At 46.7% G+C, this 51,609-nt stretch carries 38 protein-coding genes and 1 pseudogene; 17 read left to right on the top strand and 22 right to left on the bottom strand.

The features are described from left to right. Nucleotides 1-316: 316 nt before the first annotated feature. From dbpA to AAKU61_RS15260, 3 genes are all read left to right on the top strand, one after another. Nucleotides 317-1,702, top strand: coding sequence for an ATP-dependent RNA helicase DbpA (dbpA, locus tag AAKU61_RS15270; protein WP_354333599.1), 1,386 nt, complete (start codon nt 317-319; stop codon nt 1,700-1,702). A gap of 529 nt (nt 1,703-2,231) precedes the next feature. Further along, entirely contained in the window at nt 2,232-4,274 is a 2,043-nt protein-coding gene (locus tag AAKU61_RS15265) for a C1 family peptidase (protein ID WP_354333597.1), read from the top strand. 28 nt (nt 4,275-4,302) lie between these two features. Continuing rightward, entirely contained in the window at nt 4,303-4,668 is a 366-nt protein-coding gene (locus tag AAKU61_RS15260; RefSeq protein ID WP_354333595.1) for a hypothetical protein, read from the top strand. Here the strand turns inward: AAKU61_RS15260 and AAKU61_RS15255 are convergent. Next, nucleotides 4,634-5,893 carry a helix-turn-helix transcriptional regulator gene (locus tag AAKU61_RS15255; RefSeq protein WP_354333593.1) on the bottom strand — a complete coding sequence of 420 codons (1,260 nt, stop codon included), beginning with the start codon at nt 5,891-5,893 and terminating at the stop codon, nt 4,634-4,636. The two genes, AAKU61_RS15260 and AAKU61_RS15255, sit on opposite strands and share 35 nt — an antisense overlap. Before the next feature lie 453 nt (nt 5,894-6,346). Further along, on the bottom strand, nt 6,347-8,329 hold the full coding sequence (gene acs / locus AAKU61_RS15250) for an acetate--CoA ligase (RefSeq protein WP_354333591.1): 1,983 nt from the start codon (nt 8,327-8,329) through the stop codon (nt 6,347-6,349). Nucleotides 8,330-8,766: 437 nt separating this feature from the next. On the opposite strand from acs, the gene AAKU61_RS15245 reads away from it, so the two are divergent. The 3 genes from AAKU61_RS15245 to murI all read left to right on the top strand — a co-directional run bounded on the left by AAKU61_RS15245 (nt 8,767) and on the right by murI (nt 11,990). Beyond that, nucleotides 8,767-9,378 (top strand): TIGR00645 family protein, encoded by a 612-nt coding sequence (locus tag AAKU61_RS15245; protein ID WP_354333590.1) that lies wholly within the window; start codon nt 8,767-8,769, stop codon nt 9,376-9,378. A gap of 155 nt (nt 9,379-9,533) precedes the next feature. Next, nucleotides 9,534-11,057 (top strand): fumarate hydratase, encoded by a 1,524-nt coding sequence (locus tag AAKU61_RS15240; RefSeq protein WP_354333588.1) that lies wholly within the window; start codon nt 9,534-9,536, stop codon nt 11,055-11,057. Nucleotides 11,058-11,078: 21 nt separating this feature from the next. Then, nucleotides 11,079-11,990 (top strand): glutamate racemase, encoded by a 912-nt coding sequence (gene murI / locus AAKU61_RS15235; RefSeq protein WP_354333586.1) that lies wholly within the window; start codon nt 11,079-11,081, stop codon nt 11,988-11,990. A 9-nt stretch (nt 11,991-11,999) separates the two neighbouring features. On the opposite strand, the gene AAKU61_RS15230 is transcribed toward murI, so the two are convergent. From AAKU61_RS15230 to AAKU61_RS15210, 5 genes are all read right to left on the bottom strand, one after another. Then, on the bottom strand, nt 12,000-13,226 hold the full coding sequence (locus tag AAKU61_RS15230; protein ID WP_503012620.1) for a haloacid dehalogenase-like hydrolase: 1,227 nt from the start codon (nt 13,224-13,226) through the stop codon (nt 12,000-12,002). Nucleotides 13,227-13,873: 647 nt separating this feature from the next. Next, nucleotides 13,874-14,626, bottom strand: a complete 753-nt coding sequence (locus AAKU61_RS15225) for an alpha/beta fold hydrolase (RefSeq protein WP_354333582.1) — start codon at nt 14,624-14,626, stop codon at nt 13,874-13,876. Between the two features lie 25 nt (nt 14,627-14,651). Beyond that, on the bottom strand, nt 14,652-15,662 hold the full coding sequence (locus AAKU61_RS15220) for a M14 family zinc carboxypeptidase (protein WP_354333601.1): 1,011 nt from the start codon (nt 15,660-15,662) through the stop codon (nt 14,652-14,654). 311 nt (nt 15,663-15,973) lie between these two features. Then, nucleotides 15,974-16,435 (bottom strand): hypothetical protein, encoded by a 462-nt coding sequence (locus AAKU61_RS15215; RefSeq protein WP_354333580.1) that lies wholly within the window; start codon nt 16,433-16,435, stop codon nt 15,974-15,976. Nucleotides 16,436-16,622: 187 nt separating this feature from the next. Further along, complete coding sequence (locus AAKU61_RS15210) at nt 16,623-17,027, bottom strand: DUF4431 domain-containing protein (protein WP_354333579.1); 405 nt, start codon at nt 17,025-17,027, stop codon at nt 16,623-16,625. Nucleotides 17,028-17,339: 312 nt separating this feature from the next. Between AAKU61_RS15210 and AAKU61_RS15205 the strand changes: the two genes are divergently transcribed. Next, the gene (locus AAKU61_RS15205) at nt 17,340-18,098 is read left to right on the top strand and encodes a substrate-binding periplasmic protein (RefSeq protein WP_354333577.1); all 759 of its coding nucleotides are present in this window, start codon (nt 17,340-17,342) and stop codon (nt 18,096-18,098) included. 40 nt (nt 18,099-18,138) lie between these two features. On the opposite strand, the pseudogene AAKU61_RS15200 reads toward AAKU61_RS15205, so the two are convergent. From AAKU61_RS15200 to AAKU61_RS15180, 5 genes and pseudogenes are all read right to left on the bottom strand, one after another. Further along, nucleotides 18,139-18,941: pseudogene (locus tag AAKU61_RS15200) on the bottom strand (enoyl-CoA hydratase/isomerase family protein). A gap of 51 nt (nt 18,942-18,992) precedes the next feature. After that, nucleotides 18,993-20,570 carry a class I adenylate-forming enzyme family protein gene (locus tag AAKU61_RS15195; RefSeq protein WP_354333575.1) on the bottom strand — a complete coding sequence of 526 codons (1,578 nt, stop codon included), beginning with the start codon at nt 20,568-20,570 and terminating at the stop codon, nt 18,993-18,995. Between the two features lie 91 nt (nt 20,571-20,661). After that, on the bottom strand, nt 20,662-21,519 hold the full coding sequence (locus tag AAKU61_RS15190) for a polysaccharide deacetylase family protein (protein WP_354333573.1): 858 nt from the start codon (nt 21,517-21,519) through the stop codon (nt 20,662-20,664). Nucleotides 21,520-21,700: 181 nt separating this feature from the next. Continuing rightward, complete coding sequence (locus AAKU61_RS15185) at nt 21,701-21,904, bottom strand: hypothetical protein (RefSeq protein WP_322119145.1); 204 nt, start codon at nt 21,902-21,904, stop codon at nt 21,701-21,703. A gap of 252 nt (nt 21,905-22,156) precedes the next feature. Then, nucleotides 22,157-23,047 carry a sugar nucleotide-binding protein gene (locus AAKU61_RS15180; protein WP_354333571.1) on the bottom strand — a complete coding sequence of 297 codons (891 nt, stop codon included), beginning with the start codon at nt 23,045-23,047 and terminating at the stop codon, nt 22,157-22,159. A 149-nt stretch (nt 23,048-23,196) separates the two neighbouring features. On the opposite strand from AAKU61_RS15180, the gene AAKU61_RS15175 reads away from it, so the two are divergent. From AAKU61_RS15175 to AAKU61_RS15160, 4 genes are all read left to right on the top strand, one after another. Further along, the gene (locus AAKU61_RS15175; protein WP_354333569.1) at nt 23,197-24,222 is read left to right on the top strand and encodes a CDP-6-deoxy-delta-3,4-glucoseen reductase; all 1,026 of its coding nucleotides are present in this window, start codon (nt 23,197-23,199) and stop codon (nt 24,220-24,222) included. A 355-nt stretch (nt 24,223-24,577) separates the two neighbouring features. Beyond that, a complete protein-coding gene (locus AAKU61_RS15170; RefSeq protein WP_354333567.1) occupies nt 24,578-25,768 on the top strand; it encodes an acetylornithine transaminase in 1,191 nt (396 codons plus the stop codon). A 324-nt stretch (nt 25,769-26,092) separates the two neighbouring features. Then, the gene (locus tag AAKU61_RS15165; RefSeq protein ID WP_354333565.1) at nt 26,093-26,719 is read left to right on the top strand and encodes an FMN-binding negative transcriptional regulator; all 627 of its coding nucleotides are present in this window, start codon (nt 26,093-26,095) and stop codon (nt 26,717-26,719) included. Between the two features lie 187 nt (nt 26,720-26,906). After that, nucleotides 26,907-28,916, top strand: coding sequence for an alpha/beta hydrolase family protein (locus tag AAKU61_RS15160; RefSeq protein ID WP_354333564.1), 2,010 nt, complete (start codon nt 26,907-26,909; stop codon nt 28,914-28,916). A gap of 66 nt (nt 28,917-28,982) precedes the next feature. Here AAKU61_RS15160 and AAKU61_RS15155 read toward each other — a convergent pair whose 3' ends face one another. The 3 genes from AAKU61_RS15155 to AAKU61_RS15145 form a co-directional block, all read right to left on the bottom strand. Continuing rightward, complete coding sequence (locus tag AAKU61_RS15155) at nt 28,983-30,764, bottom strand: glycoside hydrolase family 44 protein (RefSeq protein WP_354333562.1); 1,782 nt, start codon at nt 30,762-30,764, stop codon at nt 28,983-28,985. A 547-nt stretch (nt 30,765-31,311) separates the two neighbouring features. After that, nucleotides 31,312-32,157 carry a tetratricopeptide repeat protein gene (locus AAKU61_RS15150; RefSeq protein WP_354333560.1) on the bottom strand — a complete coding sequence of 282 codons (846 nt, stop codon included), beginning with the start codon at nt 32,155-32,157 and terminating at the stop codon, nt 31,312-31,314. A 457-nt stretch (nt 32,158-32,614) separates the two neighbouring features. Then, the gene (locus AAKU61_RS15145; protein ID WP_354333558.1) at nt 32,615-33,637 is read right to left on the bottom strand and encodes a GGDEF domain-containing protein; all 1,023 of its coding nucleotides are present in this window, start codon (nt 33,635-33,637) and stop codon (nt 32,615-32,617) included. Between the two features lie 324 nt (nt 33,638-33,961). Between AAKU61_RS15145 and AAKU61_RS15140 the strand changes: the two genes are divergently transcribed. Beyond that, on the top strand, nt 33,962-34,780 hold the full coding sequence (locus tag AAKU61_RS15140; RefSeq protein ID WP_354333556.1) for a substrate-binding periplasmic protein: 819 nt from the start codon (nt 33,962-33,964) through the stop codon (nt 34,778-34,780). Between the two features lie 396 nt (nt 34,781-35,176). Here the strand turns inward: AAKU61_RS15140 and lpdA are convergent, their stop codons facing one another. The 3 genes from lpdA to aceE form a co-directional block, all read right to left on the bottom strand. After that, entirely contained in the window at nt 35,177-37,327 is a 2,151-nt protein-coding gene (gene lpdA, locus AAKU61_RS15135) for a dihydrolipoyl dehydrogenase (protein WP_354333554.1), read from the bottom strand. Nucleotides 37,328-37,340: 13 nt separating this feature from the next. After that, complete coding sequence (gene aceF, locus AAKU61_RS15130; RefSeq protein ID WP_354333552.1) at nt 37,341-38,681, bottom strand: dihydrolipoyllysine-residue acetyltransferase; 1,341 nt, start codon at nt 38,679-38,681, stop codon at nt 37,341-37,343. A 101-nt stretch (nt 38,682-38,782) separates the two neighbouring features. Beyond that, nucleotides 38,783-41,488 carry a pyruvate dehydrogenase (acetyl-transferring), homodimeric type gene (gene aceE / locus AAKU61_RS15125; RefSeq protein ID WP_354333550.1) on the bottom strand — a complete coding sequence of 902 codons (2,706 nt, stop codon included), beginning with the start codon at nt 41,486-41,488 and terminating at the stop codon, nt 38,783-38,785. Between the two features lie 299 nt (nt 41,489-41,787). Here aceE and AAKU61_RS15120 point away from each other — a divergent pair, with 299 nt between their 5' ends. Further along, nucleotides 41,788-41,979, top strand: a complete 192-nt coding sequence (locus tag AAKU61_RS15120) for a hypothetical protein (RefSeq protein WP_354333548.1) — start codon at nt 41,788-41,790, stop codon at nt 41,977-41,979. Between the two features lie 238 nt (nt 41,980-42,217). Here the strand turns inward: AAKU61_RS15120 and AAKU61_RS15115 are convergent, their stop codons facing one another. The 4 genes from AAKU61_RS15115 to tagH form a co-directional block, all read right to left on the bottom strand. After that, on the bottom strand, nt 42,218-42,706 hold the full coding sequence (locus AAKU61_RS15115; RefSeq protein WP_354333546.1) for a TssQ family T6SS-associated lipoprotein: 489 nt from the start codon (nt 42,704-42,706) through the stop codon (nt 42,218-42,220). A 6-nt stretch (nt 42,707-42,712) separates the two neighbouring features. Beyond that, nucleotides 42,713-44,470: a serine/threonine protein kinase gene (locus AAKU61_RS15110; RefSeq protein WP_354333544.1), complete on the bottom strand. Its 1,758-nt coding sequence runs from the start codon at nt 44,468-44,470 to the stop codon at nt 42,713-42,715. A 62-nt stretch (nt 44,471-44,532) separates the two neighbouring features. After that, complete coding sequence (locus AAKU61_RS15105; protein ID WP_354333543.1) at nt 44,533-45,303, bottom strand: PP2C family protein-serine/threonine phosphatase; 771 nt, start codon at nt 45,301-45,303, stop codon at nt 44,533-44,535. A 27-nt stretch (nt 45,304-45,330) separates the two neighbouring features. After that, nucleotides 45,331-46,560: a type VI secretion system-associated FHA domain protein TagH gene (tagH, locus tag AAKU61_RS15100; RefSeq protein ID WP_354333541.1), complete on the bottom strand. Its 1,230-nt coding sequence runs from the start codon at nt 46,558-46,560 to the stop codon at nt 45,331-45,333. Nucleotides 46,561-46,845: 285 nt separating this feature from the next. On the opposite strand from tagH, the gene AAKU61_RS15095 reads away from it, so the two are divergent. The 4 genes from AAKU61_RS15095 to AAKU61_RS15080 all read left to right on the top strand — a co-directional run bounded on the left by AAKU61_RS15095 (nt 46,846) and on the right by AAKU61_RS15080 (nt 51,466). Further along, nucleotides 46,846-47,517, top strand: a complete 672-nt coding sequence (locus AAKU61_RS15095) for a helix-turn-helix domain-containing protein (protein ID WP_354333539.1) — start codon at nt 46,846-46,848, stop codon at nt 47,515-47,517. Between the two features lie 333 nt (nt 47,518-47,850). After that, nucleotides 47,851-48,696, top strand: a complete 846-nt coding sequence (folD, locus tag AAKU61_RS15090) for a bifunctional methylenetetrahydrofolate dehydrogenase/methenyltetrahydrofolate cyclohydrolase FolD (RefSeq protein WP_354333537.1) — start codon at nt 47,851-47,853, stop codon at nt 48,694-48,696. Nucleotides 48,697-48,743: 47 nt separating this feature from the next. After that, nucleotides 48,744-50,801 carry a M3 family metallopeptidase gene (locus AAKU61_RS15085; RefSeq protein WP_354333535.1) on the top strand — a complete coding sequence of 686 codons (2,058 nt, stop codon included), beginning with the start codon at nt 48,744-48,746 and terminating at the stop codon, nt 50,799-50,801. 26 nt (nt 50,802-50,827) lie between these two features. Further along, nucleotides 50,828-51,466 carry a glutaredoxin family protein gene (locus AAKU61_RS15080; RefSeq protein WP_354333533.1) on the top strand — a complete coding sequence of 213 codons (639 nt, stop codon included), beginning with the start codon at nt 50,828-50,830 and terminating at the stop codon, nt 51,464-51,466. The last annotated feature ends 143 nt before the right edge of the window (nt 51,467-51,609 follow it).

Genomic DNA, 51,609 nt, shown 5'->3' with positions numbered 1-51,609 from the left:
TGCCGTTGATTTTATTGAATATTCTTGTTTTAAGCCCCTCTAGTTTTGGGCTCATAACCCGAAGGTCGTAGGTTCAAATCCTGCCCCCGCAACCAATCAATTTCAAGTCCTTGACTCTTCAGACTCAAGGACTTTTTTGTTTTCTGCACATTAATTCTCCCTTGGGATGTGTAATCATCCTTAGGACGAGCAACTTAGCTCTCTCCGCCGCGCTATCGTGTCGTATCGTGTTGTCTCCCGCAGTACGATAAAAATGATGGGGATGTTAGACTGCGTTGCCGCTGTACTATCTGATCGTTTTCTGGAAATACCTCCCATGACAAATCCTAGCCTATTCAATACCCTGCCCTTGTCAGCACCATTGCTGGCCAATCTGGAAAGTCTCGGTTATTTAGAGATGACGCCGATCCAGGCAGCGAGCTTGCCCTTGATTCTGGAGCAACGTGACGTGATTGCGCAGGCAAAAACGGGGAGCGGTAAAACGGCGGCGTTCAGTCTGGGCATCCTTGCCAAGCTCAATCCACTCTATTTTGCGGTGCAGGGCTTGGTGATCTGCCCGACGCGTGAACTGGCGGATCAGGTATCGAATGAATTACGTCGCCTGGCGCGCTCGGTAGAAAATATCAAAGTCTTGACCTTGTGTGGTGGTGCGCCGATGCGTCCGCAAATCGCCTCGCTGGAACATGGCGCGCATATCGTGGTGGGAACACCGGGACGGATTCTGGATCATATCGGTCGCGGCAGTATCAATTTAAATACCGTACAGACGCTGGTGCTCGATGAAGCAGATCGTATGGTCGACATGGGATTTTATGAAGATATCTACGGCATTGTTGCGGCGTGTTCACCACGCCGTCAGACGCTATTATTTTCTGCTACTTACCCTGACGACATCCGCAAAGCCAGCGCGCAATTTTTGCGCGATCCAGCAGAAATCAAAGTGGAATCGCAACACACCGGCAGCCATATTGAACAACTGTTTTATCTGGTCACGCCAGAAGAACGCAATGCGGCGGTAGCACGCTTGTTATCGCATTACAAGCCGGTTTCGACGATCGCTTTTTGTAATACTAAGATCCATTGCCGCGAACTGGCAGATGAATTGCAAGCGCAGGGCATCAATGCGCTGGCGCTTTACGGCGACCTGGAGCAGCGCGAGCGTGATGAAATCTTGGTCCGTTTTGCTAATCAAAGTTGTTCAGTACTGGTCGCCACCGACGTTGCAGCACGGGGTCTGGATATCCAGACTCTGGGCGCAGTCATCAATGTTGATGTCTCCAAAGATACTGAAGTCCATATTCATCGCATAGGACGTACAGGTCGTGCTGGCGAAAAAGGTTTAGCGCTCAGTCTGGCAACGCCAAGCGAGAAAAAATGGGTCAAGCTCATCGAAGAATACCAGGGTCAATCAGTGCAATGGCATGAACTGGCTGAACTGGATGCGACCTCCAACACTACCCTGCAAGCACCGATGGTCAGCATCTGCATCATGGGCGGCAAAAAAGACAAACTGCGTCCCGGTGATTTGCTCGGCGCCCTGACCGGCGATGTGGGATTGAGCAAAGAGCAAGTAGGCAAGATCAATGTGTTTGAATTTATGACCTATGTCGCGCTAGACAGACAGATCGCTGAACAGGCTCTGGATAAATTAAGCCGCTGCAATATCAAAGGACGTCAATTCAGGATGCGGGCAATTTACTAATGCGAGCGTGACGCCAGCATAACCATCGATGCGAAGGTAATATCTAAAGAACACTATTTTGTGTTCTTTTTTTATATTCAAATATCATCCAGAGAATATACTCCCCCATTTTTTTATAGAAACAGCCTTATCGTCCAATTATTATATGGACATCTTTAATATACCCATGACAGTATATTCATCACTCCGTTTTCAAGCGTCATCTACATTGCTCAATAACGCAACAGCAACGTGAGCGGCATATCAGCAGCACATCAGCAGAACCCCTCACTTTTCTGCAAGAACCCTAATTTAATTATAAAAAGTATATTTCTATCCTTCATGTGAAGGATGTTAATTCGCTCAAATTCAATCATTATTTAGATGTCGAATTGAATAGAAATTTTAATAATTAATAAAGTTCGAAAAGTCATCTCTATTCAGTCGTCAGCACCGGTTTCTTGCCAGCGGCCACCACTGCTCACGATGCAGAATCATCGCTTGTAAGACATCTATTGACTTAATTTACTTACGATAGAAGGTACTTAAAATGGCACTCGATACAAACCTATTACAACAGGCGATCAGCCAAGCAGGCCTGAGCTGGCGTGTTCTTACGCCACCGGCTGGTCAACTGCCACGCGGACTGGGCTGGGAACCCTCGGACGCAGCTAGCATCCAACGCTCTTCTTTAGTTGCCCAATCGGTCACGCGCCTGCGCTTTCCGACGATGATGAGCGCTTTCTTCCCAACCAATGTGGTCGGCACGCTGAGTGCTCCTGCGGTTGCCAGCGCGCCTGCCGGATCACCCGGCGGTGCACATCCGGCATCCTTTGATTGGCGCGACCGCGGTGTAATTGGTCCGGTAACAGATCAAATGTATTGCGGCTCTTGTGTCTCTTTTGCTACCACGGGCATGACCGCAGCGATGGCAGCGATAGAACACGGGGCATTAAATCTAAATCTGTCGGAAGCAGATCAACATTTTGCCTCATCGCATGGTCCTAATTGTGGCGGCTGGAATAATGATGCTGCACTTGGTCAAATCAAAGGTCGCGGCATTGCGACCGAGGCGACTTTTCCGTACATGTCTGCATTTGACAATCCTCCAAAGCTGGCAAATCCTTCTGACCCCAATAGCTTATGGGCGGCGTACAACCGGGCTGAGGCAGATCGCGCTTTCCGTACCTATTCCATCAGCGATTACAGCGCATGGACTGGTGACTCCCGCAAAACTTACCTGTCTACCGTCGGTCCTATGGTGTGCGGTTTTGCTGTATATGAAGATTTTGATAGCTATGGCGGTGGTGTATATAAACATGTCACTGGCAAATATCGCGGTGGTCATGCCGTCATGGTCGTTGGTTATTCCGATATCGATCAGTGCTGGATTTGCCGTAACTCCTGGGGTACTGGCTTTGGTGGCGCGGCGCATGCTGACGGCACTGGCGGCGGCTTCTTCAAAATGGGCTACGGTCAATGCAATATCGATAGCGAACCCTTCTACGGCTGTCATGGTGTAATCCAACCGGCAACAGTACCGATGGTCACTGGTGTCTCGCGCAGTTTAAACAAACTGGATGTATTTACCCCCGGCACCAACCGCGGCACATATACCGCGGCAATGGAAGGTAGCGAAACCGCTTACCGTGGATGGTGGTCAGTACAAAACGGCGTTACTGCACCAAACACATTTATGCATGCGGTATCACGCAGTGCTGATAAGCTGGATTTATTTTGCATTGGTACAGATCACGGCACTTACACTGCTGCATGGCAACCCGGCAATGCGCATTGGGGTGGCTGGTGGCGTATTCAGGGCGGTGTTGCTGCACCTGGCACATCGATTCATGCAGTCTCACGCTGTCCGGATCAATTGGATGCATTCTGCGTAGGCACCGATGGTCATGTCTACACTGCCGCATGGAATCCAAGCAATACGTCATGGGGTGGCTGGTGGAAAATTGGCGACCTTAAAGTGGCACCGAATACGTCAGTATTTGCGGTCTCACGCAGCGCGAACAAACTGGACATTTTTGCAGTCGGTGCTGATATGGGGATTTATACCGCAGCATGGGAACCCGGCTTTACGTCATGGCATGGCTGGTGGCGTGTGCAAGGCGGCGTGGCAGCGCCAAATACGTCCGTCTACGCGGTCTCTCGCAGCGCAGATAAACTGGATATTTTCTGCGTTGGCACGGATCACGGCGTCTACACCGCAGCATGGGAACCTGGCTTTACTTCATGGCATGGCTGGTGGCGTGTGCAGGGCGGCGTGGCGGCACCAAATACCTCTGTGTTTGGCGTCTCTCGCAGTGCGAATAAGCTCGATATTTTCTGCGTTGGCACGGATCATGGCGTCTATACTGCAGCGTGGGAACCTGGCTTTACTTCGTGGCATGGCTGGTGGCGTGTTGCCAACGGTACTGCAGCGGCAGACACCTCCGTGTTTGCGGTAAGCAAAGGCCCGGATCAATTGGATATTTATGCGATTGGTACCGACCACAATGTCATCAGTTCACATTGGCAGCCAGGACAATCCGCATGGAAACCATGGATGCCCGTTGCAGGCGGCATAGCAGAAGGTGGCTAAGCCAATAGATAAGCAGGAGGCTGACAGTATGAACCCAGAGGCAAATCCAACACAAAACCACACCGCGCAACTTGTGGCCGGTGTGGCCGGTGCGGCGATTTGCCTGCCACTGAGTAACAGCGGCACCACCGGTTTTAACTGGGAACTTGAATTACCATCCGGTGTGACGCGCGTTGCAGATGTCGCAAGCAACGTATTGGGGGATATGCCGAGTAATGCGTCCAAAGGCATTTCTGAGGTGACGGGACAAACCAAACAGCTAGGTGATGGCCCGAACTACCAGTTATACGTGCAAGCGGATGCCGGTAGTTATCTCATTACTGCCAGACTGGTGCGCGCCTGGGATAAAGCGCATCCGATTAGCGTAATGCAGATTCAGTTGGAAGTGAAGTAAGCCTGTTGTAAATCTTGTTAAATTGAATGCGTATTTCAGACAACTGGAATACGCATTTTTTTGGTAGATCGGAAGAAGATGGCGTTCTGACTGGTGGTGCCGATCCTAATAACAAGATTAATTCCTGCTGACGCGTCGTACCTGTTTTGGCATAGACCGATGATAACTGGCTGCGGATAGTAGAAATTTTTAAACCCAAAATGTCTGCCATTTCAGTCGGCGTACGACTGTCAAATAGTAGCGGCAAAATCTTCGCTTCCGCCGGACTGAGTTTAAAACTGCGCACCATAAAATCTACCGCCGCGCCGGGCTGTTTTTGCTGATCCACCAGCATTAACATCACTGCAGAACGCGCCAGCTTGCTATTGACGGTCGTCTCTTCTACATGGGCGATGGGCAATGCAAATGCTAGCAAGCGATTTTTAAAACCACATAAAGTCAGCGGACCGCCCTCACCTGCAGCGGTCTTTTGTACCAGACCGTCCAACATACCGCCAGCGGGAACGACCTGAGGCAGCGAAGTAAAAAATTGTCGATAATCGGTATCAACAATCATTTCTTTCGCACTGGTATTAAGGCTAAGTATACGTCCAGTAGCATCAAAAAAAATCACGCCAAAATCAAGACCATCTAAACTGCGCTGAAATACCGATAACTGCACTTGGTTGCTACGCCATTGCCAATGCAACTTAAACGCCCGCTGAATATGCGGCGTCAAGCGGCATAAATGTTCGACCTCCGCGTCGGAAAAATCTGCCATATCCGGCGCCCGCAACAAACTAAGAATCGCGGGTGGAGAACCAAGGCTCTCATCACTATTTTTATCCGTCATCACACTCAGTAGCAAATGTTCCACCGGGATACGCAATAAAAACTCTTTATAAAAACGCGTCTGACGTAAATCACGCAAGCTGACTAAGTCGCTACCGCGCCCGGTCATCCTCACACGAAAATCTTCACTTTTAAACGCGGCAGGCGTCCAGGGATCATGCGGCCACCAATAATCAGCATAAGCACGTGACACAGAATCCGATAAGTTATAAGACAGATAGTAGCTATGCGCACACTGCCGCCTGTCTGCAGCGCGCAACATGGCAACGCTGGCACCAAAATACTCAGCCAGAGCCCGCAGCACGTCAGCCCAACGAGCCTCATGCCCGACCGCACGATAAAGCGTCGTCAGTAGTGCATCGTCGTTCGAGCAGGGAACAAGCGTCGTAGACATGCTGAGTCTCTTTTATATTGACGATATAAATATTACAACACCAGATGTAATTTTACAAATCTATTTAGGCCAGAAAATTAGCGGATTTTAGTGACTGGCATCAAGCTTATTTTGATCGTCTGTGTCCGATACTAATGATCAGTCTGAGTCTGAATATTCATATACTCCCCCTATAAAAATAAAAAATAAGGTTATTGTCCATACTTTCATTGGACAATTAAAATATACTAATATGGAGTATATTAATCATTAAGAATTTAAAACCTCTGGCTAGCGACGTGTTTTAAGTAGTCTAGTGTCGTGATAGGCCTAAAACCCGATCTGATCAAAAACAAAACGCCACCACTACAAAAGTAGTGATGGCGCTGAGCATTAAATCAAGCGTATTGCCTTAAAGCATAGACTAATTAATTAGCGTCAAACGTTGGCTGATCTGCAACTGTTAGTAGAAATTTATTGAGCCTGCTTCAACTGCTCCAAAATTGCAGGATTTTCTAATGTAGAAATATCTTGCGTAATTTCTTCGCCTTTTGCCAACACGCGCAGCAAACGACGCATGATTTTTCCTGAACGGGTTTTAGGTAAATTATCGCCGAAGCGGATTTCTTTTGGCTTGGCGATAGGGCCGATTTCTTTGGCAACCCAGTTACGCAACTCAGTCGCAATTTGTTTGGCTTCATCACCAATCGGACGAGTACGTTTTAAGACTACAAAGGCACAAATTGCTTCGCCAGTAGTATCGTCTGGCTTGCCTACGACTGCGGCTTCTGCCACCAGAGGATGTGCGACCAGAACTGATTCAATCTCCATCGTCCCCATGCGATGTCCGGAGACATTCAGCACATCGTCAATCCGGCCGGTAATCGTAAAATATCCCGTATCTTTATTACGAATCGCACCGTCGCCTGCCAGATACATGGTGCCGCCAAACTCTTCTGGGAAATAACTTTTCTTAAACCGCTCAGGGTCGCCCCAGATGGTACGGATCATCGACGGCCACGGGCGTTTTACTACCAAAATACCGCCCTGCCCGTTCGGCAAATCATGCCCTGTTTCATCTACAATCGCCGCCATAATCCCCGGCAAAGGCAAGGTGCAAGAACCTGGCACCAAGGGTGTTGCACCAGGCAATGGTGACATCATATGGCCACCAGTTTCGGTCTGCCAGAAAGTATCAACGATAGGACATTTTTCATTGCCGATATGCTTGTAATACCACATCCAGGCTTCTGGATTAATTGGCTCACCCACCGATCCCAACAAGCGTAGTGAAGACAAATCATATTGTTTAGGATGGATTTTTTCATCGCCATCGGCTGCTTTAATCAAGGAACGGATCGCTGTCGGCGCGGTATAAAAAATCGTCGTCTTGTGTTTTTGTATGGTGTCCCAAAACCGGCCGGCATTAGGGAAAGTCGGGATACCTTCAAACACGATTTCAGTCGCACCCGCGGCTAATGGACCGTAAGTAATGTAAGTATGGCCAGTGACCCAGCCGATGTCGGCAGTACACCAGAAGACATCGTCCGGCTTTAGATCAAAGGTCCATTTCATCGTCAGGATTGCCCATAGCAAGTAGCCACCGGATGAATGCTGTACACCTTTTGGTTTGCCCGTTGAGCCAGAAGTGTAGAGAATAAATAAAGGATGCTCCGCACTAACCCACTCTGGCTCGCACACATCGGATTGAATCGCCACCAGATCATGCATCCACAGATCGCGCCCCTCCACTACCGGCACATTGCCACCAGTGCGTTTGTAGATCACGACATTACGCACCTTCTCGCAACCACCTAAGGATAAAGCCTCATCCACGATTATTTTTAATGGCAAATGTTTGCCGCCGCGCACTTGCTCATCTGCGGTAATGACCAAAACTGCACCCACGTCCACAATCCGCTCTTGCAGCGACTTGGCAGAGAATCCGCCAAACACTACCGAATGCGTCGCACCTATCCGGGCGCAAGCTTGCATGGCAACGACGCCTTCCACCGACATTGGCATATAGATGACAACGCGATCGCCTTTGCTGATGCCGAGCGACCTCAATCCATTGGCAAATTGACAGACCTTTTGATGTAATTCTTTATAGGTCACCTTGGTCACGTCACCATCGTCTGACTCAAAAATCACGGCGACTTTATCGGCGTTACCGTTTTGCAGATTAACGTCTAGGCAGTTATAGGACACATTCAATAACCCGTCTTCAAACCATTTATAAAATGGTGCTTCAGATTCATCTAACACTTTATTGAATGGTGTGTGCCAGTGCAGATTTTCTCGCGCCAATCTGGCCCAAAAACCTTCATAATCCTGCGCAGCTTCTGCACAGAGAACCTGATAGGCATCCATCCCAGAAATAGTGGCATTGGCAGCAAACGCAGCAGGTGGGGGGAAAACGCGGGTTTCGGCTTTGACAGCGTCGAGGTCAGGCATGATTATCTCCAGCTTATTGTAATTAGTTGAGTATCGTTCTGGCTCAGTGTAAATTCAATTTACACTCACTGAGCTTGTTGCTATTGCCATAAATTACCATCAATCAACAGACTCACACATCAATGTCGATTGCAATATCTATTGAGGTGTTAACTAGTTTTATGATCGTAATGGATGCAGTCTCAAGCAGCACATTTGGTATATGAACAAGCAGTAACAGCACGAGACAATTAAGCATAGCAACTCTTTATGAAACAAGCCTTTGCAGCCAATGTTAGCGTAACTACTACAGCCATGACGATAGCCCATACCATAGGCGCAGAGACTTACTGAAGCCTTACGCTCGTACAATTTGCCTGTATCAACACTCACCATCCACGCTGTCGCCGTGTAAAATACGGGCTAATTTAGTTTTTTCCCCACCTGTGATTCTGACTATGTCAACACCTGACGCACCACGTAAACTTTCCCCTATTGCTGGCATCATTTTTTTCAGCCGTTGGTTACAACTGCCGCTGTATTTAGGTTTGATACTCGCACAAGCAGTGTATGTATTTCATTTCTGGGTAGAACTTAGCGACTTAATCGGCGCTGCTTTGGGCAATCAATCTGCGCTTGATCATATTTTGGATGCTGTCAGCGTTACCAATGCGACGCGCCCAACCAAACTTAATGAAACCACAATCATGTTGGTTGTACTTGGCCTGATCGACGTTGTAATGATTTCTAACTTGCTGATTATGGTCATCATCGGCGGATATGAAACCTTTGTCTCGCGTCTTGGCATTGAGGGTCATCGTGACCAACCGGAGTGGCTATCCCATGTCAATGCGACCGTGCTTAAAGTCAAATTGGCGATGGCAATTATTGGTATCTCTTCTATCCATTTGCTGAAAACGTTTATTAACGCCTCGGCCTATGATGCAAAGACATTGATCGCACAAACGGTAATACATATTGCCTTTTTATTGTCAGCACTGGCGATTGCTTACTGCGACAATCTGCTGACCAGAACTCAGAACGAAACGCATAAAAAACTCAGTCATTAAGTATAAAAATGCCTCAGTCATTATTTTCTGTCGTGTACATGGCGATCACCAAGCTGCCATGCGTGCGACACAAATGCGATACCAATAAAACATAATTACGACTTCACATTTTTACCTAACAACACCGATTTTCTTACTTAGCCAAGAGCCATATCATGACAGTCATTAAACAAGACGACCTGATCGAATCCGTTGCCGCTGCTTTGCAATACATCAGCTATTACCATCCTGCCGATTACATTGCCCATCTGGGACGTGCATATGAAGCGGAACAAAGTCCTGCGGCCAAAGATGCCATTGCACAAATCCTGACCAACTCGCGTATGTGCGCGGAAGGCCACCGTCCGATTTGCCAAGATACCGGCATCGTCAACGTATTTATGAAAATTGGTATGGGTGTGCGCCTGGAAGGCTTCACCAGCTCCATCACCGATGCAGTGAATGAAGGTGTACGTCAAGGCTATGCCAATGCAGATAACGTCTTACGCGCATCGATCGTCGCTGATCCGTTGTTCGACCGTAAAAACACCAAAGACAACACCCCTGCTGTAATCCATATGGAACTAGTACCAGGCAATACGATTGATATTCAGGTCGCAGCCAAAGGCGGTGGTTCTGAAAATAAATCCAAATTTGTCATGCTCAATCCGTCCGATTCTCTGATTGACTGGGTGATGAAAACCGTCCCGACCATGGGTGCAGGCTGGTGTCCGCCGGGCATGCTCGGTATCGGTATTGGTGGTACTGCAGAAAAAGCTATGTTGATGGCAAAAGAATCCTTGATGCAAGACATCGACATGTATGAATTAAAGCTGCGTGGCCCACAAAACAAAACGGAAGAACTGCGCATAGAACTCTGCGACAAGATCAATGCTCTGGGCATTGGCGCACAAGGTCTCGGCGGATTGACTACCGTGCTGGACGTCAAGATCAATATGTATCCGACTCACGCAGCATCGAAGCCAGTCGCAATGATCCCTAACTGCGCAGCGACACGCCATGCGCATTTTGTAATGGATGGTTCTGGTCCTGTCTATATGGATCCGCCATCGCTCTCTACCTGGCCAAAAGTACAGTGGACAGCGGATACCGAAAAATCCAAACGCGTTGACCTCAACACCCTGACCAAAGAAGAAGTCGCCTCCTGGACGCCGGGTCAGACATTGCTGCTCAACGGCAAAATGTTAACCGGTCGCGATGCTGCCCATAAGCGGATTCAAGACATGTTGGCCAAAGGCGAGAGCTTGCCAGTCGATTTCACGAACCGCGTCATTTATTACGTTGGTCCGGTCGATCCGGTACGCGACGAGGCCGTTGGCCCCGCAGGTCCTACCACCGCGACACGGATGGACAAATTCACCGACATGATGCTGGAAAAAACAGGCTTGATCTCGATGATCGGTAAAGCAGAGCGTGGCCCGGCCGCAATCGAATCCATCAAAAACCACAAGTCAGCCTATCTGATGGCGGTGGGCGGAGCGGCTTACCTCGTCTCTAAAGCAATCAAAACTGCAACCGTGGTCGGCTTTGCCGATTTGGGCATGGAAGCGATTTATGAGTTTGACGTAGTTGATATGCCAGTGACGGTTGCGGTCGATTCTAACGGTACCTCAGTGCACAACACTGGTCCTAAAGAATGGCAAGCCAAGATTGGCATTATCCCGGTCACAAATTCTTAATCTCGTTAACAAAATACGCCTATGAATGTAAAAATTGACGCAGCCATAGGCGTGTTTGATTCTGGTATCGGCGGTCTGTCGGTACTTCAGCATATCCGTAAAGACCTTCCCAACGAACATCTGATCTACTTCGCCGATTCTGGATTTGCGCCCTATGGCGACAAACCGGAATCGCTGATTGTAGAACGCAGTCTAGCCGCCGCACAGTTCTTGACAGAACAAGGCTGTAAAGCGCTGGTAGTCGCCTGCAATACCGCCACTGCCGCGGCGATTAAAGCATTACGCCACACTTATCCCGATCTGATACTGGTTGGGGTAGAACCAGGCTTAAAGCCTGCTGCACAACAAAGTCAGAACGGCATCGTCGGCGTATTGGCGACACAAGCAACACTGCAAAGTGAAAAGTTCATCGCCCTAAGAGATCAGTTAACGGCAGAAACCGGAACACGCTTTTTTTCACAAGCCTGCGTAGGCTTAGTCAATCAGATTGAAAAAGCCGAACTGCATTCAGCAGAGACCGTCCGCCTGCTGCACCAATACCTAACTCCGTTATTGCAGCAAGGTGCAGATACGATCGTACTTGGCTGTACCCACTACCCGTTTGTCGCTGAGCTGATTTTAAAAATCATTGCTGAATTCAACACCAGTAATCCACAAACTAGCGTGAAATTAATCGATACTGGCAAAGCAGTCAGCAAACAATTAACGCGCTTGTTGGCGAGCAATGTTGAACACGCGACTAGGGCCGTATCAGATTCAAAAGCAGCACCAGATTCGAACTCACACTCCATTATCGACACAGCAAACAAGTTAATTGTCTACACCACAGGCAGCTCAACGACATTGGCATATGCACTTGACCGACTACTTCACATCAAAGAAAAAGACCGAGAAATTATGCATTTATCGGTCTCTTCCAAACTCGCTAACTAGCGAAACTCCTTACGCCAGCAGCGCAGCTACGGCTTTGCCATACTTAATCGTGGTTTCTGCCGGCAGCCAATTACCCGTAGATTCCTGGCGACCTTGTAATACAAAGCGAGGATGTACCTGAGCTAAATTGTCAGCAGCCTGTTTAGACAATTCTCCGATCTTGCCTTTTTTAAGCCGGTTCACCACCAGACTCAATTCGGTCTCTGAAAAATCGCGCAGCATATCGTAGTCACCGTCGCTATCGCCAGCAACAAAGATCGGACCATAGCCCTTCTTCGCGACCAGTTCCCGCTTGATCACTTCGGATTTTCCTGGCCCCCAATTAATCGGCCAATCCTTGCGATAGACATTTTTAAAAATCTCGCCGTCCTTCTCTAAACGTAATCCCAATACGTTCTGACGTTCGACATGAAAACCATATTTGGGCTGAGTCGCAAAGACGGCAACCACGTCTTCCAAAGACGCTGTGCTGACATATACATCAATACCGTGGCTGCGGAACGCGCTCATCAGACTGGCGATCTCGGTCGCCAAACGTATTCCATGAAAATGGCTGGTAGTGATCACACCGGCCTTGCCAGACAAAGCAAGGGGGCTCGTATATTTAGTCTTGGTCAGACTCATGCCAAGGTTAGCGTCGTTGGACGCCTCAGCCAATTTGCTCAGATCGGCGACACTCATATTGGTGAAGAAATAGATAATCCATGGATAACCGACCGCAACTCCGTGGGTATCATTAATTGCCTCATATAAGAAATACAGCTTGGCGCGAAAATCCTGGAACTGTTCTGTCTGGGTAATTTCTTCCAGCGATTTATTGCCGTTCATGAGTTTGAAATTCGCATTCAAAAATGCGTAATCAGCATCCAGATCGCTGCAAATAGATTCTAAATCTACGACATTACCTGCGGCATTTTTATAGTCCGCCATAAATTTTCCGGCGGGGACATTTTGGCGAATAATCGCAGAGAATTCTGTCGGTGTCAGCTTGAAGGACAAGGTGTTGATCTGATACATCAACAAAGCCTCTTCACAATCATTCATGATGCTAGTGTTATCCCAATCAAATACGGCGTAGGGACGGCGTTTGGCAGAGTATTTTTTTGAGGTATTGCCATGTTTAGCAATCAACGCTTCGATCAACTCTCTGTTACGCGGTGACCATTTAGCGCTATCGATACTGACTTCAAAGACTGCACGCAACGGTTTGGTTTGCGCTTCTGCGCTAGCAACCATACCTACACTTGCCGCACCGGCCAAAATACCTTGCAGCAGATGACGGCGTTGAATGGATGGCTTAGCCACTGCTGCTGAAGTATGCTGCGTTATGGACTTAGTGATGTCTGGCGTTACCGATTCAGCGCTCGATTGGTTGACTAATAATTTCGCTAGTTGACTTGGGCGCTTGAGCATGACGGTTCTCCACAGAAAATAAATAGCCCAAGTGTAAGAATGATTTATGACCGGCTTACGACAATCGAAGCTCATTCTCGTACTTGCTCTCTTTCTACGCACCTAAATCTGAGCCGTCCTAGCATCTGTGCAAATCAAAGGAAGTACCTCAGCTTAGCAAGCACAAGCTTAAAGAAATCATATACTCCCCTTTATTTTTCTGATTTATGCCTTATTGTCCAATGATTATATGGACACTCTATATTTACTAGATAGGAGTATATTTAATGACACTCGTAGAATGACTGATCAAATAGTTCTGCGAAGGTAGTGATTGAGTGTGAAACTTTATCGTCATCAAGGACAGATCACTGGATTTTAGCCTGCGCTGGAATGACACATGGGGGAATTTTTAGCTCAATTTAACAAGCTATCCAGCTTATGTTAAACGGCGACCTACCTTGATATCTAATACGACTATTGAGTCAGTATTACTTTGATAGCCAATCAGCAATTTGCTGCATTACCCATCCTGCATCATCCAAAGGCAAATCATGCCCGGCGCTTGGATGCAATCGAATTTCACAATCCCACAATTGCGCTAATGTGCGCGAACATGCAGGATTGACCAAGTCATCACCCAAGCCTGCGAGCAATAAGGTTGGCATTTGTGGCGCGGCATAAGGTGCACGATACGACAGCGCCGCCGATAATTGCCGCAAGATATTTTTACGGCTAATCGGACATTCCTCTGCATAGCTAACCCATCGCTTCAACAATGCCGGAGCTTGCTGCGTGTCAGTTTGCTTGCTGGTAATCCGCATAATCAGTGCCTCGCGCTGCTCGACCGAGCCACGTAGTAAAGCACCAAGTAAAGCAGGATAATTTTGAGGACGCAGGCGATGATAAAACGGATTATGCGGCGCCAGACTGGTGTTGATTAGTACCATCCTCTCGACTTCGCCCGGATACAAACGACTCCATGCCACCGCTGCCATTGCACCGAGCGACAAGGCAACTATTTGATAAGGAGGCGGATAAGCCAATGCCAGCAGTTGTGCGCGCACAGATTCGACCATTGCGTCTACGCTGGTCGCACTGGCTTGCTGATACAAGCGACCATTACCAGGAAAATCTAAAGTCACGATGGCGGCATCGCCAACTACAGATTGAAACGCTTGAGGGAAATCACCCCAATGACGCGCCTCTCGCATCAAGCCGCGTAACAGTACCCAGCTTGTCATCTCGAGGATCGCTTCATGTGCCGCATCATGGCCGATACCAGCGCGCTACAGCACGCTCTTGCACACGGCAACGGGTTGGCCCCTTGGTCAGCCAATGCTCATGCCCACAAGTCGCCCGCATTAAAAAATCCAACCAGACTGTATGGCGACGCAATACCCTTTGCAGGCGATGCTCGGCCACCGGATTAAACATGCCATGCCGCGAAAATAATTGGCGCGGATTTTTCTTCACCCATAACCATGACCCCATTTCCAGAGTAAATGGTAAAAAAGTTTTGGACGGATCTTGCTGCGCCTGCAGATACAGATAATCCCAGATATCACCGTGGGTTTGGTATTGCAGACTTTGCGGCTCAAACAGATAACGGTGATTGGGATAAGTTTGCTGAAACAATTCTTCCAGTGAGAGAATATCGGCGATGTGCTCAATCGGATGCACGCTATGCGCATGCGGAAACCATACCCGGTCACGCAAACCAAAACCCGAATGACAATCAACCGCAATACTAAACTGGCGGCTTAACAATTCATCCTGCACAATTTTGCATAAAGCTTGATTCTCTAGTTCCATCTCCGCGCCAGCAACTCCACGATACCAAGGCAAATGGCGGCTAATACGATGTCCGCCCAACAAAAACGGCACTTTATCTGCCGCCTCCACTGGGGAGTTACGCATCAGATCCACACCCTGCGGATTGCAACGCGTTGCCTGCCACATTCCACCCGGATTAATCAAAGGCATAAACACCAAGCGCACGTCTTGCAACATATGATGCAGACTTTTATCCCACGCCAGCCGCGAGATCAGAACACGCAAAAAACTCAGCAAGACCTGAGTACCAATCCGCTCCAAACCATGAATACCACCGAAAAATCCTATCGCCGGCACACCAGGATCAGGATTACCCAAACAAAGTTTGTAGACAGGAAAACGCTTATGTTTGACACTCACCTCGCAAGCAACAGACGCCTCCAGATGCCCTCGCCCAAGGGTAAGGATGCGTTCCAATTCTTGCATTTCAGGCAGAGCAGGCATGATAGTAGCGGCAGCGATGGCGGTAGAAATAGAATTTGCGATGCTAGTAGACAACTGCAAGGAAAGCAAGGCGAACACAGAAATTGCCACTTTCCAGTGAAAAATACGGACCATCTCTAAAGATGCATAGAGAAGTTTTACTTAATTTATCAATTAGGACTTACGCAAAATTGTCCCGGCAAGGCGTAGCGACGAAGATAGTACTTGAGTACAGCTAGAACCTACAACACAGCCGGGGCGGTTTTGCGTAAGTCCTATCTATAAACTCTTCTTAGTCAATCTCACCTTCAACGGTTGGTAATCAGCTTGTCTCAGTTTTGATCCGGAGCATTTTTAACGCCCTCTTTAAGCTGCTTCGTCATTTTTTTATTTTGATTCTCGAAGTCTTTAACCAGCTTATTACAAATAGTTTTCTTCGCCTCGCACAACACGCCCATCTCGACGTAAAGATCGCCGTTCGACCGATTCTTTAATGTCCGCTTTACTACTGCGGGATAAGCCGGATAAGTTGGTGGAGTGAACGACCAGATCGTCATCCCATCAGCCTCGGTAATGATAGTCCATGCGTCAGGCGTGGTATTGACCGATACATCAGGCTTTGCATTGACCGCCTCCAACGCTGAAGCGACGGTCTTAAATCCGGTGCCAGATACTTTAGACGGAACAGCTTTGGCTGCCGTTTTTTCAGCCTGCGCGAAAGCACTTGAAGCACAAACGGACAAGCTCATCAGCAATGCAGCACGAGCGAATAGTGGGGTCATTCGTTGGGCCATTAGTAGCTCCTTAAAAATAACGGGGATAAGTATGAACAAGCTTTTACATCAAAAAAAGTGTGTCTATATTATCCAGCATCATAATACGAATGTTGACGGACACTCCAATTCCTAACTTGGAAAAATCTTAAACTAACTACGTAAAAAAATTAGCTCATTTAGTTTATGTGGGATAAATAAACTTAGATCACTCATCCACCTGGAGCAATACATCCGTATGATGGTGTCCAGAGATTGCAGAGAAGAGCGACCCACTAAGCTGGATCTGTGTGCCCAGTTTAGGACGTAATTTTTTATATTGCGACTGGTTCAGCACTAACTGAATTTCTTTGACTGAGGCAAATGCTGTTTGCTCGCTGCCGGGAGTAGTCACAGTACAAATCGCATGCGTCAACGTCAGATAAAACCCCGTCTCAGCGGTATCGCCATCTTTAATACTTTCAAAATTAGGTGCGCCGGGAAAGGTCGCACGATGTAGCTTACCAGCAAGTTTGACCTTCACTGGTTCATAAGACAGGCAATCCGTGGCAGCGAAAGCCGGTGTGTTCAGCAATACAGTTATAAAAAGAAATAGCTTTAAAAGTGTTCTCATTGAACAAAACTCCTCGATACATTAGACCAATTAAATAGTTTTCTCACACCCTACAAAAATCGCTTTCATAGGCAGTTGAGTAAACAGGTTTTTGCCATCTGCTCTGCCAGTCTAAATAGACGACCTGAATATAGCTATTTTAAATACAAAATTTTTACAGCGCAGCGATCCGGCATCGCTATACTCTGCAAGATATGATCAAAAGAAATGGTAGCGTCCACCTTGCCAAAACAATTCGATACAAGATCAGATAAGGTCAGAGTGCAGACTGTTAATCGAGCTAGCGCTCTTTTTGCGGTATGTGTCGTCTGGATGTCACTACAATCATCCAATGCTGAAAGCTGTGAGAAAACTGTCCGCTGGGATAACGACAAACCATATTCATCCTTGAACGCAGATGGCGTCCTGGTTGGCTATTATGTAGACACAGTAAAAACTGTACTACAAAGAATGGGATGCACAGCCAAGTTTGTTGAACTACCCTGGGCGCGTGCCTTGGCAGAACTGGAAGCAGGACGGCTAGATATTCTGCCGGGTGCTTTAAAGACCGAGCAACGCGATCGCTTTGCACTCTTTTCAAGAGTCATCAATCGATCTCCCAACGTCTTGTTTGTTGCGAAATCGTCTCTTAAAAAATATCCGTTAAAGAGCCTTGAAGACATCATGGCAACTGACTTTAAGCTTGGCACTCAGATTGACGTTTCTTACGGTAAGCAATTTGCTACGTTATCAAAAAATCCGGCGTTCTTAACCCACTTAAATCCGATTTATAGTCGTACCAATGGTTGGAAGATGTTACAACTCGGACGCATCAATGGACTGATCGCCGATGAAGCAACCGGACTGGTCGAACTACAACAGCTCAATTTAAGTAATGACATCATCAAAAGCGCTATCGTCGTTTCTGATGATCTTGCCATGATCGCGTTTAGTAAAAAAACGATCGATACCGCATTTGTCAGCCGCTTCAATGCAGCGTTTGAGAGCATCATAAAGGATGGAGAATATGTGCGGATCAGAGACCGCTATATTCCTTGCAAAACATTGGTACAGACGCTTGGGTGTCAGTAATTTGAGGATTGAATCGTGTATTGCTATCTCTAATACTCTTTTACTGGCCGGGCCATTTAAACGCTAACGGTTGCTTGCTCAAAAACCGTTTGACTGCATCGCGGTGATAGCTGGTGGAACGCGCCAGACCTTGGCCTCTTGCTTCCATTTCTAACATCGTCGTCAAGTTACTTCCTAGTGATGCGTTCATCGCTCGTTTGGTCAGGCTAATAGCTGTTTGTGATCCCTGGGTAAAACTCAGTGCCATTTCATGCGCACGTGCGGCTAATTTTTCTTCTGGCTGAATCTCAAAAACGATGCCCATTTGTTGTGCTTCTTCCGCATTGATTTCTCTGGCAGAAAACGCCAGTTCTTTTGCTCTTTGTAGTCCGACGATACGTGGTAAAGTATAAAAACCCCGCAATCAGGTATCAGACCTAAACGTAAAAAGGCGAGGCAAAATCGGGCTCTTGGAGTCGCTATAATAAAATCTGCTGCCAGTGCCAGACCAAAACCAGCGCCGTAGGCAGGGCCATCTACCGCCGCAATTACGGGACGATCTAATGTGATTAATTCTTCTAGCCAGAGGTGCAGTTCTGCCATCCGGTCGCGTCCATCTTCTGCCGAGCCACTAGCATCCATCGTGCGGATGTCACCGCCAGAGCAAAATGCGCCCCCTGCTCCGGTAATAATTAAGGACTTGATCTGACGATCATGACAAATATCGGATATGACATCAGCGATCTCGTTTCGCATTACCATATCAAGCGCATTTTTTTGTGCAGGCCGGTTCAAAGTCAGAGTTGCGATTCCGTTATCGACGGTATAAATGATGGCCTGAGTAGCACTAGTAGTACGCTGCATTTAAATCCCCTTTACTTTTCTATATTGACACCAAGCTCCAGCGATAAAACCTTATCCTAATTCAGCATGAATCTGATATTGATCGCGTAGTTCTCGCTTCAGTATTTTTCCAATCGGACTTCGCGGTAAGGCATCCACGATTTCGACTGCAGACAGACGCTGCATTTTCCCGAGCCTGGCATTTGTCCATGACAAAATATCGGATGCTGTGAGTACGCCACTATTTACAACCACAAACGCAATGGGCGTCTCTCCCCATTGATTTGACCGTACGCCTACCACTGCTAGATCGACCACACCTGTATGCTGAGACAAGATTGCCTCAATATCACTTGGATAAATATTGAATCCGCCAGAAATAATCATGTCTTTCTTGCGATCTATCAAGGTTAAGAAACCGTCTTCATCAAACCGGCCTACGTCACCGGTGCGGATAAAACGCGCCCCATTTGCGTCATACCATTCTGCCTCTGTCGTTTTCTCGGGTAATTTGTGATAACCGGACATCATACCCGGAGAGCGTCCGACAATTTCACCTTGTTGTCCTACGGGCAGTGTTTGACCTTGCTCATCAATAATACGAAACTCACTACCGGGGGCTGGCTGTCCTACCGTATGTAATTTTGCACGATGCTGATGCGCCAGTAACATACAAGTGCCACCGCCCTCTGTCATACCATATAACTCAGTCAAGCCGCCAGGCCAGCGATCTAGGACTTCTTTTTTCAGCGCAGCGGAAAACGGCGCGCTGGTTGAAAACTTAAACCGGTAAGACGATAAATCGTACTGATCAAAATCAGGATACGCCATCAAACGCTGATACTGCACTGGCACGAGCATAGTGTGCGTAACACGATGTTGTCGCGCCAAAGACAGATAAGTTTTTACGTCAAACTTTGCCATCAAAATAGTCGTTCCACCCATTGCGACTGTGGCAAAGAAACTGACTAGCGTGGTGTTGGAATAAAGTGGTGTCGATAGTAACGTGACTGCATCTATGCCATAGCCACTAAACTGGCCGCGCTGCACATGCGCCCACCGCATCGCATGAGGTTGAACGATGCCTTTAGGCTTACCTGTAGTGCCAGATGAGTAAATAATATTGAATACGGAATCTGGGCGAATGTCTGGAATTCTAAGGTCACTAACCTGACCAGTTAAAGGCGCGAGCCAGTTGTCCAAAGAATTATTTGTAGCAGAACCGAGAGAAATTACAGGTGTATCGACCTGATCAATTACGGATGCCATATTCGCGATCATATCCCTATCAAGAAAAACGATGCGAGCATCAGCATCAGTAATCATCGACAGTAAACCGTCTGCAGTGTTGGATGGCGCCAATGGCGCAACAGCAACGCCCGCGCGGATAGCACCCAAAAATACGATGACATACTCTAATGAAGTTGCAGCACAAATCGCAACCGCGTCGCCAGCACGTACATCGTCGCGCTGCAAAGATGTTACGACTAAGTCCATCATATGATCCAGCTCTTGATATGTCAGCGTTTGTCCATCCTGAACATATGCCAAATGCTGAGGTCGATGCGCTGCATGTAACTGAATCAGTTCTGAAATTGTCGCAAAATCTTTCTGCAATAGCGTAGCAACTGCACTTTGATACAGATCCATTAGAGGTCTCCCGTTTTTATTATCTGGACTAAAAAACTGTGTAGCTAAGATGGATTGATAAATTACAGTCACTACTACCCTACCAGCTTTTTCAAGGCAGCATTTTTTCAAACTCAGCATCGGTCAATCGACCAAATGTAAAACCCTCCGCCTGCAAAGTAGCGACGATCTTATCTAATTGTCTGATGGTATTAGGATGAATCTCATGCATCAGAATAATACCGCCATCATGGTTACGAACTGATGATAGTACATGCTCTAAAAAGTTTTCTCGGTTTTGCGGGAGAACGCCGCAACTCAGTGCCTCTTTTAAATCTACAACGCCTTTGTGATCAAAAGCCCAGTCACAGGAATCAACATGCCAGCCTACGATTTTATAATCCAGCGATTTGACCAGTTGGTTGGCATCGCACGTTGAATTGCCATAGGGGTAGCGAAAGAATTTTAGTGGCGTCGTTTTGGCGAATAAAGCGGTGCTCTTCTCTACCTCTGTAGTTTGCTCTGCGACAGAGATATCGTGAAAATTGGGATGACTCCATGAATGCACGCCGATCATTGCATGCGTCGATGCTTGCACCAGACTGACTAGATCAGGATGCGCCTGCGCTTTTTCTCCGATCATGAAGAAGCTGCCGGGCACATTGTATTTTTCCAACACAGAAAGTATGTATTTGGTTTGCTCTGGATCAGGGCCATCATCAAACGTCAGCACGACTGTTTTATGTGGAGGCGTAGCGGCGATCTCGGACTCATAACGGCACTGACGATGCAAGGTATCGCTATCGATCGACAGGTGCTCTATCAACTTTTTCAAGCGATGTTTGCGTATTGTTTTAGATTCCTCTGCGACAGAGTGCTCTTGGGCTGTCGGGACGCTTTCTTGTGCTTTCGCTAAAGAACAATTTAAAAAGATCAACGTCACGAAAATACAGAGAATGAAATTACGCATAAAGTTCTTTTATTGGGCGATTCGTGATGCAGGGCAAAACTGCGAGGCAAAAAAATTGGTCAATAAGAGCAACAGACTAGCTCCCGATTGACCATTTTGACTTTCTAAGAAGTATTCAATGTTGGCAGATGACGACCGGGCGCGAACTACACCTCAACATCTCAACATCAATGCGACTCAATTAAAGCGAGGTAAAACCACCTAATTGTGCCAGCTTATGTTCTTGACCATCATGCGTTACCGAAACCAGATCAATCTGGTAAGGCGCATTCAATTCATGACGCAAGCCAGCGCCTTTATTGACAGCGGCCAGATAATCGTCACCTGCTTCTACGGTTTTAGTCGGTTCATCTTTTTCATTTTTGCAGATTAAACGGTAATGCATTTGTAGATTCCCTATCGAGTTTGGTTTTAAAAATATTGGAGGCTAAACGCCTGCTCTAACCATAAGTGTAAACAAAAACCCGCCAATAGCGGGTTTTAAGAACAAGAAATAATATTTTGAAACAATTTATCCGCTATTTCAGTTTCTCATCAGCGCTGACTCATAAAATATACTCACTATAAGTATATTTTTATGTGCAATAATAATATGGGGAATACCTTATATTTATCCACATACTCCCCATTTTTTCACTCAAATAACAGTTTTAGCTGCCAGAATCCCCTGCTCAACCGTCCGATAACGCAAACGCATGCCCAGTTCTGCTTTGATACGCTGATTTAACATGCGACGCGACTCTGACATAAACGATAGCAACATCGGTGTCACCTGTTGCGCCACCTCAGAGCGTGGCAAGCGCGGCGGATGCGGCAAATCAAAAGCGTCTGCGACCAGATCAAAGTAATCAGCCATCTTCATATCGCTGTCGTCGACGGTGTGATAAACACGATTAGAACTTGCACGAAATAAGGCCAGCTTGATCAGCATCGCCAGATCGTCGGCATGGATATGGTTGGTGTACACATCATCCGATGCTTGCAGGGCTGGCGTGCCTTTTTTTAGGCGATCAAGCGGCAGGCGATCTGCTGCATAAATCCCTGGTACCCGCAAAATAGATAAGCTGGATTGGCTGCGCCTGGCCCACTGTCTTAAACACTGCTCTGCCGCTACACGACGACGGGCACGGGCGTTTTGTGGTGCGACTGAACGGGTTTCATCAAACTGTGCACCTTGACAATCGCCATACACGCCGGTCGTACTTACATAAACAAGGCGACTCTTGTCGGGTAAAATGGCGGTCAAATTTCGGGTTCGGATATCAGCTTCACCTTCTGAGCGCGGCGGTGCCAAATGGACAACCATCTGCGCCAGCCCTTTCAGACGTGCCAAGGTATGCGGCTGATCCAGGTTTGCGGTGATCGGAATGGCACCGGCGGCGCGTAATTCGGCCTGTCTTGCAGGCTGACTGGTCACAGCAAAAATACGGAAACGGTCACGCAATAAGGGCAAGAGACGCATACCAACATCGCCGCAGCCAAAAATCAGTAACCGCGGCTTGCCTAGTTGCTTGTGATTCACTGTCATAGATTCATTGCCATAGATTTATCGTTATAGATTCATTATTTAAAATTGCACGCCATGAAATGACCCGCTAAGTTCATCGCATCAAGTTCGCCACACAAAATTCGTTTTTTAATTCACTTTTTTGCTTCATTTTATTTGTCCGGAACTGTATGACTTTTCAAGTAACTGTAAATCCAAGCGGCAGCCAGTTCAGCTGCGATGAAGGCGAAACCATCCTGGCGGCAGCGCTGCGCGCCGGCGTTGGCTTACCCTATGGCTGTAAAAATGGCGCCTGCGGCTCCTGTAAAGGCAAAATCAGCAGCGGTAGTGTAACCCACGGCAACCATCAGCAAAGAGCCTTGTCGGATGCGGAAGAAACGGAAGGCATGTCGTTATTTTGCTGCGCCCGCCCTGATTCTGATGTCATTATCGAAGCACGGGTTATTGCCTCTAGCGGTGACTATCCGCTGAAAAAAATGCCAAGCCGCGTTGCGAAGCTAGAAAAATTATCCGACGATGTGATGTTAATTGCACTGCAATTGCCAGCCAATGAACGCCTGCAATATCGTGCTGGCCAATATATTGAATTTTTGCTGCGCGATGGCAAACGCCGCAGCTACAGCATGGCAAACGCGCCACATCTGGATGAGCAAATCACCTTGCATGTGCGTCATATGCCCGGCGGATTATTTACTGATCAGGTATTTGGCACCTTGAAAGAGCGCGACATTCTGCGCTTTGAAGGTCCGCAAGGCACTTTCTTCCTACGTGAGGATTCAGACAAGCCCATCGTGTTACTGGCTTCTGGCACCGGTTTCGCACCGATCAAAGCGCTGGTCGAACACATGATTTACAGCAAATCCACTCGTCCGGTGACGCTGTACTGGGGTGGCCGTCGTCCACAGGATTTGTACATGAACAGATTGTGCGAGGAATGGGCAAGCACCATCCCTAACTTCACTTATGTACCAGTGGTATCAGACGCCTTGCCAGAAGACAGCTGGACAGGCCGTACCGGCTTTGTGCATCAGGCAGTTATCGCAGATCACACGGACTTGTCTGGCTACCAGGTGTACGCCTGCGGTGCACCGATAGTGGTGGATTCTGCGAAACGCGATTTTGTACAGTTGTGTCAGTTGCCGGAAGATGAATTCTATGCGGATTCGTTCACGTCGGAAGCCGATTTGGCGAGCTGAGGAGAATGCGGAGAAATGTGCTGCCTCATAAGCTGATCTATAAGCTGATCTATAAGCTGATCTATAAGCTGAAAAATATTTTGACGCAGTGCGCAAAACGTCCTACTATCCGTTTTATGAAAAATTTTCCTAACATGTCTTCACCAAATATCGCGCGACGTCGATTCTCGCTCTGCGAGCCTGGACAGATGTGTTAGTGAACGTGCGCGTCCGATAAAGCGCACCACCAACCAAAGCCACAGGCTCTTACCTGTGGCTTTTTTTTCGATTTATTTTTTTCGCTTTTTCCTTCTCTGTCTTATTTTTTATCTACTCGATCAACGCCCTGCCCTCTACCATCATCAGGAGTTTTAACATGGAATTCAGTCAGTACAACGTCAATGCCCTCATGTACATCACACCGCGCCCGGAGCTGGTTTTTACCGAAGGCAGCGGTATGTGGCTGACGGATCACAAGGGCAAACGTTATCTGGATTATCTGCAAGGCTGGGCGGTTAACTGTCTTGGTCATTCACCACAATGCATACAAGATGCGCTGGTCGCACAATCCAAAAAACTGTTGAATCCATCACCGGCTTTTTACAATGCGCCGATGATAGAACTGGCCACGCTGCTGACGGCAAGCTCATGCTTCGACCGCGTCTTCTTCGCCAACAGCGGCGCAGAAGCAAATGAAGGCGCGATCAAACTGGCGCGCAAATGGGGCAAAAATAATAAAAATGGCGCCTTCGAAATCATCACCTTTGATCATGGCTTCCACGGTCGCACTTTGGCCACGATGTCGGCCTCTGGCAAGCCGGGTTGGGACACCATGTTCGCACCACAAGTCACTGGCTTTCCAAAAGCCGATTTAAACGATATCGCCTCGGTAGAAAAACTCATCACCGACAAAACAGTCGCTGTGATGCTAGAGCCCGTGCAAGGCGAAGGCGGCGTCATCCCTGCCAGCCGCGAGTTTATGCAAGCGTTGCGTGCTTTAACCAAGCAGCACAATATTTTGCTGATCGTTGATGAAGTGCAATCAGGGATGGGGCGTACTGGAAAATTATTCGGCTATCAGTTATCGAATATTGAACCGGACATCATGACCTTGGGTAAAGGTATCGGCGGTGGCGTGCCATTAGCTGCTTTATTATGCCGCGAAGAAGTCGCTTGTTTTGTACCAGGTGATCAAGGCGGCACGTACAACGGCAATCCACTGATGACCGCTGTCGGCGTTGCAGTCATCAAAGAATTATTAGCGCCAGGCTTTATGGAATCGGTCAATGAAAAAGCGGCTTATCTTAGTACAGCGTTGCTCAAATTATCAGAACAGTTTGGCATGCAAGGCGAACGAGGTGAAGGCTTGTTGCGCGCGCTAAAATTGGGTTCTGATATCGGACCAAAAATCGTCGAAATCGCACGCAATATGGAGCCCGTCGGCTTACTGCTAAACTCGCCGCGCCCGGATTTACTACGTTTTATGCCTGCGCTCAATGTCAGCATTGCAGAGTTGGATCAGATGATCGCCATGCTGACCGAAGTGCTGGTTCAGTTGAAAAAATAAGCCGTAAAAAAGATATCCGTAGCGAGTAAAAAAAGAGACTACCAAGGGTTTGATCGGGAGCGTTGAGGGGATAAATTAAGCTAAATTGAACTAGATTTTAGCGATCATTCCCCCTCAATGCTTTTTGTATTTTTACCTGCGAATAAAAATATACTCACCATTAGTATATTTTAATTTTTCATATACTCTCTGGACAATTAAGCATTTTTTTAAAATAAATTGGGGAGTATATTGATATTTAGCTAAATCTAGCTGAATAACTATGATCAACGGAGGCAACGTTGATCCCCCCAAAAAAATTAGAATCATCATAGAAAGCGGACCATGTATCTGCCAACCCACTTCCAGCAAAACGATCCGGCTTTGTTACTAGAAGTCATGCGCCTCTATAACTTTGTCAGTCTGGTCTGCAATGTAGATGGCGTACCGTTTGCCAGCCATGTGCCTGTGCTGGCGGAAGAACATCAGGGACAAATCGTCATCGACGGTCATCTTGCGCTACCAAATCCACAATGGAAAGCCATCGAAGCTGGTACGGCTATGCTAGCGATTTTTCATGGTCCGCACACCTACGTTTCCCCTTCTTTATACCAACCCGGCAATCGGGTACCGACTTGGGATTACATCGCGGTACATGCCACTGGCACTGCGCAGACAATGCATGATACTGATAGCAAATTAGCGGTACTTGGCAAATTAATTCAGCATCACGAACCAGACTTCCAAACTCGCTTTGATGATATGCCTACGGCCGCAAGAGACGGCCTGTTAAAAGGCATCGTCGCATTCCGTATCAAGGTAGAAAAGCTGGAAGGAAAATTTAAACTCGGTCAACACAGAATCAAAGACGAAATCAAAGATGCGAAGCAATCCTTATATCAAACCGGCGACGATAATCAGCAAGATATCGCTGCCTGGATGCAGCGTTTGGGGTATTGGGACCGGGACTGATTTTTTCTCTCGCTAGAAAAATTCTCCTTGGATTCTTTACGCTTTGATGGAGTTTTTTTGCAGCTTATTGGTCTGTGTTTTTGTAAATCTAATTTAAGTAAATTCCTCTAATTATTTCCAAAAAATGTAACGAACTGGCAATCTTGACTACGTATAATGTTTTTCTTTTAGTTAATCGAAAGTCATTATGCAAGAAGTCATCAAGCTGCATTTTTGGAAAATCCTGTTTGCCATCATCGCCCTGACCTGCGGCATGACGAGCACCGCGGCACCAGCAGAAACCAAGACGATTCCGATCGAGAATTTCTTTAAAAATTCTCAGTTTAGCTATGCCCAGCTTGCCCCAGATGGCAAATCGATTGCCATGCTAATGACCAATAAGGAAGACAGGATCGTCTTAGGTGTATTAGAAATCGGTCAGCTACAACCTAGGATCATTGCCGCTTATGACATCAGGGATATCACTAATTTTCATTGGGTAAATAGTGAACGTCTGGTGTACAGCTTAAAGAATACTAAATTAGCTCAGGGTGAAACGTTTTACGGACCTGGTCTATATGCGGTAAATAAAGACGGGACCAAGCGCCTGCATCTGGTCAGCCATACCGAGTCAACTATACGAGTTAAAAAGGCAGATGAACTGCTGCCATGGAATACTTTTTTTCTCGATACGGCTCATAGCAGTAACTCCGCCGATATCTTTGTGATCCAAGGTAATGATATCTATTCTAGTAAAAATGACAGCTATGACTTGTACCGTTTAAATACGGTGACAGGCAATACTGTTTTAATTCCGCGTCCAGAAAAAACCGGAAAAGTAAGTCAATGGCTGATCGATAAAACAGGTGTGCCACGGATTGCCAAAATGATTGATGGGCCAACTGTCCACCTGTTTTACAAAGATGCAAAAACAGAAGAATGGCGTAAATTACTGTCCTATTCATGGGCGACTTCAGCAGGCGTATCGCCACTATTTTTTAGCCCTGACGGCGATCTGTATGTAAAAGCGAATCTAGGCAAAGACACGGCGTCGGTATATCGTTTTGATTTACAGAAAAATCAAGTCGACCCAGAGCCGGTTGTTTCACTTAAGGGCTATGATTTTAACGGTAGCTTTGTGTACAGCGCAAACCAAAAGAAAATCCTGGGAATGCACTACGAGATGAGTATGGCAGGTAGCGTCTGGTTTGATGATGTAATGGTTCAACATCAAAAGAAAATAGATGAATTACTGCCATACACCATCAATCAAATGTCAGTTGCTACGGATGGCACATCGAATACCGTTTTGGTTCATTCATTCTCAGACATCAATCCTGGCATCTGGCAATTATATGATTTTGATACGGATAAATTTACCCGTCTTGGTTACGCCCAGCCAGGCATCAATCCAGATCAGATGTCACCTAAAGAGATGGTGCATTACAAGGCCAGAGATGGCATGGATATTCCGGCATCGCTAACATTGCCTGTCAATAGATCAGGTAAAAATTTACCCTTGATTATGCTAGTGCATGGTGGTCCCTATGTGCGTGGCAACCATTGGGATTGGAGTGCTGATGCGCAGTTTTTAGCCTCGCGTGGCTATGCTGTTTTAGAACCGGATTATCGCGGTAGCACTGGTTATGGATATAAGCACTTCAATGCCGGTATGAAGCAATGGGGCTTAGCAATGCAGGACGATATTGCCGATGGCGCTAAATGGGCAATTGCACAGGGTTATACGGACCCTCAGAGAATTTGTATTGCAGGTGCCAGCTACGGCGGCTATGCAACATTGATGGGATTGATCAAAGATCCCGACTTATATCGTTGTGGTGTGGACTGGGTTGGCGTTACCGATATCAACCTGTTATATGACAGCCATTGGAGCGATGCATCTGACGAGTGGAAATTTTATGGCATGCCGGTTTTGGTTGGCGATCAAATAAAAGATGCTGAGCAGCTGAAAGCAACCTCACCTTTAGAAAACGCAGCCAGTATCAAGCAGCCATTGTTGCTGGCTTACGGCGGCGCTGATCGTCGTGTGCCAATTGCACATGGTACCAAGTTTTATAACGCCGTCAAAAAAACCAACCCGAATGTGGAGTGGGTAGAATATTCAGAAGAAGGTCACGGTTTTTATTTACTCAAAAACAAAGTCGATTTCTGGACTAGAGTAGAAAAATTCCTGGATCAGAATATCGGAAAAAAATAAGCAAAACCGCATGGTCGGGTGGCCAAGATACGCAAGTTGTGCCCGACCAAATTATCCGATCCGCACTCAAGGTGTCAATACAAAATGCATCACCGAGCTGGCTGGCAAACGGTAGCTGAATTTATTTGAAGCGATATTGCTCACGCCAGTCCGGGCGGTGATTGCGGTGCTGGTGCCACTGACACCCCACACTTGTGCTGTCTTGAAACTCGTCGGATTAGTAATCTGAAAACTGCTACTCAAGCTCGTCACCAAACGATTGATGGCGATAATATGCAAGGTATTTGGATCTGCTGCGCTGACTGCTGCATATACTGCGCCATTGGCGTTATTGCTAGAAATCGCCTGTACTGAGATTTCTGGGAAAACCGATTTATTGCCGTCGTAATTACGGAAAATTTTAAATCCCGATGCAATAAATCCTTCCGCATCACCAAAATAAGTCGCCAGATATAAGCCTTGTTTACCAAATATCCCAAGTGCATCTGCTTGTGCAATCGCGCCGCTGATATCGTCCCGTCCACCAAAATCATATTCGGTAATCGCTAATTTAGTATCAGGATAAAAATCAGCAATTGCTTGTTTAAGTTTGGGTACGATTTGCAAACCGCGTCCGTCGGTAAAACCATTACCGGTTTGGGTAATCCAGGTTGGCTCTACATAATTAGCATCCCACAAACTACGCGCTGCTTGTACCCGGTCTATCGGGGTATACGAGGCTTGTGGGTAGTAGTGAAAAGAGAATACATCCAGCAAGCGTTGATTAGCTGTCTGCGATGCCTGCTTCATGCTGGACAGGTAGGCATTTGCTAAAGTCATGCCGTTATAACGGTAACGATCGCCCGTATTGTTGGTCGCAAACGGCTCTACGTTGTAGTTGGCCCAATCGGCTGGCTGATGTGATTGCACCCCGTCCCACACTGCCCATAAGCTGAATAATCCTAAATAACCACTAAGCGCCGGGCCATAGGTTTGTGCTGTTGCATCCATACGTTTAACCGTCGTGGCAAGTGCAATGTTTCGTTGAAAAACATCGCCTACCGTCGTCAAATTAGGATACAGATTGTAGTGCGTACCGCTACCATTATTGACGTCGGCCCAGTGGTGCCAGAGGTCTGGCTCATTATCCAACTCATAGCCTTTGATACCGCGACTATTCGCCGCATTGCCGTATTGCTGGATTAAAAAATTCAATTCTTCGTCGATATACACCACGTTATCTGCAAGACTGGGCGATGTAGATAAAGCGCCGACCGTTGTCGGTTTGTCGTTGACGATATCCAACCAGCGCGCGGTATCGATATTTGAAGGTCCTGCTGCACTTTGCCACAGATCAGATCCCTTGCAAGTCGCAGGTGGATACAAATTGATGATGTCTTTCGGCAGTTTGCCAGCGGCAGGTAACTGCAAAAGTGAATAGGTATTTAATGTCAGCGATTGATCATGGAAGTTAATCAGCCCTGCACCCGGGGTGTAATAGGCTAAGCCTGATGTTTGCGAAGGATCACCTGCTCCGGTCGCTGCACTTACAGCTGCATTGGATGAGTTGCACCAGTCGTCGCCAGAATTAGTGACGCCGTTTTCCCAGTTAAAGCTGGTCATCGAATTACCACCTAAGCGACGTGATGCTAAATTCAAACTTTGTAATGCTGCCTGCCCGCCTTGATTATTCCAGCCTGTTCGATTGGTACCGTCAGCATAAGCGTTATAGCCATAAATCAGCGGACTGATCGACTTTTTCTCTAAGCTGGTATTGATTTTAAAAGTGGCACTTTGTGCGTATAACAAAGGCATTTGCAAAGTCACACTGATGAGTATCAGAGCTTTGATGGCGTTATGTAATCGCATGGCATCCTCATTTCTATCTGACATCCGGGATCAGATTTCCATCACGATGCAAGGCCTTATGCGCTGCAATTAGTTGCCGTATGGAATTTAATTGAAATGATTATGCGCCTGTTTTTTTGAAAAAAACTTGCCGTACGCCAATTATTTACACGTATTTATGAAATTTATTGGCTATTTAGATAAGAAATGATTGGATAGAAAAGAAAATATTACAAATAATGCTGTCTTTATAATCATTTAATTTCTTTTTATACAAAATAAATCTGTTTATCAGTTTTGATGATGAATTATTTTGATATGTGAGACCAAGTGAAGGCCGACAGAAGCTAAGAGCTTACTGATAACGGCTGCAAAGACAGCGTGCTGAACTAAAGACACAGCATGAGTCGCTGGCGAGAATATGTAATATCAATGCATAAAACTCGCTTGAACAACTTCTGAAAAATACATTTTTCACTATCACGAATAAAAAAATGGACGACAAAAAAGTCATCCATTTTCCCTAAATTTTTTTCTATATTCGTCAGTCTTACCAGTTCAAACAAGACTACAAATCTTCATCCGCCGGCGTATCCAAAGCGGCATTTAAACGCACCGGCCACATCTCAGAAAGACGTTGTGTGTCGTCAATCAGCTCCTGAGTTGATCCTTCACTGACCAGATCACGACTGTCCATTTCTTTTTTCCCAAAATCAATACTGGCTAGCAGCATTAACTTATATCCCTCTAGTGTATTTTGAGAAACCCCTTCACCATTTAGATATTTCAGACCTAGATTAAATCGCGCGCTTGCTAATCCTTGTTCTGCGGCTTTGCCATACCAGTACACAGCACGCTTATCGTCATGCGAGACACCGGTTCCATTCGCGTACATCATCCCCAGACGATACTGTGCGTGCGGGTTGCCTTGATAAGCAGCTTTTTTGTAGGATTCCAGCGCTTTATTGAAATCTTGTTTGACACCATCATCAGTGTCATCATTTTCAGAATACAAAATGCCGAGATTAAGATAAGCCGCGGTATAACCTTGCGCCGCAGCTTTTTGATACCAGTACGCGGCAGTTTGTTGATTTTGCGGCAGGCCAAGAGCGTTGCTATACATCAAACCCAGATTGGTCTGTGCACCAGCATGGCCGCGGGCAGCCGCTTGCGCAAACCAGTAAGAAGCTTGCTGATAATTTTGCTCAACGCCTTTACCTTGGAAATAAATAATGCCGAGCTTGGTTTGAGCACGCGGATCACCTTTCTGAGCAGATTGCGACAAGGCGCCGATATCTATGATCTCATCTCCTGAGAACCCATTTTGCAACTTGTCCGTAGCATCATCACCAACGGCTGTGGTGAATGACACCAAGCCCATGAGAAATAAGAGTCCTTTTTTAATTCGCGTCATCTTCGCTCCCCATCAAGTCCAAACTGATCGTACGGGCATCCTTGTGGATGAATTACTTGTACAAATCATGCGCTAAAAGATACTCGGAAGATGTTTCCTAACTATATTAAAAAGTAACGAAATGTAATGACAAGATGGGAAGGAATTAAGTGGCTGAAGAAGTGACTGAAGCGCAGAAAGAAGCGAGGGAAGATGGTAATCAGCGGGGGCTAAGCAGCTTTTAAATATAGAGGAAGTCTCGATAAAAAAGTAGATACTCCCCTCAAAATTAAAAATAACTTCTATGTACTTCAAATTATTATTGGACTATTAAAAATTACTACCGACCAGTATCTACTTTGATATTGAAACAATAAGCTCACTTTTAAGATGCAATCCGATCCGTGCTGACGATTGCTCAGCGGGCATAGTCAGATGATTCATCCATTGAGGATTAATCCAGCGAACAATCACTATTTCAATTTTTATCGGCCGCGACACGCACTGTATTACGCCCTGCCTGTTTAGCCTCATACAACATTGCATCAGCACGCTGAAACCAAGATGCTCCTGTCTCTGAGGGCGTAATTTTTGCGACGCCAATCGAGACTGTAATCGAGAAATTCTCGATCAACGGCGTGACCTCGACCAACGCCCTCAACTCTTCCGCCAATCTGGTTGCAGCCGTCAAATTAGCGCCGACAGCAATCACTACAAACTCTTCACCACCATATCTAAATACTGAATCGGTATTCCTGATTCTAGTGGCAATCAGATTGCATAACTTGACCAATACCTGATCACCGACGATATGACCAAACTGGTCATTTACCTTTTTAAAATGATCCAGATCAAACAACAGTAAACAAGATTCTGGATAGGTCTTCTGGGGATCTGACAGCTTAGCTAAACACCGATCCAGCGAACGACGATTGCCGACGCCAGTCAAAAAATCATGTTCGGCCTGCTGATTTAATTCTTTATGCTGAAGATTAGTACGATAAGAGAAAATCGTAGAAAACAAATTGATGAGAATAATAGTGATGGCAATACTGGATAAATTAAGCAACTCCATTTGTCCATACAAAGCAAACAGCATTGCAATCAGAGATACCGTATTGATCAGCAATGCCTCGTGCGCTTTCAGCATAAAGTAAGCAGCGATCATGGTCGGATAGACCCAATACACTAACGGCGCACCTTTTATAAAAATGACCGCGAGCATACCTGACGAGTAAAAAATCGTGACAAGAATACTAGCCCAGCGTACTCGACCGGTATTCAATACATACAGAAAAACGCACACCATACCAGCCACAATCGCCAGATCTACGGCGGCGAGCACCCAATTATGCTGCAACAGACGGACTATCCCGAACGGGAAAATACTGGGGATGCTAAGAGCACACAACATCAAAAGAATAATTTCTTCTTTTGATCTATTACGTCGTCGTTTGGGCGTATCTAATCCTAAAGGAAGTTGTTCACGTTGTCCTGACATCATCGCTCACTATGAAATAAAAGCGTTTTGCACAAAACCAACCCTGGCAGCGAACTACGATTAATTATCGGCTACTGAATACAGGTCACTTAGTACAGATCACTGCGTCAATATAGTATGAACTGATTATGAATGGATTTTGCAATAGATGCACGATACATACAGCATAGCGCCTGATAACAATGACTTACATTTAAAGGAATCTTGAATTCCACGCGATTCTCTATCATTGTTATGATACGGTAACAATATTCAGCAAGACCGTTACAAACAAGTATTTTTGAATCAGGTTCAAAATACCGCTCTTCTAGGAAGCTTATCTTTATGTCAGTCAGCAAAAGGATGCGTAGCTTCTTTTTATTTTCGTTATTGATGCTATCGACCGGGATTGCGGCGTCGGCGATTTTGTCCAGCGCGTCTAATGTGCAAAATATACCGTTGTTGATTGCTGAAACTCGGGATGAAAACGGTGAGATTGCGTCGATTCGCCCAGAGAATCAAAAAATCCTTGACTATTTTGAGCGTACTTTAGGCATCCACTTTGACATAAAACGCTATCCGCTCTCTCGCCTGGTAGAGAATGTCAAAGCGGGCGAAGGATTGGCGTTTGGCCTGTCCAAAACTTCGGAGCGACTGAGCGAAATGCGTTACTCCATTCCCATCTTCTCCGACTTTATTTGGGTCATTGTGCGCAGTGATTCGGCACTCAAATTCAATTCTGTCGAAGACCTCAAAGGTAAGTCTGTCGGCATCGTCAGAGGAATACGGTTTGGTGACGAGATCGATAGCAAAAGAAATCGCTTGTTCAAAGTAGAAGAAGATCAGCCGCAAACCAGTTCCAGATTAAAAAAATTATTATCCGGCCGTATGGATGTGATGCTATTTAATTCCAGAACTGCCAATCCCAAAGAATTGGAAACTGAACTGAACAACTACCTCCGGGATAAAAATATCCGTATGGCGGAGCAGACGAAATTCAGCATCAAAGTATTAAGCAAACCCTTCTTGATTGATGACATCCACTTCACCAATGGATTGCAAAATGATGGCGATATCATTAACAGGATCAATGCAGCAATTCTCAAGGGACGTAAATCAGGCGAACTACCTGCGCTGTGGAAGCCAGAACATGAGGCTAAGTGATTTAGCTTAGGCTAGTCATCAAAACACTATGAGTTAAAGCCTCAGAAAACTCCTTTCTGGCTCAAAACCAATATACTCCCCATTATTTTTACTAAAAATAGCCTATTGTCCAAACATTATATGGACGATTAAAACATACTGATGGTGAGTATATTCTGTAGCAAGAATAAATCTGATTAAATCCTGCCCGATATCAACACCCAAATAGCAAGTTTAAGCACGAAAAAAAGCTCTTGGTACTGACGTGCACCAAGAGCTTTTTTGGACCAATGCAACTATTAGGACTTACGCAAAATTGTCCCGGCAAGGCGTAGCGACGAAGATAGTACTGTAGTACAGCTAGGAGCTACAACGCAGCCGGGGCGATTTTGCGTAAGTCCTACTGATAACAACTAATTACTTTTTGCGCATCGGCGGCAAATCAGTACAGACGCCTTTGTAGACTTCGGCAGCCATCCCGATAGACTCACCCAAGGTCGGATGCGGATGTATCGTTTTGCCAATATCAACTGCATCTGCGCCCATCTCAATTGCCAATGCGATTTCACCGATCATATCGCCTGCATGCGTGCCAACAATACCGCCACCTACAATGCGTTTGGTTTCTGCATCAAATAACAATTTGGTAAAACCTTCATCACGTCCATTGGCGACTGCGCGGCCAGAGGCTGCCCAAGGGAAATGGCCTTTTTCAAGCTTAATGCCTTTAGCTTTGGCTTCGTCTTCTGTAATGCCGACCCAGGCGATTTCTGGATCGGTGTAGGCAACGGAAGGAATCACGCTCGCATCAAAATAGGCTTTCTCACCAGAGGCGGCTTCTGCTGCAACATGCGCTTCATGTACCGCTTTGTGCGCCAACATAGGCTGACCGACCAGATCGCCAATCGCAAAAATATGCGGCACGTTGGTGCGCATTTGCTTATCCACGTTGATAAAGCCGCGGTCGGTGACGCTAACACCTGCTTTATCGGCAGCGATTTTTTTACCGTTAGGACTGCGGCCAACTGCCACCAACACCAGATCGTAAATTTGTGACGCTGGTGCAGCCACGCCGGCCTCAGCTGCTTCAAAGCTGACTTTAATGCCTTCTGGCAGCGCTTCAACCGCAACGGTTTTAGTTTTCAACATGATATTGTCGAAACGTTTTTCGTTGAACTTTTGCCAGACCTTTACCATGTCGCGGTCTGCACCTTGCATCAGACCGTCCATCATTTCAACGACATCGATACGTGCGCCTAATGTGGAATACACGGTTGCCATTTCTAAACCGATGATACCGCCGCCAATTACCAACATACGTTTAGGCACCTGACGCAATTCCAAAGCGCCGGTGCTATCAACGATACGAGGATCAGCCGGAACAAAGGGTAAGTTCACCACCGACGAACCAGCTGCAATGATGGCTTGTTTGAACTGAACAGTTTTCTTCGATCCATCAGCGGCAGTGACTTCAATATGATTCGGGCTGACGAATTGACCTGTACCTTGTACTACATTGACTTTGCGGGCTTTAGCCATGCCAGACAAACCTGTCGTCATTTTTTTGATGACGCTTTCTTTGTAGCCACGCAATTTATCAATGTCGATCACAGGTTTGGCAAAAGTCACGCCATGCACTGCCATCGAGGCGGTCTCATCAATCACAGCGGCGACGTGCAGCAAGGCTTTGGACGGAATACAACCGACATTCAGGCAAACACCGCCAAGGGCTGCATAGCGTTCTACCAGCACTGTATTCATCCCAAGATCAGCAGAACGGAAAGCGGCTGAATAACCACCGGGACCTGCACCTAAAACCATCATGTCGCATTCCACATCTACTTTACCGGTGTAGCTGGATGCGATTGGTGCGGGGACGGCGGAGACGACAGGAGCGGCGGCGGACGCCACCTGTACAGCAGCTGGTGCCGATACTGATGCTGGCGCGGCCGCAGATGCACTTGCGCTAGACACTTGGCCTGCGGCTTCTACCAGTAATAACAAAGCACCTTCGGCAACTTTGTCACCGACTTTGATTTTAATTTCTTTGACCACGCCAGCGTGGCTGGATGGAATTTCCATACTGGCTTTGTCCGACTCTACCGTGATCAGTGATTGATCAACTTTGATGCTGTCACCAACGTTGACCATCAATTCGATGACTTCTACTTCTTTAAAATCACCAATGTCTGGGACTTTAACTTCTACGATGCTGGACGCCGTTGGTGCTGACGGTGCTGTTGGTGTTACTGGAGCGCTAACAGCGGCTGCAGGGGCAGCTGGAGTGGCAGGAGCGGCTTGGGTTGCAGGTGCTGCGACTTCTGCTGCACCTGCTGCCTCCAACACCAGCAGCACACTTCCTTCCGCTACTTTGTCGCCCACTTTGATTTTTAATTCCTTGATGACACCAGCGTGCGTGGAGGGAATCTCCATACTCGCTTTGTCCGATTCGACCGTAATTAGGGATTGATCGACCTTAATCGTATCGCCCACTTTAACCAGTAATTCGATAATTTCTACTTCTTTAAAATCACCGATATCGGGTACTTTGACCTCAATTGTGCTCATGTATTTTCTCCGCTCACAGCAAGGTTTTACGCAGATCAGCCAAAACATCAGCTAAATACGCGGTGAACTTGGCAGCCATTGCGCCATCAATGACGCGATGATCGTAGGACAGGGATAAAGGCAACATCAAGCGTGGAATAAATTGCTTGCCGTCCCACACTGGTTTAATCGTCGATTTAGACAATCCCAAAATAGCCACTTCCGGTGCGTTGATGATAGGTGTAAATGCCGTACCACCAATCCCGCCCAAAGACGAAATCGTAAAAGTAGCACCTTGCATATCAGCAGGCTTCAGCTTGCCGTCACGCGCTTGTGCAGACAACTCACCCATCTCTACAGCGATTTGCGACAAAGTTTTTTGGTCTGCATTTTTAATCACAGGAACAACTAATCCGTTTGGCGTATCTGCGGCAAAACCGATGTTGTAATACTGTTTGAGTATCAGATTTTCACCCTTTGCATCCAAGGAAGCGTTGAAGGCTTTAAATTTCTTCAAAGCGGCGACACTGGCTTTGATGACAAAGGCCAGCATCGTCAACTTAACGCCAGACTTAACCAAGGCTTCGTTAGACGATTTGCGGAAATCTTCCAGGTCAGTAATGTCAGCTTCATCAAACTGCGTTACGTGCGGGATCATCACCCAGTTGCGATGCAAATTAGGGCCACTAAGTTTTTTGATGCGAGACAAGGGCAACAATTCGGTGCTACCAAATTTGCTGAAATCCAATGACGGCCAAGGCAACAAATCAAGACCGACACCACTGCCATTTTTTGCCGGAGCAGAAACAGCCGATACTGCTGTACTAGCAGCCATAATGCCTTTGACGAAGTTTTGCACGTCCAATTGCGAGATGCGACCCTTAGGGCCGCTACCTTGCACGCGCAAGAGATCAACGCCAAGTTCGCGCGCAAATTTTCGGATTGACGGTGATGCATGTGGTTTGCTGCCATCGGCATTGCTGACAGGAGTTGATGTTGTCGCTGTGCTAGCTGGTACCTCAACTACAGCGGCGGCAACTGCTGCTGGCGCTGGCGGGGGTGTTGATGCAACTGGAGCTACCGGTGCGGTTGCTGCTACTGGCGCAGCTGCCGGAGCAGTTACCGGAGCAAGATCACCAGACGCTTCAACCACAACGAGCAAAGAACCCTCTGCGACTTTGTCGCCGACTTTCACTTTAATTTCTGTCACTACGCCAGCGTGACTGGAGGGAATCTCCATACTAGCTTTGTCTGATTCGACTGTAATTAATGATTGATCAATCTTAATCGTGTCGCCAACCTTGACCATCAATTCAATCACTTCTACTTCTTTGAAATCGCCGATGTCCGGCACTTTGACTTCAATCGCACTCATAGTTTTCGCTCCGCGTAAATTATTTGAAAGAGGCGCATCATTTGCTGAGTGCGCCCTTCTTTGCTCATGCTTGCTTAGGTAAGTAAATTAACCCAGATAACTTACACAGTGACCGGATTAGGTTTGCCTGCGTTGATGCCGTACTTTTCAATAGCCTGGGCAACAACAGAGGCAGACAACACGCCTTCATCGGCCAAAGTTTTGAGTGCAGCGATCACCACGAAATAGCGATTAACCTCAAAGAATTCACGCAATTTTGCACGACTGTCAGAACGACCAAACCCATCCGTACCCAAGACTTTGTAGCTGCGACCTTTTGGAATGAACGCACGCACTTGTTCTGCAAAGGTACGCATGTAATCAGTAGAAACGATTACCGGACCTGTCGTATCTTTTAAGCATTGAGTAATGTGGGCTACACGTGGCTCTGCGGTTGGGTGCAACATATTCCAACGTTCTACATCCTGACCATCACGGGCTAATAAAGTAAAGCTTGGTGCAGACCAGACATCAGCCGCGATACCAAAATCATTTTGCAACAATTCTGCTGCAGCAATCACTTCACGCAAGATTGTGCCGGAGCCCATCAGTTGCACACGGTGCTTGGTCACGCTCTCGGATTTTTGCAACAGGTACAAACCTTTAATGATGCCTTCCTCTTGTCCCTCTTTCAGTCCCGGATGGCTGTAGTTCTCATTCATCAGAGTCAGGTAGTAAAACACGTCTTCCTGATTAGTGACCATACGGCGCAGACCATCATGCATGATGACGGCGACTTCATGTGCGAACGTCGGGTCGTAAGGTACGCAGTTAGGTATTGTCGAAGCTAGTACATGGCTGTGGCCGTCTTCATGCTGCAAACCTTCCCCGTTCAGAGTAGTACGGCCCGCTGTACCACCTAACAAGAAGCCGCGAGCGCGCATATCACCAGCTGCCCAGGCCAGATCGCCAATCCGTTGCAGACCAAACATCGAGTAGTAGGTATAAAACGGAATCATCACGCGGTTGTTGGTCGAATATGAGGTCGCAGCGGCGATCCATGAACTCATACCACCCGCTTCATTAATCCCTTCTTGCAAAATCTGACCAGCTTTATCTTCGCGGTAATACATCACCTGATCTTTATCGACTGGCTCATACAATTGACCAACCTGACTGAAGATACCGATCTGACGGAACAAGCCTTCCATACCAAACGTACGGGACTCATCAACCATAATAGGTACAACACGCGGACCTAAACTGGCATCGCGTAACAAGGCAGTCAAAATACGTACATAAGCAGCAGTAGTAGAAATCTCACGGCCTTCGGCAGTCGGTTCCAGCATCGCTTTAAATGCCGACAACTCAGGGACAATCAATTCTTCATCGGCTTTTTGACGACGTTGTGGCAAATAGCCGCCGAGCGCTTTACGACGGGCTTGCAGGTATTGCATTTCTGGCGTGTCGTCGGCAGGTTTGTAAAAAGGAATACCAGGCAAATCTGCATCAGCGATTGGGAGTTGGAAACGGTCGCGCATTGCTTTAATCGCTTCGTCATCCAGCTTTTTCGTGTTATGCGCGGTGTTACGCGCCTCACCTGATTTACCAAAGCCAAAGCCTTTAATACTCTTTGCCAAGATCACAGTCGGCTGACCTTTGTTATCTTGTGCGACTTTAAATGCGGCATAAATTTTGTGGGGATCATGTCCACCACGAGTCAGACGCCAGATGTCGTCATCTGACATTTTGCTGACCATTTCCAACAATTTTGGATGCTTGCCAAAGAAGTTAGCGCGGACATATGCACCATCTTTGGCTTTGTAATTTTGGTATTCGCCATCGACGGTTTCCATCATGACTTTTTGTAAGATGCCGTCTTTATCTTTAGCGAGCAACTCATCCCAGCCGCTGCCCCAAATCACTTTAACCACATTCCAGCCTGCGCCACGGAAATCTGATTCCAGCTCTTGAATAATCTTGCCGTTACCACGCACCGGGCCATCCAGACGTTGTAAATTACAGTTGACGACGATGACCAGATTGTCCAATTGCTCGCGGCCTGCCATACCAATCGCACCCATGGATTCTGGTTCGTCCATCTCACCATCGCCACAAAACGCCCAGACTTTACGCTTCTCGGTGTCAGCGATACCACGTGCATGCAGATACTTCAGGAAACGTGCCTGATAAATCGCCATCAAGGGACCAAGACCCATCGATACCGTCGGGAATTGCCAAAAATCTGGCATCAGTTTTGGATGCGGATAAGACGACAAACCTTTACCATCCACTTCGCGACGGAAATGGATCAGTTGATCTTCGGTTAAACGGCCTTCTAAAAAAGCACGGGCATAGATACCCGGCGATGAATGACCCTGAATGTACAGCAAATCGCCACCGTGATCTTCGGTTGGCGCGTGCCAAAAATGGTTGAAGCCAATACCCAACATATTCGCCAGTGAGGCAAAACTGGATAGATGACCACCCAGATCACCATCTACGCGATTGGCCTTGACGACCATCGCCATGGCGTTCCAACGCATCATAGAACGCAGACGCTCTTCAATTTCCAGATTGCCCGGGCAATGCTCACCAAGGTGCGCCGGGATCGTGTTGACATAAGCAGTGTTGCTGGAAAACGGAATATGCGCGCCACGGCGACGCGCCAGATCGACCATGCGCTCCATCAGATAATGCGCTCGCTCTGGCCCTTCTTTATCGATCACAGACTCCAGTGCATCAAGCCACTCAGAGGTTTCCATAACATCGGGATCATTGACGGCTTGCGCCAAAACTTGGTCGATCTGGGGTGAAGAAGTTGACATCTGCTGGGTCTCCTGATAGTGCGCTTTCGAAGCGAAGCGCGGTGGCGTATCGACAAATTAGTGCTTGTTTTTAAATCATAATAATTCTTTGCGAAGGTATTTTAACAGCAGTTTTTAATTTTTCAAATAGCGATATTTGATTTCATAATGTGATATTTTGGTTGTGGTGCAATATAATCCTTCTATGAAACTTCTGAATCTGAATTTTCTATGCACTCCGCAAGAAAAATGGAATTTTCGCCAAAAGACCGAGGCGTAACAAACCCAGATTTCCCATCAGACCGCTACCACTCCGTAGTTTGAAGCCGCCACCCAGATGGCATGCGGCGTTTAGGACATCATCATCGCCATATGTGTGCCAACGCTACAGCAACAATTGCACCTCTGCCGAGCCGCCTGGCGGCGGCGTCGCGTCTAGCCAACTCGCCAAAGGCACATTGGTCGCTATTCCAATAGAAAATCTGGATCAAATAGCGGTAAATACCGATTAAGAATAATTTGTCACGATCAGCTATTGAGTTTGCTTATGCGGCTGAAAAAGACAGACCACGACGAGCACTCATCCACTAGAAGAAATAATTTTGCTTACGGAGTGTGGTGGCTGATTAGCCGATTTTGAAATTTACCGAGACTTTGCGTCTGGAGGGAGCAGTATTACTGCTTCACGCGACTGCATTGACATGGATACAGACGGCTAAAAGGATCGTACTTGTGTTGGGGTGAATTATTTTATTTTGCTTTTTTAGCTTTTAAAAATACGGGTCCCCAGATAGGGTGACCGATTTCACTAGGCATCAAATCAAAAGTGGGATCAATCTTAAGTGCACGCTCAAATTGCTGGCGGCAAAGTTGCGTTCTGGAGGTGACACAGTAACTAAACGCCATCGTCTTTAATGCCTCTAGTTGAATAGCCTTGTTATGACCATTCCAGATTTCATTTGCATTACTTAGTCTCTTAATTGCCCCGTTGTAATCACCATCGTTATATAACGCCGCTCCGTCCTTTAAAGCCTGCACATCACCGCCTACAATTGGCACTACGGGAGTTGGTTCTACTGCTGTGGGTACGGGTGGCTGAGCAGGTTTTACTTCTCTGTTTTTTACCGCAGTTTTTTGAGGAGTTGTCAGTTTGGAGACACTTTCGCACCCTATCAATAGCATGCAAGAAAACGCAAGCGTACTTATGCAGAGATATTTAGACAGTTGATGGTTATTCATTGACATTTATTTAGCAGTAAACTCGTGCTCTATGGTAACTGAAGTGGCTGAATTATTTTTGCTAGTGTCCACCTCAGTAACAAAATCGGGGAACCCGGGATTGGTCACTCGAATCTTATGAATGCCTTTAGCCAGTTTTAAATTCTTTAATGGTGGGCTGGCACCATTTTGAACGCCGTCTACAAACACCGTACCCCATGGCTTAATCGTTAATTTGACATTGAATTTACTAAGCGCCTTGTCTTGCACTAATGGGGCAGTCGTCTTAGCTAAGGTCTCAGATTGATTGAATTCATTGATGCGTGCCTGAGCTAACTCTGCGTATTTTCCATTCGGAAATTGCTGCAAAAATGTACTCACCGCTTGTTTTGATAAATTTGCATCAGCACTCAATTTATCCCAAGCTAATTTCTCCTGATTAATTTCAGGGAGCTTGTCGGTAACACTATCTTGGGGAATGGCGGATGAAAATTTTATATCGCTAGCGACTGCCGCTGGTTGAGGAGCAGTTGGAGCTGTGAGCGGCAAGGGTTTTGCGATAGAGTTTAATAAGGGTTTTACTGCGCGATGTTGCACAGAAAAATAAATACTAATATCAAGGAAAAAACACAGGCCTAAAGTACCGGCCAATATCTTGGATTTATTTTTTTTAATGATAGTAATTAACCTGGACTCACCGATTCCAGGAACGTCATCGACGCTAGCAGTGGCACTAGCTACGGCATTTTTGTAGGCGACATTTTTAATACTGGCAACTTTAGCAATCTGATCATTCGTTTCGCTTGTAAGATCAACATTGGCGCCCGATTTGCTTAAGCGAGAGGTTCGAGCGGAACCAAACGCGCTAATGCCTAATAAGCGCCGGAACTCGTCCACAGTCTGAGGGCGATCTTGTGGCTGTATAGCCAGCCCCTTATCGACTGCCATGAGAAATTTTGTACTAAAGCCAGGACGATCCTGATTTTGGAGATGGTTCAAAGTATCTTTAACGATGCGTGCTACTGAAATCGGAGGTGGCGTTTTCAGGATCGTAAAATACATTACCGCAGCTAGAGCATAAATATCTGTCCAAGGGCCTTGCTGCAAATCATCCTCATCCGAATACTGCTCAACCGGTGCGTAACCAGGCTTTAAAATAACGGTTAACCCTTGCGTCATATCGCCAATAATCTGGCGCGCAGAACCAAAGTCAAGCAACACAGCATCACCGTTTTTTTGTACGATAATATTATCCGGCGATACGTCACGATGCAGTATTTTGGCTTTATAAAGCGTATCCAATGCCTCCAGGATTTGCTTAAAAATAAATTTAAGCCATGCTTCTGTCACTAACTCTGGGCGCTGGTTTACGATTTCTTTCAACGTAAAGCCATCATAGTGCCGCATCACCATATACGCGGTTTTGTTCTCTTCCCAAAACCGGTACACTTTAACTAAAAACGGATGATCAAACTGCGCTAACAGGCGGGCTTCATTGATAAAGCTTTTTAATCCTGCGTCAAAGGTCTTCTTGTGACGCTCTACCCGCACAACCACACTAGAATCAGCCGCCCGGCTAGCTAATGCGCCTGGAATGTATTCCTTGATTGCGACAGTACGCTGAAGAGAGTGATCAAACGCCAAATAGACAATACCGAACCCACCCTCACCGAGAATACCAGTGATCTCAAAGTCGTTCAGTCGAGTGCCTACAGCCAGGCAATTCTGGACAACAGATTGAAGCGCCTCTGACTTTGCATTAGCGCGTATTTTTTCTATACTCAAGACTTACTCGGAAATAAAAATGTGTTCATTCTAAAATTAATACGCTTATACATTAGCCGCCCTTAGACCACTCTTTTCGAGTCATGTATGCAAATAGCAAAAGCCGAAAAATTATCTCTACTCGTTCTGCTAGCACTGGAAACCCGAATATTCTGTTCGGCTATTAAGTTCATCTGAGATAACCACGCATCGCAACTTTGTGCAGAGGACAGACTTTGCTCCATCTGGTTTTCGTTTACCCATTCCCAAAAACCGTCCGTACACAATAAAAATGCGTCGCCATCCTGCAAGTCAACCGCGTCCATTGTCACTTCGGGAAGACTGTCGCCCTCTGCACCGATAGCGGCAAATAACATGCTACGCTGAGGATGCTGGCGAAGCAAAGCGTAATCGGCGTAACCAGCATCGACCATTCTCTGTGCATAGCTGTGATCTTTTGAAATCGTTTTAATTTTTCCATCACGGAATAGATAAACTCTGGTGTCGCCTAAATGCGCCCATAGTGCACAACGATTACTCCTGTCGATCAAAATAGTAGCCACGGTCGCACTCATATTTTTTTGTTGAATGTTCCCCAGTTTTTTTTGAGCTACTTTCAGCATTGCCCAATCGACATAAGAACGCAAAGCACGTGGACTGAACGATGCTTCCTGCACAAATTTTTCTGTGATGCATTCAGTCACAAGATTGGCAGCAACCTCACCGCCCTCATGACCACCGGTACCATCGGCTAATACAAAACAGGCCAAGTCGTCCTCGAGCGCACTGGCGAGAGCGTCTTGATTAGTTTGTCTATTACCAATCGCCGTAATTTGAGCTATCTCCAGATGCATCTTTACGTCATCTCATAGAAATATTTATTATGCATCTGGCGAGTCGTGTTTTACTCGTTCAACTTCGTTCTCGTAGGCAGCTAAAAATTCTTTACCAAATAAGGACTGAAACTCATCTTTGGATTCTAATGAGATACGATCAAATAGTTCGGAAAAATGATCCCACATCTCAGCTTTACGGCGTGCTGGGTTGAGACTGTCCAAAAAGCTTGGCGCTTTTAAATGTTTTTCAAATCCGGCTGGATGAAGTTTATGCAACAGGCTTTCCATTGCTGCCTTCATTCCTGCGACGACACCTAGCTGGTGGGCGCGCAAATCGAGGAAAGCATCTTCCATTGCCTCCGCTGGCGCCATAAAACCCGGCATTTTTTTCCGCAACATCTGGGTCAATACCGTCTGGCTATCAGGGAAAAACTTTAAGGGATTATTTTTTCGTAAAACCACCATCGTTACTTCGGCATTCACTTCTCGTTTGACTAGCGCCCGCTGAGCAATTAGTCCCATCGTGCCTTGTACGGAAGTTGCAACAAGTTTGCCTAAGATTTCCATCAACTCGGGTGTTAAACCCGAGGACAGATTGAGCGAGGGAAGACCCGCACCATTTAAAAATGCTTGTAGCAAATCAGCACTGTCTGCCACAGGTTTCTGCATATCAGTTGTTGCCGCCGCAGATGCTTGCTTCTGGGTAGGCTGCGACGCGTCTGTCTGGCTCGTCGGTAGCTCTTGCAAGGTGACGACATTTTCTGCTTCTACAGAAGTAGCTTCTGCGCGTAACAAAAATTGCGGTGGTTGAATCAGAGTTTTTGTAGCATTAGCCATTGGATTAATAGTCATTGGCGTTGCTTTGGCGGGCAGTGGCAAACTTACTTTCGTATCTGCTGATTTCGCGAGTTCAGATACATCAGGCAAGGGGTCAGGTAAATTCGCTGGTACTTGTGCCCCCTCTGTAGAGACAACACTCAATATGTACAGGCCAATTTGAATCTGATCACCAGCGTAGATTTTGTGTGCCTGCTCTGCCGCGATTTCTGTTCCATTGATAAGTATCGGATTAGCCAAACTGAGGTTAATCAATTGATGCTGATCTCCATTGCTCCAAACTTTTGCTTGAATTCGGGAGACAAAATGTTTAGGGTCAGGCAAAACCAGAAAATTATCGTCACTACGCCCTACTGTTCCTTGTTCCTCGCCAAAAATAGCGGAAATCGGACTGAGTGGCGCTTCATTATTATAAGAATCGACGGTAATTTTTATCATTGATAGCACTCCAAAAAAACAAAGCTAAGACTCAACTAAAACCCAACTAAGACTCCAGCATCTACAACACCATTATTGTCAAGAGAAGCTGATTTAAATAAGCTAATCTGTCAATTGTGGCCGGACACTGGCTGTACTTTTCCGACAAACTTATTGAGCTAAGCACTTGAGCTTGACCGTCCCCTAGTCAGAAACTATTTCTGACGCGCAACACAAAATCGGCCTCGCTCAATGTATTGCCATAGAGTACGGCAGCTTACCCGATTCTTTTAAAATCAGCGACAAATGCAGCGTAAAGTCTCCGGATTAAATGACGTTTCCTGGAGACAGCGTCTACTTCTTCCCAATCAAGATACTGAAGTTGAGGAAAGATCCTTGCTTGATGCTATAGTTGGCATGCACTTTGATCAAAATGTCATCTATTTATGTGAGGGTTTGATGAGTAAGTCAGTATCAGGTGAACCAGTTCCACCAGAAGTAACGGGAACTTTTCACTATCAAGAATTAATAGAGTCAAGATTAGGAACGCCAATTGCGACAGAGTTATCTAATGCTGATGCCGAAAAATTAGCATCGTCGCCTGGCGCAAAACTAGCAGCCGCCAGAAATGCCTTGGGTTGGTCAGTTCCACAAGTTGCATCACAATTGAAAATGGCTCCCCGCCAAATAATTTCAATTGAGGCGGATGATTACGCATCCCTACCAGAGCCCGCAATTGTGCGGGGCTTTATCCGTGCGTATGCCAAACTACTAAAACTCGATCCTGTCCCTATCATCACTTTAATTAAAATTGATTCTGACGAAAAGAGACAGAAATTATCCACCGATCGCAGAGCATCGATGTCGCGTGTCAGATTGAAAACAGCGAATGAAAAAAAGGGCCGTCCTCTGCTTAAGTTTGTCTTGGGCCTATTAGTACTAGGAATCGTGGCTCTGGTATGGATGGTTTACCGCTAGCAGCAATATACTCCCCATTTTTTTAGGGAAATATATCCTACCGACCAATACTTAATTGGACAATCAAAATATACTGCCTAGGTGTATATTATAAAATCCAATTAAATATTGAACAGTTATACGAAGGTGCGACGCACGACACACTGCACTCTTCGTCATTCAATTTTAGGATAGCATCCCGAACTTTTGTCTTGAATCAGGCAGATCACTATCGCTCGCAAGCTAGTTATCTAAGCTGGGATTATTCCAATGGAGGCGATACGCCCTATTGTTCTCCAGCTACCCAGCGCATAATTTATAATCTTGGCTTGATCTTCTTTTGCAAAGCCCACCATGACAGCCCATATCATCAGCGGAACACAGCTATCTCAACAAATTCGTGCCGAAGTGACCCAACGCGCCGCAGCACTTACAGCGCAAGGCAAACAACCCGGTTTGGCGGTGATTTTGGTGGGTGAAAATCCGGCGTCGCAAGTATATGTACGCAACAAAGTCAAAGCCTGTGAGGACTGCGGCTTTTATTCTGTGCTGGAAAAATACGACGCAGACCTGAGCGAAACCGCCCTGCTCGCGCACATCGCGAGACTGAACAATGACAGCAAGATCAACGGTATTTTGGTGCAGTTACCTTTGCCAGCCCATATTGATGCGAATAAAGTGATTGAAGCGATTGCAGCGGAAAAAGATGTAGACGGATTTCATATCAGTAATGCAGGCCTGCTGATGACGGGGCAACCGCTGTTCCGTCCTTGCACACCTTATGGTGTGATGAAAATGTTGGAATCAATCGACTACCCTATCCGCGGTGCCAATGCCGTGGTGGTAGGTGCATCCAATATTGTCGGTAAACCGCAGGCAATGTTGCTCTTGCAAGCAGGTGCTACTGTCACCATCTGCAATTCTAAGACACGCGATTTAGGCGCCCATACGCGCAACGCCGATATTTTGGTGGTCGCCACTGGCAAACGGAACATCGTGACTGCTGATATGGTCAAACCCGGTGCAGTGGTGTTGGATGTGGGGATGAATCGCGATGACGAAGGCAAATTATGTGGCGACGTTGATTACCTTAATGTCAAAGAGGTCGCTGGCTACATCACTCCAGTCCCTGGCGGTGTTGGCCCGATGACGATTACGATGTTACTGGTCAACACGATAGAAGCTGCAGAACGACTTTAAGAACTCCTCAAGAATTTAAACGAATTTACCAGCTTACTGGAACAACAATGACGCAACAAAATCCCCTGCTTGACTTTAGCGATTTACCACGCTTCGACACCATCAAACCTGAGCATATAACGCCAGCGATTGCGGTATTATTGGAAGAAAATCGTGCTGTCGTCGCACAACTGGAAGCGGCAACAGATCCCGTCACATGGGAAAATTTTGTTGAGCCTTTGGAAAACGCCACCGAAAAACTCGGTCGCGCTTGGGGCATTGTTAGTCACCTTAACGGCGTCGCAGATACACCAGAACTACGTGCCGCGTATAACGAGAATCAGCCCATCATCACGGAGTTTTGGACCGCTCTGGGTCAAAATCTTGCGTTGTTCGACAAATACAAAGCCTTGCAAGCCAGCCCGGAATTTGCACACTTCACGCCGGCGCGACAAACTATCGTCAACAACGCTGTGCGCGATTTCCGTCTGGGTGGTGCAGAATTATCGGACGATAAAAAAGTCCGCTATGCAGAAGTACAAGAAAAACATGCCGCTCTCTCTACTAAGTTTTCAGAAAACGTACTAGATGCAACTAATGACTACGGTTTGTTCATCGATAATCTGGATGAGCTAAAAGGTTTGCCAGACGATGTTTTACAAGCGGCAAAATCCGCTGCTGAAAAAGACGGTAAGCCGGGTTATAAATTTACGCTGCATTTCCCGTCCTATTTCCCACTCCTGCAATACGCAGATAATCGTGCCCTGCGCGAAACGATCTACCGCGCCAATGCAACCAAGGCATCTGAGTTAGGCAGCAATCCTGAGTGGGACAACACTGCGATCATCACCGAATTGCTAGCCTTGCGCCAGGAAGAAGCTAATTTGCTGGGCTATCACAATTTTGCTGAAGTATCACTGGTGGCCAAGATGGCGGAAACGCCAGCGCAGGTAAGTCATTTCTTATTAGATCTGGCGAACCGCGCCCGCCCTTTTGCAGAAAAAGATTTGGCAGAGTTGCGCAGTTTTGCTAAAGATCAATTAGGTATCGATGATTTGCAATCCTGGGACACCACTTACGCTTCAGAAAAACTGCGCGAACAACGCTATGCCTTTTCTGAGCAAGAATTAAAACAATATTTCCCTGAGCAGCAAGTCGTCGCCGGCTTGTTCAATGTGATCGAAACCTTGTTTGCAGTAGAAATTCGTCTAGACAGTGCGCCAAGCTGGCATCCTGATGTCAAGTTTTATCGGATAGAAAAAGCTGGCAAACTCGTCGGACAGTTCTACCTCGATTTATATGCACGCAGCGGCAAACGTGGCGGCGCCTGGATGGATGATGCACGTGGCCGACGCCGTACTGCGACCGGTATACAGACGCCAGTTGCTTATCTGACCTGCAATTTTAGCGAACCAGTCACGACTAACGGTGTGACCAAACCTGCCCTGTTCACGCATGATGAAGTGATTACACTGTTCCATGAATTTGGTCATGGGCTGCATCATTTATTGACGCAAGTCGAAGAATTATCCGTATCGGGCATCTCTGGCGTGGAGTGGGATGCGGTCGAATTACCATCTCAGTTTATGGAAAACTTCTGCTGGGAATGGGATGTTCTGCAAGGGATGACAGCCCACGCGGAATCGGGTGAGCCATTGCCGCGTGCGCTGTACGACAAAATGATTGCTGCAAAAAACTTCCAGTCAGGTATGCAGACCTTGCGTCAGGTTGAGTTTTCTTTATTTGATATGCGTCTGCATGATGCCATTGAGTCCGGTCAGAATGTGCAAGCGATTGCAGATGCGGTAAGAGCACAAGTGTCGGTCTTCAATCCACCTGCGTTTAACCGCTTTCAGCATTCTTTCAGCCATATCTTTGCAGGCGGCTATGCAGCGGGTTATTTCAGCTATAAATGGGCAGAGGTCTTGTCTGCCGATGCATATGCCGCATTTGAAGAGGCTAGCATAGCGGAAGGCAGTACACTGTCACGTGTAGTAGGACAACAATTTCAGTCACAAGTATTAGAAGTCGGTGGCTCCCGCCCAGCCCTGGAGTCTTTTAAAGCGTTCCGTGGCAGAGAGCCTGCTATTGACGCGCTATTGCGCCACAGCGGCATGGCTGCCTGACGTTTATAGAGAACACGGAGAATATAATGAAACAGCAAATATCAATACGTACCCGCCTCTTGCTAATCGGCACAGTGGTAGGTGTATTCGCTATGGGCAGCGCCCAGGCGCAGTTGTATAAGTGGGTCGGTGCTGATGGCAAAGTCACTTATAGCGACGTACCGCCGCCACCGTCTGTGAAGCAATTACAAACCAGATCATTTGACAGCGGCGAACCTGCAAGTAATTTGCCGCCTGAGTTAGCAGCCGCGGTAGTAAAAAATCCTGTCATTCTGTACACGAGTTCTGATTGCAGTCCTTGTGATGAGGGACGCACTTTCTTGAAAGCTAACGGTATTCCTTTTAAAGAAAAAACCGTTAATTCGGATGAAGATGCAAAAAAACTCAAGCAAGTTAGTGGCGATAATCAACTACCGTTTTTAATCATTAACAGTAGTAGATTCAAAGGTTTGAATACCACCGAATGGCGTACCGCGCTGAGTAACGCTGGCTACCCAGAAACCAATAAGCTGCCAAAAGATTACAAATACTCAACGGCAGAGGCAGCTGCGCCGGTGCCAGCAACGGCACCTAAAGATGCTAGTAATAATGGAGATAGCGACAAAGTAAGACAAAAAAAACTGCCGCCAGCCAACCCTAATAATGACGGTGGCTTCCGTTTTTAAGCTGAGTTTTTAAGTTTTTTTATTAGCCTTGCTTGCTTAAAAATAAAATGAGATCTTTGCACGATAAAAAGCCAAGCAGAGTGTTTACCTCAAATGAGACAATAGCAACAGGATAAATTTAAAGAGTGGCAATCATGGCGTGG

It is taken from the genome of Undibacterium sp. GrIS 1.2 (genome assembly GCF_040544435.1).
Lineage (GTDB): Bacteria > Pseudomonadota > Gammaproteobacteria > Burkholderiales > Burkholderiaceae_D > Undibacterium.
Note: the sequence above shows the minus strand (reverse complement) of the source record. Positions and strands in the feature narration are given on the sequence as shown.

Excerpts from the sequence above, each read along its gene's own strand:
- dbpA (WP_354333599.1), top strand. The coding sequence starts at position 317 with ATGACAAATCCTAGCCTATTCAATACCCTGCCCTTGTCAGCACCATTG.
- AAKU61_RS15265 (WP_354333597.1), top strand. The coding sequence starts at position 2,232 with ATGGCACTCGATACAAACCTATTACAACAGGCGATCAGCCAAGCAGGC.
- AAKU61_RS15260 (WP_354333595.1), top strand. The coding sequence starts at position 4,303 with ATGAACCCAGAGGCAAATCCAACACAAAACCACACCGCGCAACTTGTG.
- AAKU61_RS15255 (WP_354333593.1), bottom strand. The coding sequence starts at position 5,893 with ATGTCTACGACGCTTGTTCCCTGCTCGAACGACGATGCACTACTGACG.
- acs (WP_354333591.1), bottom strand. The coding sequence starts at position 8,329 with ATGCCTGACCTCGACGCTGTCAAAGCCGAAACCCGCGTTTTCCCCCCA.
- AAKU61_RS15245 (WP_354333590.1), top strand. The coding sequence starts at position 8,767 with ATGTCAACACCTGACGCACCACGTAAACTTTCCCCTATTGCTGGCATC.
- AAKU61_RS15240 (WP_354333588.1), top strand. The coding sequence starts at position 9,534 with ATGACAGTCATTAAACAAGACGACCTGATCGAATCCGTTGCCGCTGCT.
- murI (WP_354333586.1), top strand. The coding sequence starts at position 11,079 with ATGAATGTAAAAATTGACGCAGCCATAGGCGTGTTTGATTCTGGTATC.
- AAKU61_RS15230 (WP_503012620.1), bottom strand. The coding sequence starts at position 13,226 with ATGGTTGCTAGCGCAGAAGCGCAAACCAAACCGTTGCGTGCAGTCTTT.
- AAKU61_RS15225 (WP_354333582.1), bottom strand. The coding sequence starts at position 14,626 with ATGACAAGCTGGGTACTGTTACGCGGCTTGATGCGAGAGGCGCGTCAT.
- AAKU61_RS15220 (WP_354333601.1), bottom strand. The coding sequence starts at position 15,662 with ATGCCTGCTCTGCCTGAAATGCAAGAATTGGAACGCATCCTTACCCTT.
- AAKU61_RS15215 (WP_354333580.1), bottom strand. The coding sequence starts at position 16,435 with ATGGCCCAACGAATGACCCCACTATTCGCTCGTGCTGCATTGCTGATG.
- AAKU61_RS15210 (WP_354333579.1), bottom strand. The coding sequence starts at position 17,027 with ATGAGAACACTTTTAAAGCTATTTCTTTTTATAACTGTATTGCTGAAC.
- AAKU61_RS15205 (WP_354333577.1), top strand. The coding sequence starts at position 17,340 with ATGTCACTACAATCATCCAATGCTGAAAGCTGTGAGAAAACTGTCCGC.
- AAKU61_RS15195 (WP_354333575.1), bottom strand. The coding sequence starts at position 20,570 with ATGGATCTGTATCAAAGTGCAGTTGCTACGCTATTGCAGAAAGATTTT.
- AAKU61_RS15190 (WP_354333573.1), bottom strand. The coding sequence starts at position 21,519 with ATGCGTAATTTCATTCTCTGTATTTTCGTGACGTTGATCTTTTTAAAT.
- AAKU61_RS15185 (WP_322119145.1), bottom strand. The coding sequence starts at position 21,904 with ATGCATTACCGTTTAATCTGCAAAAATGAAAAAGATGAACCGACTAAA.
- AAKU61_RS15180 (WP_354333571.1), bottom strand. The coding sequence starts at position 23,047 with ATGACAGTGAATCACAAGCAACTAGGCAAGCCGCGGTTACTGATTTTT.
- AAKU61_RS15175 (WP_354333569.1), top strand. The coding sequence starts at position 23,197 with ATGACTTTTCAAGTAACTGTAAATCCAAGCGGCAGCCAGTTCAGCTGC.
- AAKU61_RS15170 (WP_354333567.1), top strand. The coding sequence starts at position 24,578 with ATGGAATTCAGTCAGTACAACGTCAATGCCCTCATGTACATCACACCG.
- AAKU61_RS15165 (WP_354333565.1), top strand. The coding sequence starts at position 26,093 with ATGTATCTGCCAACCCACTTCCAGCAAAACGATCCGGCTTTGTTACTA.
- AAKU61_RS15160 (WP_354333564.1), top strand. The coding sequence starts at position 26,907 with ATGCAAGAAGTCATCAAGCTGCATTTTTGGAAAATCCTGTTTGCCATC.
- AAKU61_RS15155 (WP_354333562.1), bottom strand. The coding sequence starts at position 30,764 with ATGCGATTACATAACGCCATCAAAGCTCTGATACTCATCAGTGTGACT.
- AAKU61_RS15150 (WP_354333560.1), bottom strand. The coding sequence starts at position 32,157 with ATGACGCGAATTAAAAAAGGACTCTTATTTCTCATGGGCTTGGTGTCA.
- AAKU61_RS15145 (WP_354333558.1), bottom strand. The coding sequence starts at position 33,637 with ATGTCAGGACAACGTGAACAACTTCCTTTAGGATTAGATACGCCCAAA.
- AAKU61_RS15140 (WP_354333556.1), top strand. The coding sequence starts at position 33,962 with ATGTCAGTCAGCAAAAGGATGCGTAGCTTCTTTTTATTTTCGTTATTG.
- lpdA (WP_354333554.1), bottom strand. The coding sequence starts at position 37,327 with ATGAGCACAATTGAGGTCAAAGTACCCGATATCGGTGATTTTAAAGAA.
- aceF (WP_354333552.1), bottom strand. The coding sequence starts at position 38,681 with ATGAGTGCGATTGAAGTCAAAGTGCCGGACATCGGCGATTTCAAAGAA.
- aceE (WP_354333550.1), bottom strand. The coding sequence starts at position 41,488 with ATGTCAACTTCTTCACCCCAGATCGACCAAGTTTTGGCGCAAGCCGTC.
- AAKU61_RS15115 (WP_354333546.1), bottom strand. The coding sequence starts at position 42,706 with ATGAATAACCATCAACTGTCTAAATATCTCTGCATAAGTACGCTTGCG.
- AAKU61_RS15105 (WP_354333543.1), bottom strand. The coding sequence starts at position 45,303 with ATGCATCTGGAGATAGCTCAAATTACGGCGATTGGTAATAGACAAACT.
- tagH (WP_354333541.1), bottom strand. The coding sequence starts at position 46,560 with ATGATAAAAATTACCGTCGATTCTTATAATAATGAAGCGCCACTCAGT.
- AAKU61_RS15095 (WP_354333539.1), top strand. The coding sequence starts at position 46,846 with ATGCAGCGTAAAGTCTCCGGATTAAATGACGTTTCCTGGAGACAGCGT.
- folD (WP_354333537.1), top strand. The coding sequence starts at position 47,851 with ATGACAGCCCATATCATCAGCGGAACACAGCTATCTCAACAAATTCGT.
- AAKU61_RS15085 (WP_354333535.1), top strand. The coding sequence starts at position 48,744 with ATGACGCAACAAAATCCCCTGCTTGACTTTAGCGATTTACCACGCTTC.
- AAKU61_RS15080 (WP_354333533.1), top strand. The coding sequence starts at position 50,828 with ATGAAACAGCAAATATCAATACGTACCCGCCTCTTGCTAATCGGCACA.